Genomic DNA, 57,671 nt, shown 5'->3' with positions numbered 1-57,671 from the left:
TCATCGCGCTGCCCCGGACGACACACTGGATCCGGTCTCCGTCAGCCAGTGCCCGGTCCAGGGGCTTCAGGACGATACAGGCTCCGCCCTCACCCCGTACGTAGCCGTTGGCGCGTGCGTCGAAGGTGTAGCAACGGCCGTCCGGCGAGAGCGCGCCCATGAGTTCCATGCCTGCCGTGCTGTCCTCGGCGAGGATCAGGCTGGCACCGCCGACGATCGCGAGATCGGACTCGCCGCGGCGCAAGCTCTCGCAGGCAAGGTGGACCGCAACCAGCGAGGAGGACTGCGCGCTGTCCACCGCGAGGCTGGGACCGCGCAGGTTCAGGAGGTAGGAGAGGCGGTTGGCGGCCATACCCCGGCTCAGGCCCGTCGCAGTGTGGCCGCTGATGGCGATCTCGGACCGGTGCAGGAGCGCCGCGTAATCGTCGGCTGCGATGCCGACGAAGACGCCGGTGCTCGTGCCCGCGAGGGTGCCCGGGACGATCCCTGCGTTCTCCAGGGCAGTCCAGCCCAGTTCGAGCATGAGCCGCTGCTGCGGGTCTGCGGCGGCGGCCTGGCGGGGGGACATGCCGAAGAAGGCGGCGTCGAAGTCGGCGGCCCCCGCCAGGGAGCCTCGCCAGGTGCCGTCGGCGCGACGCTCGACAGCGCTCCGCCCGCGAGTCAGCAGTTCCCAGAACTCATCGATGCCAGGTGCCCCCGGAAGGCGGCAGGACATGCCGACGACGGCTATGTCGCTCGAACGCTGCGCACCACTTTTCGGGGCCATTGGAACTCCTGGTCGGTCGAAATGGGCTGACGCGCCGGCAAACAGGGCGGCTGTCTGCACGTGCTCGAATTGATGGTCCGCGTGCGCGGTAATTCACAGGAAATCGGCGGGAAATGCGGCAAGTTATCGTGTCGTGCGTGTCAATGAGGTTCGTCGGCTGCGGATCCGCGTCACGCGGATTTTCGACACAAGCTGGCGGCTGCCAGCCGGGACGCCTGCGTTAGGGTTGGTCGGTCCGTCGACATACCCGAAGGAACGGTGCCTCATGCTCAACAGGATCGTGCAATACCTCGCCTGCCCGCACTGCGGTGCCTCTCTGGCCCTGGGCGACGGTGCACTTTCCTGTCCCTCCGGACACTCCTTCGACATCGCGAAGCAGGGTTATGTGAATCTGCTTCCGGGGGCCACGAAACTGCGGGCGGACACAAAGGAAATGGTGGACGCCCGTGACGATTTCCTGTCGGCGGGACACTATGACCCCGTGATGGATACGCTGGTCGATCTGGCGCGGCGGACGGCTGATCCGGCCGTGTCCGGTTGTGTCGTCGACATCGGTGGGGGAACGGGCCACTATCACGCGAAGGTCATGGACGCGTTCCCTGACCTCGAAGGCCTGCTGCTGGACATTTCCAAATACGCCGTGCGACGTGCCGCGAAGGCTCATCCGCGGATCGCAGCCGCCGTCACCGACGCCTGGCAGACGCTTCCGGTACAGAACCATGCCGCCGCCATGGTGATCAACACGTTCGCTCCCCGCAACGGTCCTGAACTGCATCGCATCCTCCATCCCCGTGGCATCCTCCTGGTCGTCACTCCTCTGCCTGATCACCTGCAGGAACTCATCGGCACGCTGGGCCTGCTCCAGGTGGACGAAGGCAAGGAGTCCCGTCTCGCGGAGCAGCTCTCCCCGCACTTCTCGGCCGTCGCCACGGAGCAACTGACCCGGACCATGGCGCTCGACCACCAGGCTCTGGCCCGCCTGGTGGGCATGGGGCCCAATGCCTGGCACCGTCATGCGCAGGAGGAGTACGCGACGATCCAGCGGCTGCCGTCGCCGTCCCAGGTCACCCTCTCCGTGCGGCTCTCCGCCTACCGGCTGTCGGCGTAGGGCTCGGGCCTGGGGCCCGCCCGCCGGCGGCCGTCTCAGGCCGCACGCCGTGATGTCTCCGCCCACTCCTCGAGGATGTCGCAGGCGGTGTCCACACCGCGTTCCTTGGCAACCAGTTCGCCCAGGCGTCTGGCGCGAACCGCCATTTCGGGATCGGTGACCGCCTGGCGGACGCTTCGTACAAGTGCTTCCCGAGTGAACCGGGCGAAGGGCACCGGGCGGGCGGCGACACCTGCTCCCGACAGCCGCGCCGCCCAGAAAGGGTGATCAGCGAAGACCGGTACGATGACCTGAGGCACTCCCGCCCGCACGACTTCGGCCGTCGTGCCGGCACCACCGTGGTGGATGACCGCCGCCACTTTGGGGAACAGGGTGGCGTAGTCGACCTGGTGCAGGCGGAGCACGTCGTCAGGTAGGTCCCCATCCGGCCCGTCGACCATGATCAGTCGGCGTCCGACGCCGCGGACGGCCTCAAGGACGAACTCGAAGGCCTCTTCCTGCCGGTGGAGCGACCAGGTACTGCCGAAAGTGAGCGCCACCGGGGGTTCCCCGTCCTCCAGGAACTCCACCAGCTCGGCCGGCGGTTCCCAGTGCTGGTCCCAGAACCAGTAACCGGTGATGTGACTCTGACGTGGCCAGTCCCGCGGCTTGGGCAGCACGGTAGGACTAAAGGGAAACAGGTACGGGCGGTCGTTGCCCAGCCTGAGGAACGGCGACTTGTCGCCGAAGGGCCGGAGGCCGAGTCTCTGCCGGTAGCCGTCGACCTCGGGACGCCGCCATTCCCACTCATCGCGGGCCGCCCTGCGGTGGGTGTAGCGGTTGTACAGCGACGTCAGTGGACCGAGCCTGCGCTGTCCGGACTCGACGGCCGGGAAGGCCGAGGTCGTGCCGTTGGGCCACCAGGACACTGAGGCCCATGGGGCGGGCGGGTGACCGTATGCGGCAGCCAGGGTGAGTGGCGCGTTCACGATGAGATCGGCGCCCTCGGCGGCGTCGTGGATCGCGTCGACGACCTGTTGCGCATAGCTCTCGGGTGCCTTGGGCATCCCGGCGAGCATGTGCTTGAACGAGGGGCTGCGCCGCAGCGCTTCGATCACCTCGGGCATGTTGAAGAATCCGTCAGGGTCCCCGGGCGCGAGCTTGTACGTCAGCTCCGCGCGCTCGACCAGCGGCCGCAATGTGGCGGGAGCCGCTAGGGTGACGTCGTGGCCGCGGGCCTTCAGACCGATCCCCAGGGCGACGAACGGCTGTACGTCACCTCGGGATCCGACGCTCAGCAGGGTCACTCGCATATCGGCTCCCCACCGCCCGGCCGGGTGTGTCCCGGTGTCTGGTGCCCACGGCTGCTCATTCGTGTCCCCCGGAGGAAACGGCGACCAGTGTCTCGAAGTCGCGCGGGATCCACGGAGGAATGCCGCCCTCGGCGTTGGTGCCCTTCTCGATGAAGGCCAGATTGTGATATAGGTGCATGCCGACCACGTGCTGTTCGACGTAGCCAGGTCGTCGGCCGCCGGTCTCCGGCAGTTCTTCGTGCTGGATGGCGTCCACGAGGGACTTGAGCAGACCCAGGCTCGTGCCGCTGTACTGCTGTGGGTCCGCGTTGCCACCGAAGCCGGACCAGTAGGCGGTCCATAGGTCCTCGATCACATAGAGGCCGCCGGGCCGCACGTGCGGGAACAGCGCCTGGAACGACGTCCGGATGTGATCGTTGATGTGGCTTCCGTCATCGATGACGATGTCGAACGGGCCGTACTCCTCGGCGATCGACCGCAGTTGGTCGGGGTCGCTCTGGTCGCCGAGCAGGGTCGTGATGCGCGGCGCGTCGAAGTGTGACTTGTCGACGATGTCCAGCCCGTAGACCTCGCCACGGTGGAAGAAGTGCTGCCACATGCGCAGTGAGCCGCCGCCCCACTCGGGGTGCTTGTAACCGCCGATACCGATCTCCAGAACGCGCACCTGTTGGTCGCGGTAGCTGCTGAAGTGGCGGTCGTAGTGGGGAGTGAACCAGTGCAGCGAACCCCACTTCGGGGTCAGGTAGCGCGAGGAGAGTTCGCTGAGGTCCGGCTTGTGGGAGTGGCAGCCGGCCAGCACGGTCTGGGAGCCCTGCTGCGCGGCCAGGAAGTGCGTGCCGATGTGCTCGGCTCCCGAGCTCTCGTCGCCTCCCGAGTCCACGACGTACGGGAAGAGAGTCGTCCGACGCACGCCGGTCACGTTCTCCCTCACCGGCCCGAACAGCTCCCGCACCAGTTCGCCCAGTTCATATTCGACACGCATCGCGATGAACCCCTCGTCCTTGTCGGCGAGGCGCACTGGGCCGTCCTTGAGGACGTACAGGTAGAAGGGGAACAGTTGGTCGCCCGCCCGGACCGCCAGCTCGACGAGGACGGGGACATCGTTCACGGGAGCGGGGCAGCGTGTGGTGATCTCGTCCAGGAGCGCGCGGACGATGTCGGCCGGGGCGTGCCGCGCGGCCAGTTCCTTGAGGTCAGCGTCATGTCCGCCGGCTGCGCGGACTATTTCGCGGGTCAACGAGTTCGGGACATGCTTGGCCACGAATTACCTTCCAGGAGTGCGGGAGGAGTTCAGCGCTTGTGAAGGCGGTACCAGCGAGCGGTCTCCACGAGTCCGGCCTGCAGGGGCTGCGGCTCGAAGTCGATCACGTCTGACATTCTGGACAGATCCAGGAGTCTGCTCGGAGCGCCGATCGGGCGGCTGGGGTCGAGGCGGATGCGTTCGGGCCGTCCGAGGACGGTCATCACCATCCGGGCCAGCTCCAGGATGGAGACCTGCTCTCCGCCGGCCACGTTCATCTCTGGGTACTTGCCTGTCTCCACCAGGCGCAGCGAGGCTTTCACGAGGTCGGCGACGTGCACGAAGGACCGGGTCTGGCTGCCGTCGCCCCAGATCTCGATCTCCTCACCCGCGTCGGCCTTAGCCAGCATGCTCGGGATCACCCGCCCGCGGGACGGGTCAAAGCTGTCCCCTGGCCCGTAGACGTTGCCCGGTCGCACCAAAAAGACGTTGGTGCCGAACTGCTCGCGGTGGAGCCTGGCCAGGATCTCGCCGTACGTCTTGGACAGGACATAGCCGTTGTCCGTGTACTGCATGGACCTGCGGAAGTCGTCCTCCTCGCGTATCGCCGCGGTGGGCGTCGCGCAGTACAGCTCCGAGGAGCTCATGACGATGACCTCGCCCACGCCGAAGTCGCGCACGCAGTTGAGCAGGTTGGAGATGGTCCGTTGGTTGCTGTCCAGGATCTCGGCGGAGTGCTCGAGCTTGAAATGGGCGTTGCCGTCCATCGCCGCGCAGTGGACGATCGTGTCGATGGACGATGCCAGGAACTTGAAGGCCCCCCGTACTTCCAGCTCGTCCCGCAGCTCCGTCTTCACGAAGCGGACTCTGCCCCGTGCCGCCAACTCGGTCTGCAACTCGGGCCGTTCGGTGCGGTACAGAGCCAGCACCTCGGCTCCACGCGCTCCGAGCTGTCGGACGAAGTGGGAGCCGATGAACCCCAGTGCACCCGTGACGAGCACCGTGCGGCCGGCCCAGCGATCGGTAGTCACTCACCCTCCTGGGACGGGCGACCTGTACTTTCTTCGACGATCACGGCTTGCACGGGACAGAGTTGCACCGTCTGAAGTATTCGCGGCCACGACGCCGGCTCGGGCTCGGGGACCAGGACCTGGCTCAGCCCTTCCTCGTCCTGGCGGAAAACTTCCGGCACCAACTGCTCGCACTGGCCGGCTCCGAGGCACCGGCTCTGATCCACTGTGACCTGCACGCTGTGTCCCCCTTTCGTCACCACTCGACCGGCAGCTCGTGCAGCCCGAAGATCGTCGCGTCGTGCTTGACGCGCAGTGCGTCGACTCCGACGGCCAGTCTGAGCGTGGGAACGCGCTCTAAGACGGCACCCAGAGTGATCTCCAGCTCCAGTCGGGCCAGGTTCTGGCCCAGACACTGGTGTGGGCCGTAGCCGAAGGCGACGTGCTGGCGCGCGGAGCGGTGCGGGTCGAAGTCGTCCGGGGAGGTGAAGGCGGTTTCGTCGCGGTTGGCGGAAGCCAGCGAAACAATGAGCCCGTCCCCGGCGCGCAGCGCTATGCCGCCGAGTTCGATGTCCGCGGTGACTGCCCGTCGAAGACCGTCCGCGATGGAGTGGACGCGCAAGAGTTCGTCGACCGTCTGCGGCAGCAGCGTGTTGTCGTCACGCAACTCTGCGACTGTGTCGGGGTGTTGCAACAACGTCAGGATACTCAGTGCCACCATGTTGGCACTCGTCTCGTGGCCGGCGGCAAGCAACAGCACGGCGTTGTCCACGATTTCGGCGTGCCGTATCTCTCCGGTGTGGAGCCGATCGGCGATGAGCCGGCCCAGCAGGTCGTCACCTGGAGTCTTGATCTTGGTGGTGACCAACCGGTCCAGGTAGTCACGCAGCTCCAGGAGGGCGACCAGCGACTCCTCGTTGCCGCCCACGCGGGTGGCCAGTTCGCTGCGTTCCTGGAAGAACTCGTGGTCCTCGTACGGTACTCCGAGCAGCTGGCAGATCACCAAGGTGGACATGGGCAGCGCGAGTCGGGCCACCAGGTCGACCGGTCCGCGCTGTGCCAGGATGCCGTCCAGCAGCCCGTGCACCGTGCTCTCGATGCCCAGCCGCATCTCGCGGACCCGGCGCACGCTGAACTCGGATATGAGCATGCGGCGCAGAACGTTGTGGTCCGGCGGATCCATGGTCAGCAGTGACCGGAAACCGCCGCCGTCGCCATCGGAGGCGGAGAGTTTGGGCAGCTTGGCCGGATCGACGGTTACCCGCGGGTCGGCGAGAAGGGCTCGCGCATGCTCGTGCTTGGTGATGAGCCAGGTCCTGGAGCCATCCCAGACCTGAGCCCGGCATACGGGCTCGCTCTTACGCTTCTCGGCGTACTGAGCGGGGAGGCTGAACGGGCAGCTGCGCGCCAAGGGCCACGCGACATCTAATACCGGGGGGCTGTTGTGAACAACTTTCGAAGATTCCAAGGATTTCCTCGCACTAAACATAGTCGTGAGGAGCTGATCTTCCTCCAATATGCAACCACACAGGCAGCGGCCGATCAAGGGTCGACTGAACCAGCCATGACCACTACCGCCCAATATGACCTTCATTTTCCTGACAGTTGAGACACCTGGCGTGGCGCATTTTCGACCCTTGCTCGAGCCTGATCACTGATGTTAGATGGCTATCGCATCCAGCTCATCAGCGTGAACACAGGGAATTTAGTGATCGCGGCCCCTGCCCTGAATGAGCCGCCCGTTGGGCACTGCTCCGCCCGCTGGGATCCGCTACCCATAGGCGAGGAAAATGACGACCTTATCTGCTGCCACGGACCTGTATCTCGACCTTCTGAAGAAGGTCGTAACGAACATGATTTACGAGGACCAGACCAACGTCGCCGGCTTCATCACGAACAGCTCGTATTCCGCGGAACTACGCACGGTGGGTGAGGACTTCCCCCGCCACGCGCACACGATGATCGGTCTCAAGCGGCTCGACAACCTGCAGAAATGTCTCGAAGACGTGCTGCGCGACGACATACCGGGAGACTTCGCGGAGACCGGGGTCTGGCGGGGCGGTGCCTGCATCTTCGCCCGCGGGGTCTTCCAGGCGCACGGCGTGCGCGACCGGAGGGTGTGGGTCGCGGACTCCTTCCAGGGCTTCCCCAAGACCGCCGAGGACGACCACCAACTCGATGTCGATATCGATCTCGGCCAGTACAATGAGGTCCTCAGCATCCCGGTCGGCGTCGATACGGTGAAGAGAAACTTTGAAAGCTACGGGCTTCTGGACGACCAGGTCCGCTTCCTTCCCGGCTGGTTCAAGGACACCATGCCCACCGCACCGATCGAGCAGCTCGCGGTACTGAGGCTCGACGGGGACTCATATGCGGCCACCAAGGATGTGCTCACGAACCTGTATCACAAGGTGTCGGCCGGTGGATACATCATCGTCGACGACTACTGCATTCCGGCGTGTCGGCAGGCTGTGCATGAGTTCCGGGACGAGCACGGCATCACGGACGAGATCCACCAGATCGATCGCCAGGGTTCCTACTGGAGACGCTCCAGCTGATCTCTCCCGAGGGCGCCTGGTGTTCCGTCAGGCATTCGGTCACGTTTTTACGGTGGCGCGCGACATCCACCGCAGCCGCTGACCGGTGCGCTTTCAAGCAACAGTTGCGATTGCTGTCGCTGGAGGAGGAACCGAGGCTGCCGAAGAGGTTGCAGCCGTCCGCCAAAAGGGATTTGGCGATCACTGACATTAGCTTCCCCGGTCCGGCGCAGAGTCGGGCGCGCCTGCCCGAGCTCGGTCGTGGATCCGCGTCGGGTTTCATCAATGCGGATGCCCTGCACCGGCTGGGCGAGAAGCACTCACGCGTCCTCGCACCGGAAAAGCTCGCCTATGCCGGAGACAGTGAGAATCTCGCCGAGGTCGCCGTCCGGGAAGTTGCCGACGAGGTGTCCAAAGCGCACGGCCGCCGCTCCTGCGTGGACACCCGGAAGATCACCGAGGAACTGGGACGGGCTCTCCGCATCGCTTTCGAGGCACAACGTGACGCCTACGAACCAACCATCCGTAAGAGAGAGGCCTGCCGCAACCATGCCCGGCTCCACCGACGCGGACGACCTCTGGCTGCGCCGCTACCGGCCCATCGCCGACCCTGCGCTTCGCCTCATCTGCCTTCCCCACGCCGGCGGCAGCGCCAGTGCCTTCCTCCCCTTCACCCGGCTGCTTCCGGAGTCGGTCGAGGTACTCGCCGTCCAGTACCCCGGCCGGCAGGACCGGCGCATGGAACCGTTCGTGGACACCGTCGACGGCCTGGTAGCGCACATCGTCGCGGCGCTCCGCCCCTGGCTGGACCGGCCGGTGGCCCTCTTCGGCCACAGCCTGGGGTCTTTGGTGGCCTTCGAGACCGCCCGCCACCTCGAGCGACAGACACCAGAGAACCGGGTGGCGCACCTGTTCGTCTCCGGCCGCGTCGCCCCGACCGCCGCCCTTCGGAGCACCGTGCATCTCCTGAGCGACGAGGAGTTGGTCGCCAAACTCGCCGAACTGCAAGGCACCGACCCTCGGGTGCTGGCCGACCAGGAGGTCCTGCGGCTGACCCTGCCCGCGATACGCAACGACTACCGGGCCGCCGGCAACTACATCTGGCGCCCTGGGGCGTCGCTAGCCTGCCCGATCACCGTGCTGACGGGAAGTGAGGATCCCCACGTCCCTACTGACGGAGCCCGGGCCTGGCACCAGCTGACCACCGGGGCGGCATCATTCCACTCCTTCCCCGGCGGTCACTTCTACCTCACCGAGCACGCCGAAGCGGTCTGCCGGACGATCCAGACGGCGGCCGGACTCGCCGCGCCGCGTTCACAGCCGGCGGTCCCTCCAGCCGTCTCCGTTCGACCGAGGGAGTTCTCATGACGTTCAGCTGCCCGGTCTCCCAGGCTCGCCCCTACCCTTTCTCCACATTCGACGGCGTCGCGCTGGATCCGCTCTACAGCCGCCTGCGCGAGCACGAACCCGTTTCCCGGGTCCGTATGCCTTACGGAGGCGAGGCTTGGTTGCTGACCCGGCACGCCGATGTGAAGGCGGTCCTGGGTGACCAGCGGTTCAGCATGGAGGCCGGGGCGGGACGTGACGTGCCCCGACCCACCGAATACCCGCTGCCCGCGGGCGGTCTCATCTCCATGGACCCGCCCGAGCACAGCAGGCTTCGGCGGCTGGCTGGGAAGGCGTTCACGGCCCGCCGGGTGGAGGAACTGCGCCCCCAGGTCGCTCGGTTCACCAGCGAACTGCTCGACGAGATGGTCGCGCGCGACGAACCGTCCGGTGAGATGATGGAAGACCTGGCTCTGCCCGTGTCCATCTCCGTGATCTGCAAACTGCTGGGCGTCTCGTACAACGACCGCCATCGCTTCAGGAAATTCTCCGAGGCGCGGGTTTCGTCCTCCCTGAGTCCCGCTGAGATACAGCGGGTGACCGAGGAATTCACCGCCTACATGGCCAAGTTGGTGGCCGATCGCCGTGCCCGGCCCACGGACGACTTCCTCAGCACCATGGTGCAGGCCCGTGACGAAGGTGACCGGCTGTCCGAGGCCGAGCTGCTCATGATGGGCGGCGGCCTCCTGATCAGCGGCTACGAGACCACGGCCACTCAGATCGGCAACTTCGTGCACCTCCTGCTCAGCGACCGCCGGCTCTACGACTCCCTGGTGGCCGACCCCGAGCTGGTTCCCTCCGCCGTCGAGGAGCTGCTGCGCTTCACCCCGCTGAGCACCACGGACGGATTCGCTCGCATCGCCCTGGAAGACGTCGAGATCGGCGGCACACTCATCCGTGCGGGCGAGGCGGTCATCACTTCGATCGCGTCCGCGAATTTCGACGCCACGGCATTTCCCGGTGCCGAATCGCTCGACTTCACGCGTGCCCAGAACCCTCACCTCGGATTCGGTCACGGCGCCCACTACTGCATGGGCGCCCCCCTGGCACGGCTCGAACTGCAAGTCGTACTGAGCACACTGGTCGACCGCCTGCCAGGGCTCCGACTGGCCGTCCCGACGAGCGAGCTCCGCTGGCGGACTGGCTCCCTGCTCCGCACCCCCGAGTCGGTTCCCGTGAGGTGGGACCACCCAACTGAGTGATATGCCCCCGGCTCCGCCCCGGGTACGCGGCCGCGCGCCGGTTCCCAGGATGACGAAGAACCCGACCGACGCGATGTGGAGTCCGAATTGAGCAGGCCGAAGTCCGCACCTGTCGTCCGTCCTTTCAGCCGCTCGGAGGGACTGGACCTTCTTCGAGACGCGCGCCGTCGGAACGGCAGACGAGCCAGCCCAGCTCCCCGGGAAGAGCTGCGCTCTGCCGGTCCGGCCGTACCAGTCGGGTGGGCGCCAAGGCTCCCCCTTGCACCGGTGACGGGACCCTCCACCTCCATCAGGGTGCCGTCACGTGAGCGCTCCGCCGAGACGCTCGCCCGACGTGACGGAAGGCGCCCGGCACGCCGAGGGGCACCGGCGTGCGCGCCATCGTGCCGCTGTGCGCCCTCCCCGGGGGACCGAACCAAGCACCCAGACGCAGACGATTGGACATAAAGGATGATGTCTCAAGCCTCCGCCCCGGCCGATCCGGTCGCGGTCTGCGCTCGCCCCGGTGCCGACCTCGCGGCAGCGGTCCATACGGTGCATCGTGCCCTGGCCGCCGACGGTCACGTGGAAGCTGACGAAGCCCCGGTGATCGCCCGCCAACTCGTGCAGTTGGCCGAGCATTACGGCAACCACGCCTTCACTCCCTTGGAGAACGCACGCCGGTTGCTGAACGTCAACCGAGCCTCCTTCAGCCGTCTCCTCGACCTCTTCGGCCTCGTCCCGGAGTTGCGACACGCCGTGGAGAGCGGGCCGGCGGGCAAGTACTGGCAGAACACCCTGCTGCCTCTGGAGCGGCGGGGAGTCTTCGAGTCGGCATTGGCGCGCAAGCCGGTCTTCCCTTACGTCGTAGGCCTGTATCCGGGGCCGAGCTGTATGTTCCGCTGCCATTTCTGCGTCCGTGTGACCGGTGCGCGCTACGATCCGTCGGCACTGGACTCCGGTAACGCAATGTTCGAGTCCGTCATCGACGAGATACCGGCCGACAACCCGTACGCCATGTACTTCTCCGGCGGCCTTGAGCCGCTGACCAACCCGGGGTTGGGCGCGCTCAGCAGTCGTGCGGCAGCCCGCGGCCTGCGCCCGACCGTGTACACAAACTCGTTCGCGCTCACGGAACGAACACTGGCCAGGCAACCTGGGGTGTGGGATCTGCACGCGGTGCGCACATCGTTGTACGGGCTCAATGACGAAGAATATGAGGAGACCACGGGCAAGCGGGCCTCCTTCGGAAGGGTCCGCGCCAATCTGCAGCGCTTCCAGCTGTTGCGCGCCGAGCGGGAGAGCGCGATACGGGTGGGGTTCAGTTACATCGTGCTGCCCGGACGTGTGAACCGCCTACTCGACCTCGTCGACTTCATCGCCGAGATCAACGAAGCGGCGCCGGACAGACCAGTGGACTTCCTGAACGTACGCGAGGACTACAGCGGCCGTGGAGACGGCAGGTTGTCCGAGGCCGAACGCACGGAACTCCAGGAAGGACTTCTCGCTTTCGAAGAGCAGGTGAGCCGACGGACCCCCACGTTGAACATCGACTACGGCTACGCGTTGCACAGTCTCAAGACCGGTGCTGACGCCGAACTACTGAGGATCAGGCCCGAGACGATGCGCCCGTCCGCGCATCCCCAGGTTTCCGTACAAGTCGACCTTCTGGGGGACGTGTACCTGTACCGGGAGGCCGGCTTCCCGAACCTTGACGGAGCGGACCGCTACATCGCAGGCCGCGTGGAGCCTGGCAAGTCCCTGGCGGAGGTCGTCGAGCGGTTCGTCGACGACGACCTCCGTATAGCGCCGCACGCTGGTGACGAGTACTTCATGGACGGGTTCGACCAAGTGGTCACGGCACGCCTCAACCAGCTCGAGGCGGATATCGCAGCAGGCTGGGGGGACTCGCGCGGATTCTTGCGGTGACGGGACCGGCGGTCTGGCCGGCTCAGGAACATCGGCCAGGGTTCGCTGAACACCTGTCCCCTAACTGAAATTCGACCTGCCGAGGATTGCGATGAGCTGTTCAACGGTGAAACAATGACCGGCATGGGCGGAATTGACGAGGAACCGACGCATTCTGTCGCCCATACGCATTCTTTCCCATTCTTCGTAACTACCGGCGTGAAGACGGCGTCAATGAACCGATCATGGCCGTAGACGTGACTGGTATCCACTTGCTCCGCAAGCGCGAATCCTTTGCGCCGGCCACTGTCGGGTGCACCTTTTTGCACGCACCGGGGAGGCATGACATGAAACGCAATGTCGGTGATCTCGCTTTATTCGGCGGGCCTTCGGCATTTCTGCAACCGCTTCACGTGGGACGGCCCAACGTCGGTGACCGAGGCCGGTTCTTCGATCGTGTGAACTGGGCGCTGAACCACCAGTGGCTGACCAACGGCGGACCGCTGGCACGGGAATTCGAGCAGCGTGTGGCGGAACTGGCCGGCGTGCGCTACTGCGTATCGACATGCAACGCGACCATCGCCCTCCAGCTCCTGGCCCGTGCCGCGGGTCTGTCCGGGGAGGTCATCATGCCGTCGCTGACCTTCCCGGCGACCCCCCAGGCGTTCCGGTGGCTAGGTTTGACCCCGGTCTTCTGTGACATCGACCCGGCCACCAGTTGCCTGGACCCCGCAGCGGTCGAGGCGGCGATAACCCCCCGCACCAGTGCGATCGTTCCAGTGCATCTGTGGGGCCGTCCGTGCGCGGTTGAGCAGTTCGCGAAGATCGCGGCCGATCACGGCGTCAAACTGTTCTACGACGCCGCGCACGGGCTCGGCTGTACGTCGGACGGGCAGTCCATCGGTGGCTTCGGGCAAGCCGAGGTGTTCAGCTTTCACGCCACCAAGGTGGTCAACGCCTTCGAGGGCGGCGCGGTGGTGACCGACGACGAGGAACTGGCCCAGCGGGTCCGCGCGATGCACAACTTCGGGTTCACGAAGGAACGCGTGTCCACGGAGGCGGGTACCAATGGGAAAATGACCGAGGCCGCCGCCGCGATGGGCCTGACCTCACTCGACGCCTTCGAGGAAACGGTTCGCCGGAACGAGGCCAACTACGACGACTACCAGTCGGAACTCGCCGGTCTCGCCGGGCTGAAGATCATGGAGTTCGACCGCGCCGAGCGCAACAACTACCACTATCTGATCGTGGAAGTGGACGCCGCAGTGACCGGTGTACACCGTGACCTGCTGGACGGGGTACTCAGAGCGGAGAACGTGATGTGCCAGCGGTACTTCTCCCCCGGATGCCATGAGATGGAGCCCTATCGCTCGGAGCAGCCGGTGACTTTGCCGCACACGGAACACCTCGCGCAGAAGGTACTCGCCCTGCCCACGGGTCCCACTGTCTCGCGTGAGGACATCCGTCGAGTCTGCGACGTAGTAAGGGTCACCCTGGAGCGGGGACGCGAGGTGACCCGTAGAGCCGACGAGCGGGTGCCCTCCTCGGTGGTCCGCTGATCAGGGGCCCAGCAGATACTCGCGACTCTTTTGGAGAACAGATGTCTGAGGAACATGCCGGCTGGACTGTGTCCGACACCGTCGGTCTCAGCGCCGTGGTCAACTGCTCCGCGCGCTCAGTGGAGTCGGATCGCCCCGACAAGCTGATCAACGATCCGCTTGCAGCCCGTTTCGTGCACGCTGTGCGGATACCGACGAAGTTGCCGACACGCGTGGATGAGCTTGAGCGCTCCGGCGCCGCAGGCGCCATGGTGGCCTCCCGATTCGGCGGCATCCGGGCCCGGGTGATGGACGACTTCCTCCTGGAAGCGAACTCGCAGGGCGTGGACCAGGCGGTGATCTTCTCGCCGGGCTTCGATACCCGTGCCTACCGGCTGGACTGGCCGTCGGAAATGGATCTCTACGAAGTAGAGCAACCCAGCCTGCTCGGACTGAAGGACAAGGTGTTGCGCGAGGCCCATGCGGAGCCACGCTGCACGCGGCACGTGGTCGGCGTCGATCCCCGACGGGACCAGTGGGAGTCTTCCCTGCACACCGCCGGGTTCGACATCTCGAGGCCGACGGCGTGGGTGGCGGAGGGGATCCTGCTCTATCTCTCCGCGCAGGGCGAGGCCGACCTGTTCGCCGCCATCCACAAGCTTTCCGCGCCCGGCAGCCGACTCGCCATGCAGTACATGCCCGCAGACCTGATCCGCTGGTTCGCTCAGCGAACAACACTGACCGACACGACCGAGACATTGGGTGCGGACATCGGCGGCGTCAACTGGAACACCGAACCTCGGCAGGCCGCGCCGGCCCGCCTCAAGGCCGCAGGCTGGGAGGTGCGGCTGGATTCCGTCATGGACCGGGGACTCGCCCTGGGCGTCTCGCTGCACGAGGAGTTCAGCGCCGTGGGCAATGACGCCGGGATCGAGTTCCCGGTGTCCGACGAACCAGACGGCTTCCTGTTCGGCACGCTGCCCCGATGACCGGACGGGACCCGCTAGTGGCGAACCGTCGCGCACCACGGGCCCCAGCAACGCAGCAGCCGTCACCAGCCGGAACGTCCCGATCGGCGTCGACAAGGAGAACCGCGTTGGACCAGCAGACGAAACTCGCCCCACAGATGAAGTACTACGAGGAGTTCGCCAGCGGCGAGATGCGCTGGCTGCCCTACCTGATGTTCTTCAGTCGGGCCGACTATCAGTCCCCCGTACTCACCACCGACTCCGGTGGCTTCCGGCCGACGGAGGTCGCAAACCGGCGCTACTCGCTGCTCCAGGACCGCCCGTCCGGGGAGGTCAGCGTGATGCTGGGCGCTTCGCCCGCGTTCGGCTGGGGCGCGGTGGGCGATGCCAACACGATCCCCTCGCTGCTGGCACGGGAGCCCGGCTCACCGCCTTGGCTGAACCTGGCGGCGTCCGCCTTCAACTCCACCCAGGAATTGCTCGTCTTCCTGCTGCACCGGCACCAACTGCCGCAGATCCGCGACATTGTCGTGCTCGCCGGGCTCAACAACCTGGTGGTGGCCGGGCTACCCGAGGCCGGCGCCGATTATGGCCAGTTCTTCTTCTCCGGCGAGTTCTTCACCCAACTCGGCAATCCAGATCTCAAGAAGTACTACCAACAGCCCAAGTGGGCGGTGGGCCGTCTGGCCCGGCGGCTGACCGGAGCCGAACAGGAACCGGACGAGACGCTCAGTCCGCTCGCCCGGTCCGAACTCGCCGCCGAGATACAGGCGCGCGATCTCGACCGGCTGCTGGAACTGGCCGCGCCGACCGGCGCGAAGGTGCACTTCATGCTCCAGCCGACGGCGACGTGGACGAACAAGACACTGTCCCCGGAAGAGGAACTGTTGATCCACGAGGTGAACATCGAGCGGTCCGCGCTCTGGAAGATGTTCACTCCGATCCTGGGCGACAACGTCTACCGCGACTACCGAGACCGGCTCGCGGCGGCCTGCGCCCAGAGAGGCATTTCCTTCCTCGACGCCAGCGCGCTGCTGGGCGGCGACGAGTGGCTGTTCATCGACCAGGCGCACATCACCGACGCGGGCAACAAACGGCTGGCGGCAGCCATCAGCAGGGTACTGACGCCCGGCGGAGTACGAGGAGAGTCCTGATGTGGCAGTCGATCAAACGCTGGTTCCGGCGACGTAAGAGGAACCGCAAGAACGACAACTCGATCTACCCGATGTTCTGAGCAGACTTTCGATCTCTGGGGGATTTCTGTGACGAACGTCGAATACCGTGGGCTGTACGTGCGGGCGTTGAATCCCGAGCGGTGTCCGTCGCCGGATACAGACCTGCCGATGGTGCGCCTGGCCATCGATCCGACCAGCGGCCGGCCAGACGAGCCGGAACGGGACCTGACCGGTCTCGTGGACGGGGCACGCCGATGGGCATCCGAACGACAGCAGAGCTTCCGCTCCGCACTGGACAGTCCGCACCGGGCGTCGGCCCTGCGCTGTGTGCTCGGCAATTGCGCTCCGCTGGCGCTGTCGGCCGGAGCCTGGCTGCAGTGGCTGTCCAGCGCGGGCAACGCGGAGAGCGAGCTGACGCTTACCCTGCTGCGGATCTACTCCTCTGACCTCGGGGCGGGATACCCGTTGGCGGACAGGGGAAGCGAGTACCGGGCTGTCTTGCGGGCCCACCGGTTCAAGGACGAGACGCCCGGACCGCGGCTCGCCGCCAGCGATCAGGTCGAGAGCTTCAGCTTCCGACTGCCCGCCGTGTTACTGGCGATGAGTCGGCTACCCGACCGGTTTCGCCCCGAGCTCGTGGGAGCGGATCTGTGCCTGCGCTCAGTCGGCCTGCTCCCGCCGCTGGCAGCGCTCGAACCCGAAGACGTCCCGGTTCCCGTCGACACCTTCGACTTGGGCCAGGCTCGGACGCCAAACGAGCCACTGCCACTGGACCTGGCCCTCGCCGCGGCGCGGACTCTCACCGATCGCGGTGACGGAGACCGCGTGCGCCATGGATTCCGTTGGGCCGCCGAGGAACTGGCGCTGTGGTGCGACGCGTTGGAGCAGGAGACGCGGCTGGCGGCTCACCCGGACTACCCAGTGTGGCGGCTGATCTGGACTCGGGCCCGGCAGGCTTCCGTATACCATGCGCAGTTTCCGCTGGAGGGCCGTCCGCTGGCGGAATGGTTCGCCGATGTCGACGCCGGGCCGAGTGGATTCCTGCGGGCGCTGGCGCGCAGCACACTGGTGCGGCCTGGCGAGCCGGACCGCAGCCCGCTGCTGTGCGGACTGATCGGTGACAACGGCCCCATGTTCCGCGTCTTCACCGAGCAGGAGATTGCACTACTGCGCGACTGGATCGCGCACCTGCCGCAAGCGGGATCTGCCCTGGACGCCGACGAGCGGCACCGGCGTCTGCGCGTCGCGCAGGGCTCCTGGCACCGGTCGGACACGGAGATCGACGCCCACCCCGCCCGCACGCAGACGGCTGGCGACTTCGGCCGGCCCACTGCACGATCGGCCTACCAGCCTCTGCTCAGCCGGACAGAACCCCCCGGGCTGCGGCGTTTCGCGCTCCGTTACGTCCGACGCTGGCTGGCCCGATCGCGTTTTCGCATGGCCGAGGCGGAACGGGGGCTGCCGGCGCGTTGGGACCCGAACAACGGGCTGCGCGGCTGGCTGGCCACCGAGCACGACCGGCACGGCGCGACCTGGTCCACTGGCGACACGCCGCTGCCTAGTCGAGAGGAACTGGTCGAATCGACGCTGCAGCTCGCGCCGCTGATCCTGATCGACGGCGGCTGGCTGCAGGGCTACACCGACTACCGGCTGGCCTCCTCCCCCGCCGGGCACTTCCTGTTCCAGACCTACTGGGACGAGCTGGGCAACGGGATCTGGCGGCAGAATCACCCCAAGATCTACCGGGACCTGCTCCGGGAGATGGGCATCGAGCTGCCACCGACGGACTCCGAGGAGTTCGCCGCGTGGTCCGGATTCGATGACCACTCCTTCGCGTTGCCCGTGTTCTGGCTGTGCATAGCCAAGTTCCCGCAGACCTTCGCCCCGGAGATCCTCGGGCTCAACCTGGCCATGGAGCTGTCCGGGGTCGGCGGCAGCTATCGCGACGCACAGGTGGCCTTGCGCCACCACGGGTTCAGCACCCAGTTCGTCGACCTGCACAACACCATCGACAACGTGTCCACGGGGCACTCGGCGTGGGCGGTGGACGCGATCGACGCATTCCTCGCCGAGCAGCCGGACCTGGTCGGACAGCAGACGACCGACGCCTTGTGGCAGCGCATCCGTGGCGGGTACCGGTCCCTGAGCCCGCCGGAGGGGCTGATGGCCAGGGTGTACGGCGCACTCACTGCAGAGTTCGGTCGACGATAAGGAGCTGGACCCGTGAGCACCACTGCCCTTGGCATCTCGTCCTACTACCACGACAGTGCGGCCGCCGTCGTCGAAGACGGGCGCATCGTGGCCGCGGCCCAGCAGGAGCGGTTCAGCCGACACCGGCACGACGCGGGCTTCCCGGCCCTCGCGGTCACGTCTTGTCTGGCCGAGGCCGGCCGGAAACTCGACGACGTCGATATCATCGCCTACTACGAGGATCCGCGGCTGAAGTTCTCCCGGGTGCTGGCCACCTACCTGGCCACGGCCCCGCGGGCGTGGAGTTCTTTTCGCCACAGCATGCCCGCGTGGCTCGGGTGGAAGCTGCGCACGCTCGGTGTGGTCCGCGACGAGCTGGCCCGACTCGACCTCGGCGCCGTGCCGCCGATCCGGCGTTTCCGGCACCACGAATCGCATGCGGCGTCGGCGTTTCTGCCCAGCCCGTACGAGTCGGCAGCTGTGTTGTGTGTGGACGGCGTCGGCGAGTGGGCAACCACAACCCTGTGGCACGGCCGGGACCGGCGCGTCGAGCCGCTGCGAGAGCTGCGGTTCCCCCATTCCCTGGGCCTGCTGTATTCGGCGTTCACCTACTTCTGCGGTTTCAAGGTGGATTCCGGCGAGTACAAGCTGATGGGCTTGGCGCCGTACGGTCGGCCAGTGTATGCGCCGCTGATCAGGGAGAAGCTGGTCGACATCCGGCCGGACGGCTCGTTCAGGCTGGACACCGACTACTTCGAGTTCCTCTACGGTCAGGTGATGACTGGGCGCCGGTTCGCCGAGCTGTTCGGTGGGCCGCGCCGTGAGCCGGAGGGGCCGCTGACGGAGCGGGAGTTCGACCTCGCCGCGTCCGTGCAGCTGGTCACCGAGGAGATCATGCTCAACCTCGCCGCCGCCGCACGGGAACACACCGGGGAGCGCCACCTGTGCCTTGCCGGCGGGGTGGCGCTCAACTGCGTGGCCAACGGCAAGCTGGTTGAGAGCGGGCTGTTCGACGAGATCTGGGTACAGCCGGCGGCGGGCGACGCGGGCGGTGCGCTGGGCGCCGCTCTGCTGGCCGCGAACGGGCCGCGCGATCACCTCGGATCCGGTGGGGACGGCATGCGGGGCGCCCGGCTGGGCCCCGGTTACGACGACGATCAGATCCAGGTCCATCTGGACGCCCGGGCACTGCCGTACCAACGTCTGGCCACCCACGAGCTGCGTTCCACCGTCGCCGGGCTTCTCGCCGAGGGCAAGGTCGTGGGCTGGTTCCAGGGGCGGATGGAGTTCGGCCCCCGAGCCCTGGGCGGGCGATCCATCCTCGGCGACGCGCGCAACACCGAGATGCAGTCCACGATGAACCTCAAGATCAAGTTTCGGGAGTCCTTCCGGCCCTTCGCGCCGATCGTGCTGGCCGAGCACGCCACCGAGTACTTCGACCTGCGCCAGGACAGCCCGTACATGCTGATCGTGGCGCAGGTCGCCGAGCAGCGTCGGCTGCAACAGGCCGGCACCGAGCACCTGCGCGGCCTGGACCTGCTCCGGGTGCAGCGCTCGCAGATCCCGGCTGTCACCCACGTCGACCACTCGGCCCGGGTGCAGACCGTCGCGCAGGATACGGACCCAGAGCTGCACGGACTGCTCACCGAGTTCCACGCCCGGACCGGCTGCCCGGTGTTGGTGAACACGTCCTTCAACGTGCGCGGCGAGCCCATCGTGGCCACGCCCGAGGATGCCTACCGCTGTTTCATGCGCACCGACATCGATGCGCTGGCGATCGGCCGCTTCCTGCTCCTCAAGTCCGACCAGCCGCCGTGGCACGAGGACACGGACTGGCGCGGCCAGATTCCCCTTGACTGACCGACCGGCACAGAAAGGTCCCACCCCATGACTTTCGCCAGGCATGCCCTGCTGACCCCGCTGCTCCTGCTGGCTTATCTGCTGGTGCTGGTGCTGGGCCTGCTGAGCCGGCTGTTCGGGGACCCGTTGCGCCGGCGTCCCGCACCGGCGTCGACCAGCTACTGGCGGCAGAGCCGCCAGTGCTGATCCCGCCGCTACGACTACGCGAGGAGTGCTCGACCATGACATCCGACCGCACGCGGCTGATCCGCGAGATGGTGCGCATCCGTGTGGTGGAGGAGGTTCTCGCCGACTACTACCGGGACGAGCAGGAGATGCGCACTGCCATTCACTTCTCAATCGGCCAAGAGGCCACAGCGGTGGGGGTCCTGTCGGCGACCACACCGCGGGACTGGGTGTACGCGGCGCATCGCACACACGCCCCGTACCTGGCCAAGGGCGGCGATCTCCGGGCACTGGTGGCCGAGCTGTACGGCAGGCAGGAGGGCTGCTCGCATGGCCGGGGCGGGTCGATCCACGTCATCGACCAGTCAGTGGGATTTGCGGGCTCCGGGGCCATTCTCGGCGAGATGATCTCCGTCGCGGTCGGCACCGGCTGGGCGTTCGCCCGCGGTGGTGAATCCCGGGTGGCGCTGACCTTCTTCGGTGACGGCGCCACCGAAGAAGGCGTCTTCGCGGAGTCGCTGAACATCGCGGCGGTGCACCGGATTCCGATCATCTTCGTCTGCGAGAACAACCTGTACTCGATCTCTTCCCCGCTGACGACGCGACAGCCGGCCGGCACCTCGATCCGTGGAAGGGCCGAGGCAGCAGGGGTGCGCGCCACCGCCGTCGACGGCAACGACGTCTTCGCCGTGCGCGGGGTCGCCGAGGCCGCGCTGCGCCACTGCCGGGAGGGCAACGGCCCGTACCTGCTGGAGCTGGCGACCTACCGTTGGCGCGAGCATGTCGGCCCGGGCTGGGACGACCACCACGGATACCGGTCGAAGCAAGAGATCGACTCCTGGATCGAGCGCTGTCCCATCCAGCGGGCGGTGGCCACGGCGCGCGCCGAGGAACCCGACATCGACGATCTCGTGCGGCAGTGGCAGGCCGAGTCGCAGGAGGAGATCCACGCTGCGGTGGCGTATGCCAAAAACCTGCCGTTCCCCGAGGTGGCGGGCCTGCTCGATGGCGCCTACCTGCCCGTGGGCCGATGACCGTGAACCCAGGCGTGGAGAGGAAGTTGGACATGCGCACGCTCACCTACTGGCAGGCGATCTCCGAGGCGACGGTGCAGTGCATGCAAGCCGACGAGCGTGTCCTCGTCGTCGGTGAGGGGGTGGACGACTTCCGCGGTACCTACGGCACGACCAAGGATGCCTTCGCCCGGTTCGGTCCGGACCGGGTCGTGGACGTGCCCAACTCGGAGAATGCGACCGCCGGCCTTGCCGTCGGCGCCGCGGTGGCCGGCATGCGGCCGCTCGTCGTCCACACCAGGGCGGACTTCATGTTCCTGGCCCTGGACGCGCTGGTGAACCTGGCCGCGAAGTGGCGGTACATGTACGGCGGAGACAAGGGCGGCGCGCCCGTGGTCATGCGGGGAGTCGTGGGCCGCGGCTGGGGGCAGGGCGCCACGCACTCCCAGAGCCCGCACGCCACCTTCGGTCACTACGCGGGGCTGCATGTCGCGACGCCCGCTACGCCCGCGGACGCCAAGGGGCTGCTCATCACAGCGCTCACAGGAGACACCCCGACGGTCCTGATCGAGAACCGGAGCCTGTATCCGCTGACCGGCGAGGTTCCGGAGGAGATGGCCCCGGTCCCGTTCGGCGTCGGCCGGGTGGCCCGTGCGGGCACCGATGTCACGGTGGTGGCGGCCTCCTTGATGGTGTACGAGGCGGAGCGGGCCGCCGAACAGCTGTCCACCCAAGGGATCAGCGTCGAGGTCGTCGACGTCCGCAGCATCCGGCCGCTGGACGACACGATCATCTGCGAGTCGGTGGCCAAGACCGGCCGACTGGTCGTCGCCGATACGAGCTGGGCGCGCTACGGGTTCGCCGCCGAGGTGGCCGCCGTCGTCGCCGAGCGGATCCCGGAGGCGCTGCGGTCCCCGGTCCGCAGGGTCACGCCACCGGATTGCCCCTCCCCCGTCTCGTGGCCGCTGGAGGAGGCGTTCAACCCCGGCGCCACCGAGATCGTCAAGGCTTGCCTGGCGGTGTGTGACACGACCCGGTCTGGACTGCCCGCCCTGGAGACGGTCACCGCCGGCTTCCAGGGCCCCTACTGAGCAAAGGACCAGGGACCATGCGACCACTCGCCCTGATCACCGGAGCGTCCCGCGGCATTGGGGCGGCCATCGCCTCGGCCCTCGCGCCCAGCCACGACCTGCTGCTGGGCGGTCGCGACGACGGCCTGCTCCGGGATCAAGCGGCCGGGCTTCCACACGCGTGGCCCTTCGCCGTAGAGCTGACCGACCATGCTGCCCTGGCTGCGGCCGTGGCCGACATCGAGCGCCTGGACCTGTTGGTGCACAGTGCCGGTGTCGCCACGCTCGGGCCGATCGCCCGGACTCCGGCCCAGGTGTGGCGGGACACCCTGGATGTGAACGTGATCGCGGTCGCCGAGCTGACCCGGCTGCTACTGCCCTCCCTCCGGGCGGCGCGCGGACAGGTAGTGCTGATCAACTCCAGTGTCGGGCTTGACGCCTACCCGAACTGCGGTTCCTACGCGGCCAGCAAATTCGCCGCGCGGGCCTTCGCGGACGCGTTGCGCGCCGAGGAACCCGGCCTGCGCGTCACCACTGTCTATCCCGGCCGGGTGGCCACCGACATGCAACGGTCCATCCGCGCCCAGGAGAGCGCCGAGTACGTGCCGGAGCACTACCTGCGGCCGGAATCCGTCGCCGCGGCCGTACTCACCGCGGTGACCGCCACGCAGGAAGCGCATGTGCAGGACATCAGCATCCGGGCCGTACCCGCGGCCGACCGCTGAGCACCCGTTCCCTCCAGCTCCATCTCGCGTCCCGTATGCAAGGTGCGCCCACCACCGTTCGCGTTCGTCGAGGATGGCGTGCCCGACCGAGTTGGCCACTCGCAGGAATACGCCGACCCGGTCAAATGGCTCCTGTGCCGTACGCCGGTGCAGTCTTCGAGCCGACCGCACATGGACAAGGCCGAAGCCATGAGAACAAGCCCCGGCAGCCGGACAGAACAACGGGAGGACAGCCCAGCAGGGCGTCAGTCAGTGCCCGAGCCACGACCACCGGAACCTGCGTACCACTATCAATGTCGGTGCCGGTCTTTATGCTGCCGCTCGATGGGAACTTCCTGGCCGCTGCCAGGCACGAGCATGCGGAGATCCAGGATGACGTGTACCGGCTAAAGCACGGCGAGGGGGATCCGCAGCGCCACAAGTGGCCCGCCGCCGAGCTGGCCTCGCTACGAGGCGGACTCCCCGACCTCCTGCGCGAACTCCACCCACATACCCGCGTACTCCCTGGCCAGGGCGGCCACCAGATCTGTGCAGTGCGAGGGCACCGTCTCGGCCAGTTTCAGCAGCTCCTGTCGCTCCAAACCGCTGCGTTGCAGCAGGCGAAGCAGCTGGCGGCCGCTCTCCTTGTGTCGCAACGACGGGTCGCGCAACAACTTGTCCATCAGAGAGGCGTCGGTCGACCGCATCGCGCTCACGGTTTCCTCGACGACGCTGCCCCCCGGCTTCGGACGCCTCTGTGTGCCGACGGTCAGCTCCTCCTTGTGCAAGTCCCGCTCCGGCACGGGAAGTCGGCCGGAGGCGAGTCGTTTCCGGACATCGCTGACGGTCGCCGGTGAGATGCCGACTCGCCGCGCCACCTCGCGCAGGGAGGCGTGCGGGCGCTCCGCCAGCAGCTCGGCGGCCTTCCGGCGGCCCTCCGCGCCGTCTAACGGCCGGACCTTGCCGTCCCTGCCTCTACGAGCCTTCGGGTACGGCGTCACATCGACCGAGGTGGCCCGCAGCACCGCCACGGTCTTGGCACCGATACCTGCGGTGCGTGCCACGGCCCGGTCCGACAGGTGTGGACATAACGCGAGGATGCGCACCGCTGCGGCCCGACGGTCCTCCCGGGACAGCGGAAGGCCGTGTGCCATGTTGGACTGGACCGCGAGGAGGAACGCCTCCTCGGCCGTGCCGTCGAAGAATCGCACCTCGATGGTTTCACGGCCCTTTGCGCAGGCGGCCATGAGGCGGTGCATACCGTCGATCACCCGCATCGTGACCCGCTCCACGACGATCGGCGGAAGCTGCCCGTCGACCTCTGCCAACCGGGCGACATGCGCGGCGTCTTCCCCTTGCAGGCGTGGAGAGTAGCCAGGCATTAACGACGAGATCGGCACGGGTTCAACGTCTTGGCTGAAAGACTTGGCTAATTGGCTGAAAGACTCGACTAAGACTGATTTCGTCGACGGACCATCGGAGCCCTCTGGTGCGGACTCAAAGAGAGGTGCGCTGCGATCGGCCATGTACCTGACTCATCTCCCACCAGATATCTGCGCCTTGGCCCACCGCTGCACCGGGTCGGGCACCGAGGCCAGCAATAGATATCGAATACTTGTGCAATGTCACCGAATTGCATCCGTGGGTCTAATCGGGTTTCTTCCCGACTCCTGCACGATACACAGAATCAACGTTCAACGGTATGGCCACACGAAAGGGTGCATCGGAATCGGGAGAACGGCGCCATAGCGGACAATTAGCACTCACAGGACCAGTTCACTACCTTCCGCCAAAATCTCCGCGCCTGCTCGTCGCACCGCCGCACTGGCCGAAGATGAACGGTCGAGAAGGGGGTTGGTGTTGTTGAGGTGGGTGTAGATCCGGCGTAGGCCTGGGTGGCGGGCCAGGGCCGCGAGACTGCCACCGGGGCCGGCCACGGGCACATGGCCCATCAGGTACTGTCCGGCGTCCTCGGAGCTGACGGCCGTTCCCAATTCGTCGGCGCTGAAGAAGGTTCCGTCCACCAGGGCGCAGGACGCCGAGGCCAGCAGGTCGTCGAACCCGTCCGGCCAGGTGGCCAGGCAGGGGGCGTAGACCAGTGCTCCACCCGTCGCCGCGTCCTCGACGCGGTAGGCGCTCACCCAGGGGGCGTCGGGGTCCGGACTGCCGACGTACTTAGGGGCCTTGGCGCTGACGGGGTGCGCGGTGACGGTGAGCCCGCCGGCCAGTTCGAAGCCGCTGGGCGCGGTGCTGTCCCGCCACTGCCACGGCGCATAGCGGTCCAGCAGGCCGCGCAGCGGCAAGTCGGCGGTGAGCGCGTCGAGCACGGGTGTCGCGGCGTACACGGCAAGGCTCGCGCTGCCGCGCATGACGGTCAGCCCCAGGGCGTGATCGACCTCGGCATCGGTGAGGAGCACACCGCGCACGGGGGTGTCCCGTGGCCCGGGGCCGGGCGCCAGGGCGGGCGTGGCGAGAATCTGGGTGCGGACGTCGGGGGAGGCATTGAGCAGCCACCAGTCGCGTCCGTTGCCGCTGACGGCTGCGCACTCCTGAGAGCGCGCGGGCAGTTCGCCACGGTGGCAGCGGGCGCACAGCGCGCAGGCGCAGTTCCACTGCGGGAACCCGCCGCCGGCCGCGGTGCCGAGCAGGATCACCCTCATGGCGCCACCGGTTTCCGCGCGACGAACGCCAAATCCGCGCCGTCGGCGGCATCCGCCAGCGCCGCGTCGACCAACGACCTGTGCGGGGAGAGACCGCAGACCGGGTCCGTGGCCGCGGCGTCGCCCGTGAGCTGGAACGCCTGGCAGCGGCAACCACCGTGGTCGGTGTGACGTTCCGGACAGGTGCGGCACGGTTCGCGCATCCAGTCGGTGCCTCGGTAGGCGTTGAACGTCCTTGAGGCGTACCAGATCTCGGACAGCGGGCGACGCAGCGCGTTCTCCACCGGAAGCGTGGTGATGGCGTAGGCCGCCGGGCACGGCAGCACGTCCCCTATGGGGGTGACGGTCAGCTGGGTGTTGCCCCAACCGTCCATGCACGGCTTGGGCCTGTCGCCGTAGTAGTCGGCCGTCACATAGACCAGCTCGGGGCCGCCCGCGTATTTGTCCCGGGCGCGCTGTACGGCCTGGCTCGCGGCGGCGAGCTGGTCGGGGGTAGGCAGCAGCGCGGCGCGGTTGCGCAGCCCCCAGCCGTAGTACTGGGTGTTGGCCAGCTCGATCCGGTCGGCGCCCAGACCGACCGCGAGGTCCACTATCTGCTCGACTCGGTCGATGTTCCTGCGGTGGAGGACGACGTTGACGGTGAGCGGCAGCCCGGCGGCGGCGACCGCCTCCGCGGCCTTCAGTTTGGCGTCGTGCACTCGGGCTCCGGCGATCAGGTCGCCGAGGCGCGGGTCGGCGTCCTGGAGGGAGAGCTGGACGTGGTCGACTCCTCGTTCCGCCAGCTCCCGTGCACGCTCGGCGGTCAGGCCGACGCCGCTGGTGACGAGGTTGACATAGGCGCCGAGCCGGCAGGCGTGGCCGACCAGGTCCGGCAGGTCCGGGCGGGCCAGTGGCTCGCCGCCGGAGAAGTGCATCTGCACGACGCCGAGTTCACGGGCCTGGGCCAGGATGTCCGACCACTGCTCGCAGGTCAGCTCCTCGGAGCGGCGGACGAGTTCGAGGGGGTTGGAGCAGTAGGGGCAATGCAGCGGACAGCGGTGGGTCAGCTCGATCAGCATCCCCAGCGGGGCCGGGACGGTCGTGTCAGTCATCCAGGTCCACCACCCGGTGCTCCGCCAGTCGCCGCAGCACCTCGGAGACGTCCTCGGCGTTCACGCCCTCGTACTCCTCGCCGAGGCGTTCGACGATGCGGCCGACGGTGGACGTGCCGTCGCACAGGGCGAGCACCGCTGCCGCAGTGTCGTTGAGCACCACGACGCGTTCGGGCAGCAGGGCCAGTTCGCCGCGTACCGGATCGTTGGTATGCCGGACTCCGGTCCGCAGCCGCGGCACGGTGCGTTCGGGCAGGACGGTCATGACCGCGCGCCTCCGTTTCCCGTGTGGTAATCGAGCGCGTCGAGGACGGCCCTCAACACATCGCACTTGAACGCCAGCGCCCTGACGCAGGCCTCCTGCTGCTCGCGGGTGGCGGCGTGCCGTGTCACCAGGTCGAGCAGCGAACGGCCTTCGGGGCCCACCACCTCGATGCGCGCGGTGAAGTACTGGAAGCCCTCCTCCGCGATCCACGGGTAGTGCTCCCTCAGCCGCCCCAACCGGTGGGCGAGCAGGCCCGGGGAGAAGAGCTCGGTCAGCCCCGAAGCCGCCGCTTCCAGCCAGGGGCGGCGCCGGGCGAAGTCCACATAGGCGTCCACCGCGAAGCGCACACCCGGCAGAACGAGGCGCTCGGAGAGCGCCTCGTCCTGCCCTAGCCCGACCGCTTCGGCCAGACGCAGCCATTTCTCCGCACCGCCCGACGAGGCGTCCGTCCCGTCGTGGTAGACGATCCGGGTCAGCCATTGCCGCCGCACGTCGGGCAGCGGGCAGTTGGCCACGATCGCGGCGTCCTTCTGCGGCAGGCACCGCTGGTAGTACCAGCGGTTGGCCGCCCACAGCTGCAACTCCCCCTCTTCCAGCAGCCCTTCGTGCATCCGCCGGTGGAATGGGTGCCGGTCCCAGTACGACGACTCCAGTGCGTACAGCGTCTTTCTGAAATCGGCCTCGCTCCAGGGGGAACTGGCCTCGTGCGTCACGGACATGGATTGCCTGCGTCCTTTCCTTCGACGGTGTGTCAGTCGCGGCCGAAGTAGGCGGTGACTTCCATCGCGGTGTCGAAGGAGACGAAATCGGGGCGGTGCCACGTCTTCTTGGTACGGAGTTCCTTTTCGGCTGTTCGCATGCAACTACTCCATTCACAGAACGGTGTTTGCCGTATGTGCTGGAACGAGGTTAACGACGTCAACGAAGGGACGGCAATCTCCGCCCCCGGTGTTCAACACGGACACGTGGTTTACGTCGCGGGCGAGTTGAGGTTGCGGACCGGCGTCATGGGCGCGAATCTCCGCGACCCCAGGGGCGGTTCACTCACGACGGGGCGCACCCGGGCGACGAAAGCCCCTTCTGGTATGGTGAAGCGCGAGTGATGTACAGCGAAGGAGAGGCAACCGTGGTTGTGGCGGGTGACGACGACATCTCCGGGTGATCCGGATGTCAGCGGTTACAGGTGTGCGCTGAGAGTGCACAGCCCTGTGGTCGTACCCCTGCGCATTTGACCACTGCATCCCTCGGGCGGCCTTTTTGTGCGCCCGCATCACATGCGAGGCCTCTGTACATGTCCGACGCCTTCATTGTCTGCTCGAATCTCTCCTTCTCCTGGCCCGACGGAACTCCGGTGTTCCAGGATCTGTCCTGGTCCGTGGGTGACGGCCGAACGGGCCTGGTCGCACCGAACGGTGCCGGAAAGTCCACCCTGCTCAGGCTGATCGCCGGCGAACTCCGCCCGAACCGCGGGGGTGTGACCGTCAAGGGCCTGCTCGGCTACCTCCCCCAGAGCCTGCCCCTCACCGGCGGCCTCACCGTGGCCGAGGTGCTCGGCATCGCCCCGATCATCGAGGCACTGGACGCCATCGCGTCCGGAGACGTGAGCGAGGAGCATTTCACGACGGTCGGCAACGACTGGGACATCGAAGAACGCAGTCGCGTCCAGCTCGACCGCCTGGCTCTCGGCGACGTCCCGCTGACCCGACAGCTGCACGCCCTCAGCGGCGGCCAGGCCATCTCCCTCGGCCTCGCGGCCCAGTTGATCAAGCAGCCTGATGTGCTGCTCCTGGACGAACCGACCAACAACCTCGACCTGGCCGCCCGCCGCAAGCTCTACGACGTGCTGGAGAACTGGCGCGGCTGCCTGCTGGTGGTCAGCCACGACCGGGAGTTACTCGACCTCATGGAGGGGATCGCCGAACTCGACTCGGGCGAGATGCGGTTGTACGGCGGCAACTACACCGAATACGAAGAGACCGTGCGCGCTGAGCAGGAGACCGCCGAGAAGAACATCCGCACCGCCGAACAGCAGGTCAAGCGGGAGAAGCGGGAGTTGCAGCAGGCCCGCGAGCGGGCCGCGCGCCGGGCCGGCGTCGGTGCCCGGGCCGCCAGGAAGGGCAGCATCCCCAAGATGGCCGCCGGAACGCTCAAGCGCCGCGCCCAGGAGTCGGCGGGCAAGGCGAACGACATGCACGGCCAACGCCTCGCCGACGCCAAGACCAGGCTGGACGAGGCGAGCCGGGTGCTGCGGGACGATCACCGGATCGCCCTGGAGCTGCCGGACACCAATGTTCCGGCGGGGCGCACCGTCTTCCTCGGCGAGGGGATCCACGTACGGTACGGCGAGCGGGAGCTCTTCGCGGGCGAGGGCGTCGACCTCACGATCCGAGGGCCGGAGCGGATCGCGCTGACCGGACCCAACGGTGTCGGCAAGTCCACCCTGCTGCGCGTGATCAACGGTGAACTCGAAGCGACGAACCGGGAATTCAAGCGGGCGGACGGCCGCGTCGCCTACCTCTCCCAGCGGCTGGACACGCTGCCGCTGGACCGTACCGTTGCTCAGTGCCTGGCCGACTACGCGCCGCACAAACCCGAGGCGGAGCGGATGAACCTGCTGGCCCGTTTCCTCTTCCGAGGTCCCGCGGCGCACCTGCCGGTCAGCGCCCTGTCGGGGGGCGAGAGGCTGCGCGCCACCCTGGCCTGCGTGCTGGGCGCCGAGCCGGCGCCGCAGCTCCTGCTGCTCGACGAGCCGACCAACAATCTCGACCTCGACAGCGTCGAGCAGCTGGAAGGGGCACTCAACTCGTACGAGGGCGCGTTCGTCGTGGTCAGCCACGACGAACGGTTCCTCAAGGAGATCGGGGTGAACCGCTGGCTGTTGATGTCCGAAGGCCGCCTGAACGAGACGGGAGCGCCCTCCGGTGACTGATCCGTCCTCGCACCAGGCCGGCGGGCAGGACATCCTCTCCGCCGACCAACGCTCCGCACATCTCCTCGCCGAGAACCTGCACTGTGTGCTGGGGGACCGCATGGTGCTGCGCGACGTCTCGCTCAAGGTCTCCCACGGCGAGCGGGTGGGCCTGATCGGTGAGAACGGCCGGGGGAAGTCCACTCTGCTGCGCGCGCTCATCGGCGAGCTGGCGCCGCAGCGCGGCCAGGTCGTGCGCGCGGTGACGGGCCAGGTGGGGTTTCTGCCGCAGCAGCCGGACTTCCCCGGCGACGCCACCATCGAGGACGTGCTCAGCCGGGCGACCTCGGAGTTCGGGGAACTGTCCGCACGGATGCGCGCCGCCGAGGAGCAGATGTCCCACGACGGGGGCGAACTCGAGGCGGTACTTGAGGAGTACGGCCGTCTCCAGGAGGAGTTCATCCGCCGCGGCGGTTGGGAACTGGGCGCCCGTATCGGTGAGGTGCTGGACGTCTTCGGCCTGGCCGGGCTGGATCGCGGGCGCCACACGCAGACCCTCTCGGGCGGCGAGCGGGCTCGGCTGGCGCTGGCCTCTCTGGTACTCACCGAGCCGGCCGGGTTGTTGCTCGACGAGCCGACCAACCACCTCGACGACCGGGCGGTGGACTGGCTCATCCAGTGGCTCGCGCAGTACCAGGGGCCGTGCCTGATCGCCTCGCACGACCGGGTGCTGCTCGACACGGCAGTCACCGCCATCGTCGACCTCGACGGTCCGCGCGGCTCCACCGTGCGCTACGGCGGCGGCTACCAGGACTACCTCGACGAACGCGCAGCGGCGCGGGAGCGCTGGTGGCAGCGGTACCGCGACTGGAGCCAGGAGCTGGCCGAAGCCCAGCGGCGGCTGCACAAGGCCCACACGGGCGGTCGCGTCTTCGGTGGCCGGGGCGACAACGACAAGCTGTCCTACAACGCCGCCGGGAGCGCCGCCGAGCGGGCCGTCGCCCGTACGGCCCGCGCCGCCCAGCAGCACGTGCGACGGCTGCTCGACGAGGCGGTATCACGTCCGCCAGAACCTTTGGACTTCGCTCTCCCGCGGGCCGCGGAGTCGGCCGATGAGGTCCCGGAGCTGGCCGACGGTGTGCTATTGCGGGCCACGGGCCTGGTTGCCGGGGAGGTGTTGCGGGGAGCGGACCTGGTGCTGGCTCCCGGCGTGCGCCATGTGATCGCCGGCCCGAACGGCGCGGGCAAGTCGACGCTCCTGTCGGTGTTGGCAGGCGAGCGGGCCCTCGACGCCGGGGGGGTGGAGCGCGCACCGGGGCTGCGCATCGGATACCTGCCGCAGGACAGCGATTTCAGCGCCGAGCGGAGCGGTCTGCTGGACGCCTTCGCCGCGTACCGGGCGGCCCATGTCGAGGACGCCGCAGCCGAGTTGACCAGGTTCGGCCTGTTCGGGCCCGCGGACTTCCACACTCCGGTGAACCGGCTGTCCGTGGGCCAGTGGCGGCGCCTCGAACTGGCGCTGCTCTTCGCCCGTCAACCGCATCTTTTGTTGCTCGACGAGCCCACCAACCACCTCAGCCTGGTGCTGGTCGAGCAACTGCTGGATGCGGTGGAGCGCTTCACGGGCCCTGTGGTGATGGTGACTCATGACCGCGCCCTGCGCGAGCGCCACCGCGACAGGCTGCTGGAGCTGTCCGGCGGGCGGCTGGTCCGGCCGGCCTGAGGCCACTGCTCAGGGCCGGTCCGGCCGCAGGCCTGCGGCCGGACCGGCCGTGCCGCCTCGCTAGCGGATGTAGCGTCCGTCCAGATACTTCTTGGCCAGTTCGAGGTAGCGGGGGTCCTCGGAATTCCTGATCAGTTCGAAGAAGAACATCTCCCGCGTAATCAGGTGCGCCCCGTTCTGTCGTAGGCGCGCGAGCCCCAGCTCGTGGTCCGCCTGGTTGCGGGCGGCGCACGTGTCGGCCAGTACGAACACCGTCTTGGCCCGCTCCATCAGGCTCAGGGCCGACTGGAAGAGGACCACGTGGGTCTCCGCGCCGGCCAGCACGTACTGGTCCCGGTCCGTTTCCGCTACACGGGTCGCGATGGGCTCCTCGCGGAGGAAGTCGAAATGCTCCTTCTCCAGCCTGGGTGCGCCCTCGGCCGCCTCATGCAGCGAGAGGGAGAGTCCGCCCAGCTTCTTGTGCTCGGTCAGCAGCACCGGAACGTCGAATTCCCGCGCCACCTCCGCCACCCAGCAGGTGTTGTGCAGCAGCTGCGTCCCGTCCAGCAGCAGCGGGATGAGTTCCAGCTGCATGTCAAAAAGGACGACCGCCGCCTTGTCCGCGCGTACCAACATGTCCTGTGTCCGATCCATTCCGTGATGAATTGTGAATCCGGATGGGGCACGGCGTTCCGGGTTCAGCGCCGCTCGGCCCAGAACTCCGTGAGCGTCTTGTTGAAGGCTCGCCCCGCGGTGAGCGGCACGTAGTGTCCGTGGTCCTCGAACTCCCGCACCCGCGCCCCCGGAACCCGGGCGTACAGTGCGGCCGCTTCCGCGTCGACGACGCAGTCGTCGCGGCCGCGGACCACCAGGCAGGCAGGGGTGAGGTCCGGGAGCCGGTCGACGATGTCGAAGCCCTCCAGGGCCGAGTAGTAGCAGCGCAGCATGTCCATGGGGGTGCTCGCGGTGAACTTCTCGGCCGGGTTGCCGCCCTCGCCGAACACCGCCTCCAACAGGCCTTGGTGCACGCGCAGTTCCTCCCTCAGCTCCAGCGTGCGTTCAAAGGCGTCCTGGCCGTAGCGGGGCGAGCAGTTGATGAGTGTCAGAGAGTTGACCCGATCCGGGTGCCGCAGGGCGGTCAGCGTCGAGACACAGCCCCCCAGGGACCAGCCGACAAGGTCGGCCGGGCCGTCGGCGACGTCTCGCAGGAAGTCGGCCACCTCGTGAGCGAGCGCCTCGAACGAGAAGCGCTCCTCGTCGAAGGGGGTGTTCCCGTGTCCCGGGTACACCGGGACGTAGATCTTGCGCCCTTCTCGGAGCAAGGCCGGGATCTGCTGGGTCCACGCCCGCTGGTCGCAGTTGAGCGGAGGGAGCAGCAGGGTGGGCCGCCCCGTACGGCCGTACTCCAGCCATTGTGTCAGCGGTGCCGTGTCCCGCGCACGGGGTGCCGTGTCCCGCGCACGGGGTGCCGTGTCCTTGCGTCCGTCGCGTCCGTCCTCGCGGTGGTCTGGGGACTCCTGGCGCTCCTCCGGCTCGGGCGGGCGGCCGCTGATGGCGGCCGCTAGGTCGGCCACCGTCTCCTGGCGGAAGAGGTCGTGCGACTTGATGGGGCTTCCGGCCTTCTGGTAGGGGCTCAGCAGCTGGACGGCCGAGAGGGAGTCCAGGCCCAGCGAGACGATTCTGGTGCCGGGTACGACCTGGTCTTCCGCGCCCTCCGCGAAGCCGAGCAGAGCGGACAGCTCCGCGCAGAGTTGATCGAGGAGTCCCTCGTCCACGGGCTGCGGGCCCTGCTCCTCGTCGGGCGGAGCAGGTGTGCCGGCGGGGGCGTCCTCGATCACCCAGTGCCGCCGCTGCTCGAAGGGGTAGGGAGGCAGGGTGATCCGCGCCAGGTCGGCCGGCGCGGCGAGCCGCCGGAGCAGCGAGTGGGTGTCGTGCGCCCGCCAGCGTGCTACCAGGTCGTGCAGATCGTTGTCGAGACGGTCGGTGTCCGCGGTCCGGCGAGCCGGGTCGCCTCCTTTGTCCCCTTCGTCGAGACCGGCCAGGAGTTCGTCCCGAGTGCGTGCCACGACCACCTGTTCATGGGTGCGGCACGGGCGTCGCAGCAGCAGTTGGGAGAGGTCCCAGATCCGGTCCTCGGGCAGCTCGGTGACCAGCGCCCGGCAGCGGTCGGCCAGCGCCGTAAGGCTCTGCGGCGACTCGGCCGACAGGCAGAAGGGCAGCGCCCGGCCCGGGCGACGGTCCACCGCGTCCTCGCCCGCGGCACCGCCCGGCACCTTGCGCAGGACCACATGCCCGTTGGAGCCGGTGAAGCCGAACGCGCTGACGGCGCCGAGCTGCTTGTCCTGCGGCCACGGCAGGGGTTCCCGGTTGACCCGGAACGGCGAGACGTCAAGGTAGGAGACCGCCTCGTCCGTGGCCGCCACCGGCGGGATCGTCTCGTGATGGAAGCTGAGCAGCACCTTGATGACACTGGCCAGGCCCGAGCACACCAGGGTGTGCCCGATGAGCGGTTTCACAGCGCCGAGGTGGCAGCCGTCGCCGGCCCGGCGGAAGGCGGACTTCAGGCCCTCCAGCTCGATGGGGTCGCCCAGCGGCGTCCCGGTGCCGTGCGTCTCCAGGTAAGCGAGCCGCGAGGGGTCTATCTTCGCGCGCTCGTAGAGCTCGGCGATCAGCCGGGACTGCGCCTGGGAACTCGGCGCCATCAGGCCGTTGGTGGTGCCATTGTGGTTGATGCCGGTCGCCTGGATCGCTCCGTAGATCCTCAACCCCCGGGCCCGGGCTTGGTCATGGCGCATGATCACGAGAGACGCCGCGCCCTCGGCCGGTACGAATCCATCGGCGGCGTCGGTGAAAGGCAGCGACGCGCCTTGCGGGGAGCTCATCCGGGAATGCTGCGCGAAACGGAGCACCTCCGGGGTGCTGAACACCGAGACGCCGCCGATGACCGCGCAACGGCACTGCCCGGCCCTGATGTTGAGCACCGCCTGGTGCAGCGCGGTCAGCGAAGAGGAACACGCGCTGTCCAGCGTGATGGACGGACCGTTGATGTCGTAGAAGTAGGAGATGCGGCCCGACAGCGTCGAGGGCGCGTTGCCCAGGAAGCTGTGGGTGCCGTAGACGACATCGCTGCGCTGCGCCACCAGGGATCGGTAGTCGCCAGGCAGCCCGGCAACGAACACACCGCAGTCCAGGGCCCGCAGGTCAGCGGTCGTCAGGTAGCTGTCGTCGACGGCGTGCTGCACCGTCTGCAGCAGGATCCGTTGCTGCGGGTCCATGGACCGCGCTTCGTTCGGCGAGATGCGGAAGAAGTGCGCGTCGAAGTCCTGGTGTCCGTCCAGGAAGCCGCCGACGAAACCGGCGGCGTCCTCCTCCCCTGCCCAGCGGTCGGTGGTGCCCAGGGCGCTGCGGCCGTGCCGCAGGCGCTCCCAGTACTCCTCCAGACCGTGGGTGTCGGCGAACCGGCAGGCCATTCCGACCACGACCGGGGTGTCGTCCTCAAGCAGCTCGTCCATGCCCACTCTCAATTCCCTGCCGCGCCTTGGTCGTTCCGGTGCCGGTCACTCGAACCAGAACCGGTTGCGTTCGAACGCGTAGCCCGGCAGATGCAGTCGGCGGTACTGCCCGTCGTCGAACATCGTGGTCCATGCGAACTCCTCCCCTTCCAGGTACCGGTCCCGTACGGCCTCCAGCGCCGCGCGGTGACCGGGATCCGCCGTGTCGGGCAGTGTCACCGGATGTGTGGTCAGCCGGTTCCGCCGGCACTTCTCCGCCTCCTCGGGCCGGGCCTGCGCCAACTGCCGACGCAGATCGGAGGTGCTGGAGACGATCCAGGCCATCCGGTACTCGAAGTGGTCGCGGCCGACCGCCAGGGTGTGGGCGATGTCCGCTGGGTCTGCGCGTTCCGCCTCTGATCCCTCCAGCCAGACCAGCAGGTCGTCCCGCATCGCCGAGAGCGACGCAAGGGAGCGGGCGCTGAGCGTGATGAGCCAGTACGGCCTCGACGCCCTGCGGGCCGGCGGCAAGGCGGGGGCCTCGGAGAGGACCACGTGCGCGTTCGAGCCGCCGAACCCGAAGGAACTGACGCCGGTCACGAGCGGGTCCCTCCGCTCCCATCGTTCGTTGTCGAGCAGCAGCCGGAAGGGCGAACCGGCGAGGTCGACAAGCGGGTTGAGCTCCTTGAAGTTGATGTTCGACGGCAGGTGGTGATGGCGGAGGCACAGCAGCAGCTTCAGCAGCCCGGCCATTCCCGCGGCCGGCTCCAGGTGGCCCACGTTCGTCTTCACCGCGCCCAACGTGATGCTGCCCGGCTCACGGTGCGGGGCCAGCTTGCCGAACGCGGTCCGCAGCGCCCCGATTTCAATGGGGTCACCGAGGTTCGTCCCGGTGCCATGTGTCTCGATGTGGGTGACCCGAGTGGCCAGTTCCGGTGTGTAGACCTTCTCCAGCAGGGCGACCTGGGCCTCGGGGTTGGGGGCGGTCAGCGAGTTGGAGCGGCCGTCGTGGTTCTCGGCCACCGCCTCGACCACCGCGAGCAAGGAGTCGCCGTCCCGCAGGGCGTCGGCGAGCGGCTTGATCACCACACAGCCCACGCCCTCCGCCCGCACATAGCCGTTGGCGTCCTTGTCGAAGGTGGCGCAGCGGAAGTCGGGGGAGAGTACCCCCAGCCTGCTCGCCGCGTCGGTGGCGGCGGGGTCGACGAGCACACTGACGGCGCCCACGATGGCCACCTCGCACTCGCCCGCCGCGAGCGAGAGCACACCCCGGTTCAGCGCCACCAGTCCGCTCGAACAGGCGGTGTCGAGCGTCTGGCTCGGTCCGGTGAAGTCGAACAGGTGGGACACGCGGTTGGCGAGCATGGTGTGCGCGTTGCCCGTGACGGTGTACGGGTGGGCCCAGTCCGCGCCGTTCTGCAGCGCCGCCTGGTACTCGCTGAACTGCACCCCGGCGAAGACGCCCACGTCCCGCAGCGCTTCCGACGCGTAGCCGGCGTCGAGGATGGCGTTGTAGGCGCTCTGGAGAAACAGCCGGTGCTGCGGGTCCATGAGCATCGCTTCCCGGGCGGAGACCCCGAAGAACCCGTGGTCGAACGAGTCGAACCCGTCGATGGTGCCCGCGAGGTACTCCTTCTCGCGGTCCTTCCAACGGTCGACCGTGCGGATGGCGCTGCGGTTCTCGACGAGCAGCCGCCAGAACTCCGCCAGGTCCGCCCCTCCGGGCATGATGCCGCTCATGCCGACCACCGCGTATCGGCCGCGTCCGGCATCCTGGAGGCCGCTGTCGGACCCCGCGTCGAGGGTCGCGGCGGCAGCCGACGCACCGGTGGCGGGTGCGGACGTTCCGGGCCCGGTCGCTCCCTGCTCCTTCGCCGGTACGCCCTGATCCCTCAGATAGGTGCTCAGCGACGCGATGCTGCTGTACTTGAAGAGGGCGTTGGGCGGCGTATCCACGCCGTATTCCGTTCCCACATGCCGGGCCAGGCCCTGGAGCATGACCGAGGTGTAGCCGAGGTCTCCCCACGTGCTGTCGAAGGTGACGTCCGCGGGCCGCAGGCCGGTCTGCGCGCACACCAGCTCCATGAGCTGGTCGCCGATGTCCTCCAGCGTCGCGGCGGCCGGACGTGCCGAGTCCGCGGCGGGCGGGGCATCGCCCAGCGCCCCCGGCGCCGGGCGGCCGGCGCCGGGCAGCAGCCGGTGCCGCATCCTCGCCGCGTCGCCGACGCAGGGGATGACCTGGTGGCATGCCCGCGGTATGCCGTTGAGCAGGTCGAGGAACAGCTGCGCGCCCCGCCTCGAGGAGAGCGGCTCCATCCCGAACTGGCCGCGCAGGTATCCGGCGAGCGCCTGGTACTCCTCCCGCCGCTCGTCTTCGACGTCCAGCCACAGAGGCCAGTTGATCGAGAGGGTGTGGCCGCTGCGCTCACCGTCTGCCACGCGCCGGGCGCGCTCGGTCGCGAACTCGTCGAGGAAGCGGTTGGCGGCGATGTAGTCGCTCTGCCCGGTGTTGCCCATGATGCTGGATATGGAGGAGAAGACGCAGAAGAAGTCCAGGCGCAGCTGCGCGGTGTACCGATCCAGGTTCTGCGTGCCCTGCACCTTCGGCGCGAGCACCGCCTCCGCGTCTTCGGCCGACTTGTTCTGCACCAGGGCGTCCCTGAGGACGCCGGCGCAGTGGATGACTCCGTCGAGCCCGCCGAAGCGCTCGCGGATCCCCGCGACCAGGTCCCGGGTTTGGGCGGCTGAGGCGATGTCCGCCTGTTCGTAGTGCAGTCCCGGCGACGCGGCGATCCACTCCCGCCGGCCGGCGTCCGGCGCGGAGCGGCCGACGGCGATCACCGTGGCGCCGTAGCGTTCGGCCAGGCGCTCGGCGATGGCCCGGCCCACCTTGCCCAGACCGCCCGTGAGGAGGTAGGTCCCTCCCATGCGCAGCCGGACGCCGTCGCCCAGCCGGATCTCCGTCAGCTCTCGTGTCTCGCGCCCTTGGGCCGACCACCTGACCTCGGTGAGCGGTTGCCGGGCGGCGCGCAGTTCGTCGAGCAGGGGCCGCCAGCCGTCGGCGAGCGCGGCGCCGGTACCGGACCGGCGCGCCTGGACGGTGCGGATGTGCGCGTTCTCCTCCGCCGCGCCGTGGAGGAAACCGGCCCTGGCACGCACCTCGGCCGCATCGGCCTCCCGGGTCACGCCGAGGATCGTGGACGGGGTGCGGCAGGACTGAAGGGCCCTTGCGAAGGACAACGCCGAGGCCACCGTTCCTTCGCGCCGGAGGTCCACCCAGTACAGGTGGTCAAGGCCCAGCTCACCTGTCAGATACTCAAGGGCGCGTCGGGCGGCCCGGTCATCGCCATCGGGCAGCTCGATGCGGTCCGCCTCGATGGTCAACGCGTCGCCGGGCACCACCCGGATCAGCCGGGTCCGCTCGGGCGGGTCGGGAAGCCGGTGCTCCTGACCGCGGTCGACGAGGGCGAGGACGCAGCGTACCGGGGGCTGTGCCGGCCCGGCGACCGTGCCCGGCCGCCACACCGGGGTGAGCAGCAGTTCGGCGGCGGTGTCGGCCGTGGTGCGGGCAGCCAGTTCGTCGCTCGCTGCTCGGGCGGGCGGCCGGTTCACGTGGTCGAGCGTGCCGGCCACGTACCGCTCGGCGGCGAAGGGATAGAGCGGGGCGTCGACCAGCACGCGGACCGCGAACAGCTCCGTGAAGCCGGGGTGCTCGCCGTCGAGGTACGCCGACGCCGCACGGACCCAGGGGTTGTCGGCCCGGGGCGCGGACGGCAAGGCCCCGTCCACTCCCTGGAGCAGGCCAATCAGCTGCTCGACGCTCTCGGCCCAATAGCCGCGCCGGACCCGGAAGTGCTGCCTGGCGCAGCACAGGGTGTAGCTCAGTCCGTACAAGGACGTGTCCGGCGCGTTCCGCAGCGCGGTGAGCAGATCGTCCGCGCGGCGCCGCACAGCGGCCTCGTCCCGCCCGGAGAGCGGGATGAAGTAGCGCGGGAGCTCGGGGACGGGGCGGCTTTCGGGCGGTGCCACGAATTCCTGGATGATCGCGTGCCCGTTGGTGCCGCCGGCGCCGAACGAACTCAGTCCGGCAAAGCGCGTGGGACCGCTGCCCTTGGGCCAGGTCCTGGTCTCCTTGACCAGGGCGAATCGCGAGTCCTCAAGGTGCAGGTCCGGGTTCTCCAGTTCACTGTGCAGCGTGGGCACCAGGGTCCGGTGGGTGAGCTGCTTGACGACCTTGACGAGCCCGGCCATCGCGGCCGCGGACTCCAGGTGCCCGATGTTGCTCTTGACCGAGCCCAGGTAGGCGGGGCCCTGCTCGCGCCCGCCGTACGCCCACTGCAGCGCGCGCACCTCGATCGGGTCGCCGAGCCGGGTGCCCGTGCCGTGTGCCTCGACGTATGTGACTGCGGCCGGTTCGATCTCCGCACCGGCCAGCGCCGAGGTGATCACGCGGTGCTGGGCACGCTCGGACGGCACGGTGAAGCCGGCCGTTCTGCCGCCCGCGTTCACCGCCGTCGCGCGGATGACGGCGTGCACCCGGTCCCCGTCCCGCAGTGCCTCGGACAGCGGTTTGAGGACCACGGCCGCGGTTCCCTCGCCGGGGACGTAACCATCCGCCTCCACTCCGAAGGCCTGGCAGTGGCCGGTGGGACTGAGGAACTTGCCTTCGGAGAGCAGGCGGTACTTCCCCGGGTGGGTCATGAGGTTCACACCGCCCGCCACGGCCAGCCCGCAGTCCCCTGAGCGGATGCTGCGGACGGCGAGGTGCAGGGCCGTGAGCCCGCCGGAGCACATGGTGTCCAGGGCAACGCTGGGGCCCCGCAGGTCGAAGGCGTAGGAGACGCGGTTGGCGATAGCGGCGAACGAGCTGCCGATCACCCGGTCGGGAGCGGTGAGGTCCTGGTAGTGGCCGAACATGGCGGCCACGAAGACGCCCACGTCGTCGGTCGGCCGGGCAAAGTACCCGGAGTCCTCCAGAGCGTGGTAGGCGCACTGCAGGAAGCGGCGCTCCTGCGGGTCCATGAACTGCGCCTCGACCGGCGTGATGTTGAAGAAGACCGGGTCGAAGTCCAGGGCGTGGCCGAGGAATCCGCCATGGCGGCCGTAAGAGGTACTCGGTTCGTCCGGCGAGAAGGAGTGGTTCTCGCGCCAGTCCCAGCGGTCGCCCGGAATGACCCGCACCGCGTCCTCACCGTTCAGCAGTGCCTGCCAGAACGCCTCGGTGTCACCGCCGCCGGGGAACTCCCCGGCCATCCCGACGATGGCGATGTCGTCGGGGCGGTAGGCGTCCGCGCTGGGGGCTGTCTCTGCCGCGGCTGTGGCCACTGCCGGCCCCGACTCCCCTCGTATCCTGGCGCCTTGGGACGGCGCCGCGATACCAGGGGTCACCGCGGCGGGGGCGGGCTGCTGCGGCTGTGGCCGCTCACGGGCGAGGACGGATTCCAGCTCGGCGGGAAACTCCTCGGTCAGGTGCGCGCCGAGCGCCGCGACCGTCGGGTGCTCGAAGAGCACCGCGCGGCTCAGCCGGGACGACCCGGTGATGCCCAGCCGGGTTTCGATGTCCCTGCTGATGCGGATGCTGCCGACGCTGTCCAGGCCCCGGTCCAGCAGGTTGTCGTCGTCGCGCAGATGCCGCAGGCCGCTGTGGCGCGTGACGAGCTCCCTCAGCCACTGGGCGGTGCGGGCCTGCACGTCCGAGGCCGCCGGTCGCAACGCGGCGGGTGCGCCGACGCGGGCTTCCGACGCCGCCGGTACGCCGTCGGTGGCCAGCCGCACCTGCCCGTCGTAGACCGCCAGTTGACGCGTCCCGGCGGCGAGGGCCACCATCAGCGCGTCGCACGCCTGCTCCGGCTCCATCGCCCGCAGCGCGGACCCGTCGTCCGGCATCCGCATGCCATCGGTGTCCCACAGGCCCCAGTTGACGCTGTACCAGTCCGGCCTGCCCGCGGACAGCCGGTCGAGGAACGCGTTGGCCGCTCCATAGGCCACCTGGCCGACATTGCCCGTGATGCTCGTCAGCGAACTGAAGTGCACCACGGTGCCGGGCCGGTGCGGGCCGGACAAGGCCGCCAGGTTGAGGCCGACGGCCACCTTCGGCCGCAGGACGTTCTCCAGGCGGTCGGGGGTCAGGTTGTACAGCAGACAGTCGTCCAGCACTCCGGCGAGGTTGAACACCGCCTTGAGCGGACCGAATCGCTCGTGGAGGTAGCGCAGCGCCCCGTCGAGCGCCTCGGGTTCGTGTGCCGCGACGCTCAGGTAGCTTCTGGCGCCCGCCTCCTTCAGCGCCGCCAGCGCCTGGTGGCCGGGAGTGCCACGCCCCAGGACGAACACCTGGGCACCGCAGCGCTCGTTCAGGTAGCGGCACAGGTTCCGTCCGATGCCTCCGGCTCCGCCGATGAGCACGACGCGGTCGCCGACGCCGAACACGTCGCCGGGCCGCGCGTTCTCCAGCGGACGTGGCACGTGGTCGAGGCGCGTGATCCGGTCGCCGTCGGCCCGCAGCCGTGCCCCCGGGTAGCGGGCGCCGGCTGCGATCCAGGCGCGCAGCCGCTCCGCGGTGACGAGGTCGGCGCACTCGACGGCCGTGTGGGTGAGCGGGCATTCCAGCGCTGCCGACAGGGCCATGCCGTCGAGCAGCGACGGGAGCACATCGGTCGCGCGGGACAGCGTGACGAGATGCAGGCGGCGTCCCGACTCCCGTACGGCCTGCAGCAGGGCCAGGCAGGCGCGGGCGAACCGCATCGCTGGGCCGTACTGCGGAGTACCGCCGGACGGCCCGTCGCCCCACGCCACCACCACGGTGGTGCACTCGTCGACGCGCCGTCGCAGCTCCTGCCCGAGCGTGGCCTCGTCCTGCGTGGCGGGGCCGGCGTACCAGCACTCGGCACCGATGGAGCCGACCGCCGACGCGATGTCCTCCCGGTCCGTGACCACGAGCGTGGCTCCGGCCGGCTCGCCGGGCGCGTCCGAGGCGGCGAGGTCCAGGTACCGAGGTACTAGTGATTCCACAGGTCGTCCCCGTCAGAGAGAGTGGCTGCGGCCGGGCGTTCCAGGCCGGAAGGTGCTTGCTCACACACCCATGAATTCCTTGACGCCGCGGAACTGCCCGAGGGCGGGCGCATCGTCCGGGAAAGGGTGCGCGACGCCCAGCCGGTCCGCGATCACCATGCCGGAGACGATGGCTCCCTCGTGTCCGGTGATGCTGGTGTCGGTGCCGCAGAACCAGAGGTTGTGCAGGCCCTGGATTTCCTTCAGCCGCTTCTTGCGGCGTACGTCGGCCGGCCGCAGCTGGGGAAGCTTCCATGTGCGACGGACGATGACGCTCTTTGAGTCGACGTTCTCCTGAGGGTCGAAGGTGATCAGGATGGGGGATTTGACGTTCCGGTAGGGGTGGAGCACGTTGCAGTTGCGGGTGAGGCTCCCGATCAGTTCCTCGGCGCGGTCGAGTTCGAATCCCGGCGGCATCCGGAACTGGCAGTAGGCGTCGCCACCCGCCGGGCTGAGCCAGCTCGTGTCCTGGTGCAGCACGCTCTCGACCGGTACGTAGGCGAAGTCCCCGAGCAGTTCCCGGTACCGGGCGTCGGAGGTCCGCAGCAGTCCCAGCGTCACATCCGCGTGCGTGGCGAACACGATCTGGTCGAACTCGTGGTGCTGCCCGGCTGCCACCACCGTCGCCCCCGAGGCCATCGGAACGACGGCTTCCACGGGCGTGTTCAGCCGGACGCGGTCGCCCAACTCGCTCTCGATCCTGCGCAGATAGCTGTGGATGCCGCCCTCCGCCTTGCGCCAGTACCCGGCGGAGAAGAAGGAGAGCAGGTTCATGCTGAACGACAGGGCGACGTACATGAGGTTGTAGTCCAGGGACGGTGCGTGGCAGCCCGAGTAGATACTCAGGATGGGGTTCATCGCCTGGTACTTGAAGCTCTTGGAGTACCCGTTCTCGTCCAGGTACTCGCCGATGCTCATGCTCTTGTACGTGTCGTCGCCCGAGGTGGGGAGCTGGTTCATCTCCCGGTGGAACCGGTCGAATTCCTCGTGCAGCTCCTCGCGCAGCCTGCCGAGGAAGTTGAGGTTGTTCCACGTCTGCTGCTCACCGGGGAAGTCCACGTGCACGGAGGACGGGGCGACGTAGGTCCCGATACCGAAGTCGGTCAGCAGCCTGAACAGGTTGGGTGAGAGCTTCTCGTTGAAGTGTTCCACGCCCATGTCGACGTGGAGGGTGCCCTGTTCCGTCTCGACCGGGTGGCTGTAGGCGTGCCCGCCCAGGTACTCACCCGCCTCGAAGAGTGTGACGTCGTGCTTACGGGCCAGCTGCCAGGCCGCGACGGAGCCGGAGCCGCCACCGCCGATGACGGCGATCCTGCTGTTCGCTGTTTCCACGGTCATCACTTCCAGGGCTCGGCCTGCGACGAGGGTCCCTCGCCGAGAATCTCTGTGGTCAACTTCGTCAGCACCCTGCCGGGGCCGACCTCGTCGAAGGTCTTGTGTCCGGTGCGGGCCAGATACACAACGGTCTGCCACCACCGCACCGGCTTCACGAGCTGGAAGACCATCTCCTCCAGCAGGTGGTCGGCGCCCAGACTGCGGCCGCTCGTTGTGGAGATCACGGTCTTGGCGGGCGGGGCGAATTTTCTCTCCCGCAGGAAGCGGGCGAACTCTCGGCGGGCCGGCTCCATGTGGCGGGAGTGGAACGCGCCGCTGACCGGCAGCGGCACGCAGCGGTGGCCGGCCTCTTCCAGCCGCGGTACCAGCTCGTCGAGCCGCGGCTTCGCCGCACTGAGGACGATCTGGCCCGGACTGTTGTAGTTGGCCACGTCCACGTCGAAGAACTCCAGTTGGACGAGGTGATCCTCGATCTGGTTCACCTGTGGTCCGATGACCGCCACCATCGCCCCGCCGTACGCTTCCTGCATGAGCGTGCCGCGCGTGGACACGATCTCGAGCCCCTCGAAAAGGTCGAGGACTCCGGCCGCGAAGAGCGCCGGGTACAGCCCCAGGCTGTGGCCCGTCACGCACCGCACCCGCTCTTCCCCGTGACGCTCGGCGTACTCCAGGTACATCAGGCAGCTGACGAAGTAGATCGCCTGCTGGGTGTGGGAGGTCTGGTTGAGCCGCCCGTGCGGGTCCTTGAGACACAGCTCGCGCAGGGAGTAGCCGACGGTCTCGTCGGCCCTGTCGCACAGCCGGGGATACGCGTCGAACACCTCTCTGCCCATGCCCAGTTGCTGAGAGCCCTGGCCGGGGAACATCACGACATCGCTGGCCACTGCCGCCCCCGTCAGTTCAACTCGAAGACGGTGAAGGGTGCGGAGGCGGACCCCCGCGCGGACGCGGACTCCGGCATGGACGCCGGTCGCCCGGCTGCCCGACTGCTGCCTTCGACCGATACAGACACGGCCTCCTCCAGGGCAACGAGGACCTCGCCGTGCTCATCTGTGAAGAAGAAGTCGTAGGTGCGGGTCCGCTGCGAGCGGCCGCCCGGCCGGGCCACGCAATGGCAGAACACCGCCTCGTCGCGCGGGGCCCTTACCACGGTCAGTCGTCCCAGGTGGTACGGGACGAACACGGACGCGCCCGGTGCCTCCTCGGCAGCCAGCAGGATGGACAACTGCATTCCGCAGTCCAGCAGCGCGGGCGACACGCCGTACCCCCAGTCGCGGTCCACGTGAATGAAGGCCCGTACCGCGCCCGGTCCGACCTCGGCCCAGCGCACGCCCCGCAACGGCTCGCCGTAGTCGTAGCCGAGCCTGCGGAAGGCGGCGTAGATCTCCCGCCCGTACTGCCTGCGGGCGCCGGAGGGCAGGTCTGGCGGGCGACCCACCGCTGCCGGTGTCATCACCTCGGCCGTGCAGTGCACCTCACCGGAGGCGCGGTCGACGAGCGAGAGCTCCCCGCTGTTCACCCGGACCTCGACGGCCTCGGGATCGGTGATCCTCTTCTGCCACAGCACGTTCGCGAGGGCGCTGCCCTCCGCCCTCCCGGCGAGAACCGCGAGCGTCCAGGCCGCCGGCGCCATGGCCACACCGTCGATCCGGTGGGCGGACACCAGCGAGGAGAGGGTGCCGAAGCCGGACTCCACCGAGTCGATCCAGTGGCGGTGGCGAAGGAACGGGTAGGCGGGTACGTCAACGGGGGTGCGCCTGGGGTAGTAGGCGTCCCAGTCCGGGGAGCCGCCCGACTCGTACACGGCAGCGATGTCCTGAGCTGTGCGGGCCGAGAGCTCCTGCACCGCCCCTGCCGCCGTGGCCGCGGGCTTCGGCCGGCGCCGCAGGTCCTGCTCCAGTGCGCGGACGAGCTCGTCCTGGTCGCGGCAGACGATCGCCACTCGGTGCGGGAGGCTGTCGCGGCAGCAGGCGAGCGTGTAGGCGAGGGCGTCCATGTCGACCCGGCCTTCGTGCAGCCACTGCCGCAGCTCGTCCATGGCCAACTGGAGTCCGGCGCTGCTGTGGTGGGAGAGCGGGATGACATAGCAATCCCGTTCCGGGCCCGTGGCGGCTGCCGGGGCGCCGGTCTGCTCGGGCACCCCGCGCACCACCACATGAGCGTTGGCGCCGCCGGCGCCGAAGGAGCTCACGGCGGACACCAGGGGAAGGTCCGCGGGCCACATCTCACGCTCCGTGCTGATCTTGAACGGGGTGGTCGCGAAGTCCAGATGCGGGTTGGTGGGCTCCGCGTGCAGCGAGGGCACCAGGGAGCCGTGGCGCATCTGGAGCACCGCTTTGAGCACTCCGCTCAGGCCGGCCGCCGATTCGAGGTGGCCGATGTTGGACTTCACCGAGCCGAGTCGGATGCGCTGCGTACCGGCCGCGGCGTAGGCCTTGGTGAGGGCCCGCAGTTCGATCGGGTCGCCCAGTGCGGTGCCGGTGCCGTGGGCCTCGACGTAGCCGATCTCTTCGGGAGAGGTGTGCGCCGCGGCGAGGGCCTTGGTGACGACCGCGTGCTGGGCCTCGGGGTTCGGCGCGGTGTAGCCGTTGGCCCGGCCGCCGGCGTTGACCGCGGAGCCGCTGATGACCGCGTAGACGCGGTCCCCGTCGCGAACGGCGTCCTCGGCGGGCCTGAGCACCAGGCTGATGACGCCCTCGCCGTCCACGAAGCCGTCGGCCTCCGCGCCGAACGGCCTGCATTCCCCGGTGCGCGAGAGCATTTCCAGGCCGCACAGCAGCTGGTACTGGCGTGGATGGGTGATGAGGTTGACGCCGCTGACGACGGCGCGGTCGCACTCCCCCGTGCGCAGGGACTGGCAGGCGAGGTGCAGCGCGGTCAGGGATGCCGAGCAAGCGGTGTCGACGGCCATGCTGGGCCCGTGCCAGTCGAACTGGTACGAGGCCCGGTTGGCCATCGACCAGAACGTCGAGGTGGGCGGTTCGGCGCCGCGTCCGGTGACCGTGTGCCAGGCATACCCGCCGTTCATGACGCCGACGAAGACTCCCGTGTCGCTGCCGGCGAGCCTGGCGCGGCTGTAGCCGGCGTCGAGGATCGCCAGGTAGGTCTGCTCCAGCACGAGTCGTTCCTGGGGGTCCATCCGTGCCGCGTCGTGGGGCGTGATGCTGAAGAACGTGTGGTCGAACGCGTCGATGTCGTCGACGAAGGCACCCCGTTCGGTGTACGCGACAGGCTCGGGGTCGTCCGTCAGGTGCCGGCTGAAACGCTCTGGGGGCACGGTGGAGGTGCAGTCCAGGCCCTCGAGGAGGAGGCCCCAGAACTCGCCGGTGTCGCGTGCCTTCGGCAGCCGTGCGGCGATGCCGACGATGGCTATGTCCTCGGGCCGGAGGACGAGCCCGTCGGTGTGCGGGGCGGGGTCCTCGGTCAGCTCTTCTTGCCCGGTGTCCTCCAGGGGGGCCCTGGGCCGGTCGTCGACGGTGGTCGCGGCGGGAGGCTCGCCGTGCGGCCGCGTACTGGTGACGGGGAAGGCGGCACCCACCGCATCCGCGTGCTCCGTGACCAGGTACTCCACCAGCCGCTCCACCGTCGGGTACTCGAACCACACCGTGGCCGGCAAATACCCCACCCGCTCACGCAACGGCTTCAACAACTCCATGGAAATCAACGAATCGATCCCCATATCCCGGAACGGACGATCACGCTCCACCTCAACCAACTCAAAACGCATCGTCTCCGCGATCACCCCACGAACAAACCCCTCCACCTCCCCCCGCACATCACCCACACCCACCACCACACCAGAAACCGACTCCGCCGCTGGGGCCAGCGCGACCATGACCTGCTGTCCGTCACCGCCGTGCGACCGCACGGCGGAGAAACCGGCCTCATGCATGAGCGCGCGCCACTGGTCGCTGCTGAGCAGAGGGCTGTGCTCTATCCGGTACGGGTCGTCGCTGAGCCACCAGCCGTCGGTGAGGCCGAAGGTCAGCGTGGCGTAGTCCTGCCGGGTCGTGATCTCGTTGAGAACGAGGATGCCGCCCTCCCGCAGCACCTTGTGCACGTTCCTGAGCGTGCCGGGAACGTTCGACGTCGCGTGGAGGACGTTGGTGGCCACGACCACGTCGAAGGACCCGATGTACTGCGTGGGCGGGTCCTCGATGTCGCAGATCTCGTAGGTGAGGAACGGGTAGTCGCCGAACGCGTCGCGGGCCTTGTTCAAGAACGCGTACGACAGGTCGGTGAAGTGATAGCTCACGTCCCGCGGGTCCAACTCCGGCAGGACGAACCGGGTGGTGCTGCCGGTCCCGGCCCCCACCTCGAGGATACGCAGCGGGCCCCGCGCGGAGTGGCGCTGGTGGTTGGCGACCACCTGTGCGCAGATCCGGTTGAAGTAGTCGGCGATGGGATTGCTCTGGTACACGGGCGCTACAAGGTCGAATGCTCCGTCGGGGAAGAGCACGTCCAACGCGTCGGTGGTCCCGCTCAGCACGTCGGGCAGATGGTCGAGACACCGGTCGAGCAGCGTGATGTGACCTTCCAGTTCCGGGTAGTCACGCAGGAGTTCGGCCCGCGGCCGAGACTGCGCGGCGGGCATCGCGCCGATGGCCTCCCGCAGCTTCGCGTACTTGGCGATCGTCGTCGGCGGCAGCGGCACCTGGTGCAACCGCCACCGCGTGTACGCCTCCAGGTGCTCGGAGAGGTCCCGGTTGCGGGCGACATCCGCCGCGTCGCCCGTGAAGGCCGGCACCACCGCGTCGAGAACTCCGGTGGAACCGTCCGGCTCCGCCACGGCGACGGGCTTGTGCGGCGTGATTCCCATGCGCTCCAACGCCTCCTCCGTTCCTTTCACACACGTGATCTGTCGGTGGTCGCCCGCGAGGAACCGTTCGATGGCCGACAGCCCCTCGGCCGGCTCGATCGAGCCGATCCCCAGCTTCTCCATCCGTTCCCGGTACTCCGGCCTCGCGACGACCCCGATCCCGCCCCAGAACCCCCAGTTGACGACCTTGGCGTCGATCAGCAGGGCCTGATGGAGAAGATCCGCGTAGGCGTCCTTGGCCACACACGCGGCGGCGTAGTTGGCCTGTCCCGCACTGGCGATGTGAGCCTGGACGGAGGAGAAGAAGAGACAGAAGTCGATGTCCCTGCCGCGCAGCGCGTCCACGAGGTGGTGGGTGCCGTGCACCTTCGGGCGCAGTACGTCGCCCAGCACCTGCTCGCTCATCGTGGCGAGGGTGGCGTCCTGGAGCACGAGCGCGGAGTGCACGACGCCGTTGATGACCTCGTGGGCGTCGAGGGCGCGCTGGAGCGCCGGACCGTCGGCCAGGTCGGCCTGGTGGTAGTGGACCTCGCGGGCGCCCAGCTCACGAAGCCGCGCCCGGGCACCGGCGAAGTGCTCGGCCGACCGACGGCCGATGACGACCACCTCGGCCTGGTAGGCGGTGGCCAGGTACTCGGCGAGCAGACCGCCGAGTCCACCGGTGCCGCCCAGGATGACGTAAGTGCCGTGCGTCCGGAACGCCGAGCGGGTGGGCCAGTCGCCGAGGGACGCCGGCTCCATCGACGCGACGGCGTACTCGTCACCGCGGATGCAGACGGGTTTGCCCGGCACGGTCGGCAGGGACCGGTCCAAGGCCTCGGACAGCGACGACGCGGTGAGGTCCGCGAGGCAGAAGCAGCGCACCACCCACTCGGGCCGCTCCTTGGCGAGGGCCTGGGTCAGGCCGACGTACACGCCGTCCGCAGGATGCGTGGCAGCGGTGAACAGCGGGCTGTGCACCGCCTTGTCGGTGAATACGTCGAGTCGGGTCCGCGGACGCCTGTCGAGGACGTGGACAAGTTCGAGAAAGGCGGAGACATCGCCGTCGCGCACCCCTTCGGCCCATGAGGTGCGGCTGACGAACACCAGGTGTTCGTCGGCGGCCGGAGCGGCGGCGAGCTCGGCCAGCGCCGCGCCGTCGAGCAGCAGCACCCTGCTGTGCGGGAACTCCTGCGTCAGTTCACGGTGCAGTAGGTGCTGTCCGGGCGGCACCAGGAAGATCCTCGGGCCGTCAGCGGCGGTCCGCGACGGGTCCAGCCGGCTGTGCGTCCACTGCGGGGCGAACACCATCCCGTCCACGGAGGCACGACGGACCAGCGAGAGATCGGGTCGTTCGTTGTGACTCAACAAAATCCCCTAGGCCTAGGATTCAGAGCGCGGGCTTCACACCGAGGTCGAAGACCGACAGAAGCGGCTCGTAATCCTCGTCGAATACCGTGAAGTTGGTTCTGAACGGAGAGAGCTTCTGCGTCAGAACGAAAGCGGAATCGGCAGGAATGAGTGGCGGGACGTGAAAGACCATGTGTCCCATGGAAAAAGGCATCAAGCTGTCCCGATGCTCACCGATGGAAATCGCCATGCCCGACTGGAAGGAGCAGTCGAGGAGGTTCACCAGGTCCATCCGCGTACCGTCGTTGTGGGACAGCCAGGCCAACGACAGCTGCCCGTACCGCTGTACATAGGTAATACGGCGGAAGTACGGACCGTAGTCGATGCCCATGTTCGAGAACTCTTCGTAGATTTCCCGGCGGGTGAGATGGGACCGGGTGTTCGCGCAGATCGCGTCCCGGACGTCCAGACCCACCGCGGGGGCCCGGTCCTGCTTCTCGAACAGGAGCGTCCCCATACCGCAGTGCGCGGCACGGTTGGTGACGGTGTAGTCCACTGCCGACCCGTCGGGCGCGAAACGGAAGGCCAGACAGAGCTCGTCGAGGGGCTCGTCACCGGCGATCGGTCGCAGCCAGGCGGCGTCCCTGATGGCCGACGTCCGTGCTTCGGGGTGGAGTCGGGCTGCGCCCTGCAGCGCCATCTCCAGGCCGACGACACCGGGCAGGACGCGCCGGCCGCGCACCAGGTGCTCTCGGAGGTATGTGTGGCCGGGCCCGATCCGCGCCCGGAAGGCGCCCGGTTCGCCGGCTGCGAGCAGGCGTATCGGCTCCGCCGTGCCGCGGTCCGCTGCCTCGTCGTCCTCGGTCGTCACGCCGTGTGCCCCCCGTCCGTGAACCAGAGATCCACTTCGTCGAACGGATAGGCGGGCAGCCGCAGCCTGCGCGGCTCGTGCCCCACGAAGAGTGCCTGCCAGTCGATGGGCCGACCGGCCAGGTACCGCTCGCGGGCCGACTCGGGAGTCGGCCGCTGCGAGCCCGGTTCCCGCTCCGCCGACGGCGCGTGGACCGGTTCGCCCGCCGTGCGCAGTGCGCGCACCAGCTCCTCGACGGAGGAGAGGCACCAGGCCTGCCGGTACGCCAAGTGCTCTCGTCGGCACAGGGTGTACGAAAAGTCGAGCAGGTCCTGGTCCGACACCGGTCCGGCCCGTTCGACGTGGTCGAGCAGCGTGGCCGTGAGCCTGTGCAGTGCCTGCGGGGTGCGCGCCGACAGCGGCACCAGCCAGGTCTGCGCACGGGTGCCGCGCCGGGCGGGAGGGTTCGGCGGCGACGAGAGAACGACGTGTGCGTTGGTGCCGCCGAAGCCGAAGGAGCTGATCCCGGCCACGAGTTCACCGTCGTCGTCCCACCCGACCGTCTTCTGCAGCACCTCAAAGGGCGTGTCCTCCAGGACGATGCCCGGATTCAGCTCCTGGAAGTGCAGGTTGGCCAGCAAGGTCCGGTGCTCGAAGGTCTTGATCACCTTGGTCACGGAGGCGACTCCCGCGGCGGGCTCCAGATGCCCGATGTGGGACTTGACCGCGCCGAGCCGGACGCGGCGCCCCGCCGGCTCCGGCACCAGGTGCTCCCATGCCCGCCTGAGCGCGTCGATCTCGATCGCGTCGCCCAGCACCGTTCCGGTCCCGTGGGTCTCGATGTACCCGGTGCGGGCGGCGAGTTCGGGAGTATAGGCGTCCAGGAGCAGGCTGTACTGGGCGTTGGGGTTGGGGGCGGTGAGCGAGTTGGCGTGGCCGCCGTGGTTCTCCGCCACGCTCTCGACCACCGCGCGGATCTCGTCGCCGTCGGCGAGGGCGTCCGCCAGCCGCTTGACCAGGAAGCTTCCGTAGCCCTCACCACGGACATAGCCGTTGGCCGAGGCGTCGAAGGCCGCGCATCGGTGGTCGGGGGAGAGGAATCGGGCCGACCGGAGTCCCTCGTTGATCTGGGAGTCGAGGATGAGGTTCACTCCGCCCACCACCGCCGCGTCGCAGACCCCGGCACGCAGGTCGCGGCACGCCTTGACCAGCGCCACCAGGGAGCCGGAGCAGGCGGTGTCGAGGGTCGTCGAGGGCCCGTGCCAGTCGAACCAGGAGGAGACGCGGTTGGCGATGAGGCTCATGGAGTGACCCACCAGCGAGTACGGTATCTGCCGCGCGTCGGCCCTGGCCTGGAGCAGCGCGTAGTCGTTGCCGGTGGCCGCCATGTAGCAGCCGGTACGCGATCCGCGCAGCCCGGAAGGGGCATACCCGCCGTCTTCGAGCGTGTGCCAGACGGACTGCAGCAGCAACCGCTGCCGCGGGTCCATCCAACTCGCCTCCAGCGGCGAGATGGAGAAGAACCTGGCGTCGAACCCCTTGATCCCGGGCAGGAATCCGGCGATCTCGCCGGACAGGCCGCGCTCGGCACCGGCCGGTACGACGCAGTCCCTGCCGTCGAGCAGGGCCTGCCAGAACGCTTCGGGATCCTGCCCGCCGGGGAGTACCGCCGAGAGCCCTACGATGGCCAGGCGGTCGTCGGCGCCGTTCGGGAACAGGGTCGCCCCGAGACGCTCAGCGGGCGTCGGCAGCCTGTACTTCTCCCGCTCAGCCCGGCCGCCGGACAGCCGGGCGACTGTCTCGGCGACATTGCGCAGGGTATTCATGCGGTAGAAGTCGTGTGCGTGGACGACGACTTCGTACCGTTTACTGATCTTCGCGGCGAGGATGTTGTAGCCGAGCGAGTTGACGCCCTGATACCCCAGAGGCCGATCGGCGTCAGGTGCCGCGAGGCCCAGTTCGGAGGCGACGAGCTGTCGCAGCTCGGCCAGGAGGTCTCCCGTACCCGTGGCGCCGGTTTCCCCCGGGACCTGCTCCCCGCCGGTCGCCGCGAGGGAGCCCTCGTCCACCGGGTACAGGCCCAGTGAGGACAGCGGCTCCTGGGCCAGCTTCTTGACATCGGTCTTGCCGTTGGCCGTCAGCGGGATCTCGCGGAGCCGGTGCACCGCCTGCGGCACCATGTAGTACGGCAGCGTCTCCCGGCACCGCTCCCGCACCGCCTCGGCGTCGAGTTCCTCGGCGTCGGGCAGCCATACGAAGCAGCGCAGGTGCGGCTCGGGCTCCGGCCGGACTACGGCGACGACGGTTGCCGCCGGGGCCTGGACCGCCACAGCGGCGGCCACCTCGTCGAGTTCGATCCGGTGTCCGTTGACCTTGCGCTGACCGTCCTTGCGGGAGACGTAGGTCAGGTGCGACGAGCCTTCGTAGTGCACCATGTCGCCGGTCCGGTAGGAGGGCGTGCCGTCGGGCAGCGTGCCGAAGGCCGTCGTCGGGGCGTTGAGATAGCCCTGCGCCACGCAGTCGCCGGCAATCATCAGCTCGCCCCGCATGCCCGGCGCGACGGACCGCCCGTCGGCGTCCACCACGTAGTACCGGGTGTGGTGCGCGGGCTCTCCCAGGTGGATACGCCGGGCGTCGGTGACGCGCTGCCAGCTCGCCCAGATGGTCGCCTCGGTCGGGCCGTACATGTTGTAGACGGCCGCGCTCTGGCTCAGCAGGTAGTCCGCGACGTCGCGGTCCAGAGCCTCCCCTCCGCACAGCAAGGTCATGCGCCGGTCTGCTCTCCAGCCGACGGCCTTCAGAATGCGCCAGGTGGACGGCGTTGCCTGGACGACGCTGGCGCCGCTGCTGTCGATGCCCTCGGCCAGCAGGGTTGCGCTGGTCCTGGCCTCCTCGGACAGCACCTGAACGCTCGCGCCGCACAGCAGCGGCAGCAGGAACTCCAGGAGCGAGATGTCGAAGCCGATCGGCGTCAGCGCCACGATGCGGTCGTCCGGACGCATTCCGGGGTCCTCCCGCACGGAGTGCAGGAAGTTGACGAGATTGCCCTCGCTCACGACCACGCCCTTGGGGGTGCCGGTCGATCCCGAGGTGAACATCACGTAGGCGGTGCGATCCGCGTCGGCGGGGGCCGCCGGCCAGTCGTCGTACGGTTCTGGACCGGCGGACGGAGTCCGCAGCGCATCGTCCACTTCCTGTGCCCGTATGTGGGGGAACAGGAGCGCCGCCCGGTCCCGGGTCGCCGCGTCCACCAGGATCACGCTCAGGTCTGCGGTCTTCGCCATGTACGCGAGGCGGCCGTCCGGCAGTCGAGGGTCCAGCGGCACGAACGTGCGCCGCCGCGCCATCGCGGTCAGGTAGGCGACGGGGATCGCGGCCGACCTCTCCAGGAAGACGCCGACCGGCCCGTCCTCGTCCCGGGCGCCGGCCGGAGCCAGGGCGCGGCAGAGCTGGTGCGTGGCGCCGAGCAGTTCGCCGTAGGTGAGCGACCGTTGATCGTCCACGACGGCCACCCGGTCCGGCTCCCGTCCCGCGGCGGCGAGGAGCTCAGCGCCCAGGCCCTGGGAGTCAGGGGCGGTCCGGTCTGCTCCCTCGGCCACCGGCTGCGCCGGGCGCGACAGGTCGCACTGCGACGGCGGCCGATGCGGTTCAGCGGTCATGAACCGGGCCATGCGCAGAAAGTTGGTCGCCAGCGCCGACAGGGCCGGCGGCGAGATCACGCGCGTGGAGGAGTCGAAGGAGAGGTGGATGCCCTGCTCGTCGGAGCTGAAGTTGACGCTCAACTCGCTCGAACTGCCGGTGTCGGGCTTACGGATCCAGGAGACGTCCACTCCCCACAGCCGCGGCACGGCGGTCGGCAGCATGGCGGAGGAGGCGTTCACCACGAGATTGAGAACGCTGCCTGCCTGGTCCACCGTGGGGCCGTGTTCGGCCGCGGCCAGGGCGAGCAGGTCAAGCGTCGGGAAGTTCTGGTGCTCCCTCAGTTCCTCGCGCTGCGTGCGCACCTGTTCCAGCACCGACAGCGCGGACCGCTCCGCCGAGACGTCCAGCCAGAGAGGTAGCAGATTGGTGTGACAGCCGTAGGGGGCTCCGTACGCCCGGGTGTCCACGGTATGCGCGACCACAACGCTCCGGTCGTCGTCGCCATAGGCGTGCACGAGGGCACCGGTGACGCCGACGACGAACTGGAGCAGGCTCAACTCGTGACGCCGCAGGAACCGGTGGATCTCTTCGGCGTGTTCGCCGGTGAGGGTCTCCTTGACCGCGATGTGGCGGCCGTCCTGGTCCGGCCTCGCGGAGGAGAAGGTCAGCGGCTGGTGCAGCCGACGACCCGTCAGCATCGACCGCCAGTAGGACACGTCCTCGGTGGCGTCGGGCCGCCGCACCGTGTCGAACGACCGCTCAAGGACCGGGGCTTCACCCTCCCAGCAGGCGCTGAGGGCGGCGCAGAACGGCGCATAGGACCCGCCGTCGAACGCCAGATGGCTGAAGTCCAGGCGGAGTAACAGCTTCTGCCGGGACGCCCGCCATAACCGGAACCGGAAGAGCTCCTGGCCGGTGGGGTCGATGCCGCCGGGATCGAGGAGATCGTCCTGTCGCTCGCAGCGCTGCAGCACCCGCCTGGGTATCGGACGACTTCTCGCCATCAGCGTTCCGCCGACTTCGGTGAAATAGCAGAGAAGCCGCGGGAAAGCCGTCGAAACCGCCTCCCGGAGCGCGTCATTGAGACGGTCGGTGTCGACGTCGCCGGTCAGAGCGTACACATAACTCACGGTGAGTCCCGGGTCATCGGGATTCCGTTGATGCCGATACCACTGAAAGTGTTCGTAGGCGCTCGCCCGACATTCCGTCATGAACACAGAGACCTCTCACCCGCCCAGGCACCGGATATTCCGCGCACCTCTCCGGAGAACCTGCACCCGACTGCCGACCAGCCACGCGGGGACAGCAGCCCCGTCGCGCCCATGATGCCGTGCGGCGATCATTTGTCACCACCGCGCACAGTCAGGATCCCCGTTGCCCTGTCGGATGTTCAACCGGCTTTGTACCGCAGTTGAACACTCACGGTGGCGGTGTCCTGGAGGCCTTGCGGAAAAGCCGCCTCGGTGTCTCAAGGGCACCCGCGTTACGGTGACGGCCCGGCCGCGCACTGTCCCGCAGCGCCCATTCGAGGTCGCTCATCGGAGGTACACACGTGCTCCTTTCGCAAGACGACGTGGCGCTGTTCGCACAGGTCAGCGGGGACCGGAACGCGCTGCACTGCTCGCCCGACCACGCCCGCCGCACACCCTTCGGCCGGACCGTCGCGCATGGCGTCCTCGCGGTACTGGCGACGCTGGACGAACAGGCGCCGGACACAGCGGGAGTGACAGCCGTCGAGGCCGACTTCGGCAACCCCGTGTTCCCCGGGGTGCGATACCGCTCCAAGACACTGGCCGGGGCCAGGACCGGCTCCGGTCACCGGCTGCTCGACGGGGACCGGAACTGCCTGACCGTACGGGTCCGCCCGGGCATCCCACCGGACCTGGATCCGCTTCCCGCGCCGTCGGCGCGGTCCGCGTCGCTGCACACGACCGCGGATCTGCCCGCGGGCACCACGGTGTCCGGAGAGTACGGCCCGGACGGGATCGATGCGCTGCGCGCGCGTTTCCCGGCCGCCTCCAGGCTGCTCGGGCGGACGCCACTGGCCTGCCTGCTGTGGTCCAGCTACGTGGCCGGGATGCGCCTGCCGGGGGAGAACTGCCTGCTCGGCAGGGTGGCGCTGCAGTTCTTCCCAGTCGCCGCGACGGGCCCCACGCGACTGTCGTACACCGCCCGCGTAGTCCACATCGACCACCGCTTCGGGCTGGTATCGATCGGCGGGGAGATCACGGCGGACGGCGTGGTCGTCGCCGAGGCCGAGATCGAGGCGATAGTACGCGCTCCCGTTCCCCCGGCCACGTCGGCCACGATGAGCACACACCTGAGTCCGTCCACCCGGCTGCGGGGCACATCGGCCGTCGTCGTCGGCGGCAGCCGCGGGTTGGGGGCGGCCCTGTCCCTGGCCCTGGCGTCGCAGGGCTGCGAGGTCTTCGTAGGGCACCGAGGCGCTCTTCCGGACTCCCTGCGGGCCGACTGTGACCGGCTGCCGGGCCGACTGCACTCCGTGCCCGGCGATGCCGCGGACCCACGATGGAGCAGCGAACTGCGCTCCCGCATCGAGCACGAGCACGGCCGACTCGACTTCCTGGTGTGCAGCGCGGCCCCGCCGCTGCACACCCTGGGCCTGGCACCCACCGACCTGGAACGGATCGACGAGTTCCTGACCGGTTCACTGCGGCTGGTCAGCGCGCCCATGGCAGGGCTGCTGGGGCTCCTGGAGCCCGGGCACGGCCGGTGCCTGGTGATCTCCTCGGCCGCCCTGCGCGAACCACCCCGCGAATGGCCGCACTACATCGCGGCAAAATCCGCCGTCGAGGGCCTGGTCCACTGGGCCGCCCGGCACCACCCCGGCGTGGCGTTCCTCCTCGCGCGGCCGGGGATGCTGTGGACCGAGCAGACGAACTCCCCCAGCGCCCGGGAGACGGCCGGGCCGGTGGAACCGGTGGCGGCGGCGCTCGTGCACCGCCTGCTGCGCGCCACGCCCACCGGCGAAGTCCCCCACCTCATCTGCGAGGACGCCCTCGATGCGGTCCCGGCCGACCTGCCGTGAACAGCCGTCGGACCCGTCAGACCGTGGAGGTCGTGTCCACACTCTCCTGCTCCTGCGCACGGGAGCCGGCGCCGACCACGCCCCGCATGGCGACAACCAGAAAGGCGAGGAGGGCGAAGGCCGCCGCGGAGAAGATGGGAACCGCGCTGGACCCGTCGATGGCGCCGAAGACCACGCCGGACAGCCCCGCCGAGAGGGCCGCGATGGCACCGGCCGTGCCCATGACGGAGCCTTGGTGGCTGTCGTCCACGGCCGCCGACATCATGCCCACCAGACCGCTGTAGGAGATCCCGTAGGTGACCGCGCCCACCAGGCACAGGGTGTAGAGCGCGAACATCGCGCCGGTCAGCGCGGTCCCGGCGATGCACACGG

39 protein-coding genes (2 of these 39 only partly in view) are annotated in these 57,671 nt (G+C 68.6%); 17 read left to right on the top strand and 22 right to left on the bottom strand.

The genetic code is table 11. The annotated features are described in order from the left end of the window. On the bottom strand, window positions 1–766 hold the 5' portion of the coding sequence (locus ACH4TV_RS31360; protein WP_398404021.1) for an SDR family NAD(P)-dependent oxidoreductase. Its footprint begins 12,422 nt before the window's first position; only the first 766 of its 13,188 coding nucleotides appear in the window; the start codon lies at window positions 764–766; its stop codon lies off the left edge, out of view. A 265-nt stretch (window positions 767–1,031) separates the two neighbouring features. On the opposite strand from ACH4TV_RS31360, the gene ACH4TV_RS31355 reads away from it, so the two are divergent. Beyond that, window positions 1,032–1,874 (top strand): putative RNA methyltransferase, encoded by an 843-nt coding sequence (locus ACH4TV_RS31355; protein WP_398404019.1) that lies wholly within the window; start codon window positions 1,032–1,034, stop codon window positions 1,872–1,874. 35 nt (window positions 1,875–1,909) lie between these two features. Here ACH4TV_RS31355 and ACH4TV_RS31350 read toward each other — a convergent pair whose 3' ends face one another. The 5 genes from ACH4TV_RS31350 to ACH4TV_RS31330 are packed head-to-tail and all read right to left on the bottom strand — an operon-like array spanning window position 1,910 to window position 6,827. Then, entirely contained in the window at window positions 1,910–3,166 is a 1,257-nt protein-coding gene (locus ACH4TV_RS31350) for a glycosyltransferase (RefSeq protein WP_398404017.1), read from the bottom strand. Window positions 3,167–3,221: 55 nt separating this feature from the next. Then, on the bottom strand, window positions 3,222–4,427 hold the full coding sequence (locus ACH4TV_RS31345) for a hypothetical protein (RefSeq protein ID WP_398404015.1): 1,206 nt from the start codon (window positions 4,425–4,427) through the stop codon (window positions 3,222–3,224). Between the two features lie 29 nt (window positions 4,428–4,456). Next, a complete protein-coding gene (locus tag ACH4TV_RS31340) occupies window positions 4,457–5,437 on the bottom strand; it encodes an NAD-dependent epimerase/dehydratase family protein (protein WP_398404013.1) in 981 nt (326 codons plus the stop codon). Continuing rightward, window positions 5,434–5,643 (bottom strand): ferredoxin, encoded by a 210-nt coding sequence (locus ACH4TV_RS31335; RefSeq protein ID WP_398404067.1) that lies wholly within the window; start codon window positions 5,641–5,643, stop codon window positions 5,434–5,436. Before ACH4TV_RS31335 ends, ACH4TV_RS31340 begins: the two co-directional genes overlap by 4 nt. A 29-nt stretch (window positions 5,644–5,672) precedes the next feature. Next, window positions 5,673–6,827 carry a cytochrome P450 gene (locus ACH4TV_RS31330; RefSeq protein WP_398404011.1) on the bottom strand — a complete coding sequence of 385 codons (1,155 nt, stop codon included), beginning with the start codon at window positions 6,825–6,827 and terminating at the stop codon, window positions 5,673–5,675. 379 nt (window positions 6,828–7,206) lie between these two features. Here ACH4TV_RS31330 and ACH4TV_RS31325 point away from each other — a divergent pair, with 379 nt between their 5' ends. Beyond that, window positions 7,207–7,974 carry a TylF/MycF/NovP-related O-methyltransferase gene (locus tag ACH4TV_RS31325; protein ID WP_398404009.1) on the top strand — a complete coding sequence of 256 codons (768 nt, stop codon included), beginning with the start codon at window positions 7,207–7,209 and terminating at the stop codon, window positions 7,972–7,974. A 299-nt stretch (window positions 7,975–8,273) separates the two neighbouring features. Here the strand turns inward: ACH4TV_RS31325 and ACH4TV_RS31320 are convergent, their stop codons facing one another. Then, on the bottom strand, window positions 8,274–8,504 hold the full coding sequence (locus ACH4TV_RS31320; RefSeq protein WP_398404007.1) for a hypothetical protein: 231 nt from the start codon (window positions 8,502–8,504) through the stop codon (window positions 8,274–8,276). Between ACH4TV_RS31320 and ACH4TV_RS31315 the strand changes: the two genes are divergently transcribed. From ACH4TV_RS31315 to ACH4TV_RS31260, 12 genes are all read left to right on the top strand, one after another. Next, window positions 8,503–9,321, top strand: a complete 819-nt coding sequence (locus ACH4TV_RS31315) for a thioesterase II family protein (protein ID WP_398404005.1) — start codon at window positions 8,503–8,505, stop codon at window positions 9,319–9,321. The two genes, ACH4TV_RS31320 and ACH4TV_RS31315, sit on opposite strands and share 2 nt — an antisense overlap. Beyond that, window positions 9,318–10,541, top strand: a complete 1,224-nt coding sequence (locus ACH4TV_RS31310; RefSeq protein WP_398404003.1) for a cytochrome P450 — start codon at window positions 9,318–9,320, stop codon at window positions 10,539–10,541. Before ACH4TV_RS31315 ends, ACH4TV_RS31310 begins: the two co-directional genes overlap by 4 nt. A gap of 450 nt (window positions 10,542–10,991) precedes the next feature. Then, complete coding sequence (gene desII / locus ACH4TV_RS31305; RefSeq protein ID WP_398404001.1) at window positions 10,992–12,449, top strand: dTDP-4-amino-4,6-dideoxy-D-glucose ammonia-lyase; 1,458 nt, start codon at window positions 10,992–10,994, stop codon at window positions 12,447–12,449. Between the two features lie 326 nt (window positions 12,450–12,775). Then, complete coding sequence (locus ACH4TV_RS31300) at window positions 12,776–13,987, top strand: dTDP-4-dehydro-6-deoxyglucose aminotransferase (RefSeq protein WP_398403999.1); 1,212 nt, start codon at window positions 12,776–12,778, stop codon at window positions 13,985–13,987. A gap of 41 nt (window positions 13,988–14,028) precedes the next feature. Beyond that, window positions 14,029–14,955 (top strand): SAM-dependent methyltransferase, encoded by a 927-nt coding sequence (locus tag ACH4TV_RS31295; protein ID WP_398403997.1) that lies wholly within the window; start codon window positions 14,029–14,031, stop codon window positions 14,953–14,955. Between the two features lie 107 nt (window positions 14,956–15,062). After that, on the top strand, window positions 15,063–16,088 hold the full coding sequence (locus ACH4TV_RS31290) for an IopA (RefSeq protein ID WP_398403995.1): 1,026 nt from the start codon (window positions 15,063–15,065) through the stop codon (window positions 16,086–16,088). 108 nt (window positions 16,089–16,196) lie between these two features. Beyond that, complete coding sequence (locus ACH4TV_RS31285; RefSeq protein WP_398403993.1) at window positions 16,197–18,320, top strand: iron-containing redox enzyme family protein; 2,124 nt, start codon at window positions 16,197–16,199, stop codon at window positions 18,318–18,320. A 12-nt stretch (window positions 18,321–18,332) separates the two neighbouring features. Beyond that, window positions 18,333–20,159 carry a carbamoyltransferase gene (locus tag ACH4TV_RS31280; protein ID WP_398403991.1) on the top strand — a complete coding sequence of 609 codons (1,827 nt, stop codon included), beginning with the start codon at window positions 18,333–18,335 and terminating at the stop codon, window positions 20,157–20,159. 27 nt (window positions 20,160–20,186) lie between these two features. Beyond that, entirely contained in the window at window positions 20,187–20,345 is a 159-nt protein-coding gene (locus ACH4TV_RS31275) for a hypothetical protein (RefSeq protein WP_398403989.1), read from the top strand. A 35-nt stretch (window positions 20,346–20,380) separates the two neighbouring features. Then, window positions 20,381–21,358: a thiamine pyrophosphate-dependent dehydrogenase E1 component subunit alpha gene (locus ACH4TV_RS31270; RefSeq protein ID WP_398403987.1), complete on the top strand. Its 978-nt coding sequence runs from the start codon at window positions 20,381–20,383 to the stop codon at window positions 21,356–21,358. A 32-nt stretch (window positions 21,359–21,390) separates the two neighbouring features. Continuing rightward, complete coding sequence (locus ACH4TV_RS31265) at window positions 21,391–22,428, top strand: alpha-ketoacid dehydrogenase subunit beta (protein ID WP_398403985.1); 1,038 nt, start codon at window positions 21,391–21,393, stop codon at window positions 22,426–22,428. Between the two features lie 17 nt (window positions 22,429–22,445). After that, window positions 22,446–23,132, top strand: a complete 687-nt coding sequence (locus tag ACH4TV_RS31260) for an SDR family oxidoreductase (protein WP_398403983.1) — start codon at window positions 22,446–22,448, stop codon at window positions 23,130–23,132. Window positions 23,133–23,578: 446 nt separating this feature from the next. On the opposite strand, the gene ACH4TV_RS31255 is transcribed toward ACH4TV_RS31260, so the two are convergent. The 6 genes from ACH4TV_RS31255 to pqqA all read right to left on the bottom strand — a co-directional run bounded on the left by ACH4TV_RS31255 (window position 23,579) and on the right by pqqA (window position 27,986). Next, on the bottom strand, window positions 23,579–24,637 hold the full coding sequence (locus ACH4TV_RS31255) for a ParB N-terminal domain-containing protein (protein ID WP_398403981.1): 1,059 nt from the start codon (window positions 24,635–24,637) through the stop codon (window positions 23,579–23,581). Window positions 24,638–24,874: 237 nt separating this feature from the next. Further along, window positions 24,875–25,771, bottom strand: coding sequence for a pyrroloquinoline quinone biosynthesis protein PqqB (gene pqqB / locus ACH4TV_RS31250; RefSeq protein ID WP_398403979.1), 897 nt, complete (start codon window positions 25,769–25,771; stop codon window positions 24,875–24,877). Further along, window positions 25,768–26,862, bottom strand: coding sequence for a pyrroloquinoline quinone biosynthesis protein PqqE (pqqE, locus tag ACH4TV_RS31245; protein WP_398403977.1), 1,095 nt, complete (start codon window positions 26,860–26,862; stop codon window positions 25,768–25,770). The genes pqqB and pqqE overlap by 4 nt, the downstream gene beginning before the upstream one ends. Next, the gene (gene pqqD, locus ACH4TV_RS31240) at window positions 26,855–27,127 is read right to left on the bottom strand and encodes a pyrroloquinoline quinone biosynthesis peptide chaperone PqqD (RefSeq protein WP_398403976.1); all 273 of its coding nucleotides are present in this window, start codon (window positions 27,125–27,127) and stop codon (window positions 26,855–26,857) included. The genes pqqE and pqqD overlap by 8 nt, the downstream gene beginning before the upstream one ends. Beyond that, a complete protein-coding gene (gene pqqC / locus ACH4TV_RS31235; protein WP_398403974.1) occupies window positions 27,124–27,846 on the bottom strand; it encodes a pyrroloquinoline-quinone synthase PqqC in 723 nt (240 codons plus the stop codon). The genes pqqD and pqqC overlap by 4 nt, the downstream gene beginning before the upstream one ends. Before the next feature lie 32 nt (window positions 27,847–27,878). Then, window positions 27,879–27,986 (bottom strand): pyrroloquinoline quinone precursor peptide PqqA, encoded by a 108-nt coding sequence (gene pqqA, locus ACH4TV_RS31230; protein WP_398403972.1) that lies wholly within the window; start codon window positions 27,984–27,986, stop codon window positions 27,879–27,881. A gap of 432 nt (window positions 27,987–28,418) precedes the next feature. Between pqqA and ACH4TV_RS31225 the strand changes: the two genes are divergently transcribed. Continuing rightward, complete coding sequence (locus tag ACH4TV_RS31225; protein WP_398403969.1) at window positions 28,419–30,056, top strand: ABC-F family ATP-binding cassette domain-containing protein; 1,638 nt, start codon at window positions 28,419–28,421, stop codon at window positions 30,054–30,056. Continuing rightward, complete coding sequence (locus ACH4TV_RS31220; RefSeq protein WP_398403967.1) at window positions 30,049–31,758, top strand: ABC-F family ATP-binding cassette domain-containing protein; 1,710 nt, start codon at window positions 30,049–30,051, stop codon at window positions 31,756–31,758. The genes ACH4TV_RS31225 and ACH4TV_RS31220 overlap by 8 nt, the downstream gene beginning before the upstream one ends. A 60-nt stretch (window positions 31,759–31,818) precedes the next feature. On the opposite strand, the gene ACH4TV_RS31215 is transcribed toward ACH4TV_RS31220, so the two are convergent. From ACH4TV_RS31215 to ACH4TV_RS31180, 8 genes are all read right to left on the bottom strand, one after another. Further along, window positions 31,819–32,373 (bottom strand): hydrolase, encoded by a 555-nt coding sequence (locus ACH4TV_RS31215; protein ID WP_398403965.1) that lies wholly within the window; start codon window positions 32,371–32,373, stop codon window positions 31,819–31,821. Window positions 32,374–32,435: 62 nt separating this feature from the next. Further along, window positions 32,436–35,249, bottom strand: coding sequence for an alpha/beta fold hydrolase (locus tag ACH4TV_RS31210; RefSeq protein WP_398403963.1), 2,814 nt, complete (start codon window positions 35,247–35,249; stop codon window positions 32,436–32,438). Between the two features lie 45 nt (window positions 35,250–35,294). Continuing rightward, window positions 35,295–42,236, bottom strand: coding sequence for an SDR family NAD(P)-dependent oxidoreductase (locus tag ACH4TV_RS31205; protein WP_398403961.1), 6,942 nt, complete (start codon window positions 42,234–42,236; stop codon window positions 35,295–35,297). A 60-nt stretch (window positions 42,237–42,296) separates the two neighbouring features. Then, on the bottom strand, window positions 42,297–43,613 hold the full coding sequence (locus tag ACH4TV_RS31200; RefSeq protein ID WP_398403959.1) for an FAD-dependent oxidoreductase: 1,317 nt from the start codon (window positions 43,611–43,613) through the stop codon (window positions 42,297–42,299). Then, window positions 43,613–44,494, bottom strand: coding sequence for an ACP S-malonyltransferase (locus ACH4TV_RS31195; protein ID WP_398403957.1), 882 nt, complete (start codon window positions 44,492–44,494; stop codon window positions 43,613–43,615). The genes ACH4TV_RS31200 and ACH4TV_RS31195 overlap by 1 nt, the downstream gene beginning before the upstream one ends. Before the next feature lie 11 nt (window positions 44,495–44,505). After that, complete coding sequence (locus tag ACH4TV_RS31190; RefSeq protein WP_398403955.1) at window positions 44,506–49,776, bottom strand: SDR family NAD(P)-dependent oxidoreductase; 5,271 nt, start codon at window positions 49,774–49,776, stop codon at window positions 44,506–44,508. A gap of 22 nt (window positions 49,777–49,798) precedes the next feature. Next, a complete protein-coding gene (locus ACH4TV_RS31185) occupies window positions 49,799–50,629 on the bottom strand; it encodes a polyketide synthase dehydratase domain-containing protein (protein WP_398403953.1) in 831 nt (276 codons plus the stop codon). Then, a complete protein-coding gene (locus ACH4TV_RS31180) occupies window positions 50,626–55,371 on the bottom strand; it encodes an AMP-binding protein (protein ID WP_398403951.1) in 4,746 nt (1,581 codons plus the stop codon). The genes ACH4TV_RS31185 and ACH4TV_RS31180 overlap by 4 nt, the downstream gene beginning before the upstream one ends. A gap of 431 nt (window positions 55,372–55,802) precedes the next feature. On the opposite strand from ACH4TV_RS31180, the gene ACH4TV_RS31175 reads away from it, so the two are divergent. Then, window positions 55,803–57,299 (top strand): SDR family NAD(P)-dependent oxidoreductase, encoded by a 1,497-nt coding sequence (locus tag ACH4TV_RS31175; protein WP_398403949.1) that lies wholly within the window; start codon window positions 55,803–55,805, stop codon window positions 57,297–57,299. A 16-nt stretch (window positions 57,300–57,315) separates the two neighbouring features. On the opposite strand, the gene ACH4TV_RS31170 is transcribed toward ACH4TV_RS31175, so the two are convergent. Continuing rightward, window positions 57,316–57,671, bottom strand: partial view of an MFS transporter gene (locus ACH4TV_RS31170; protein ID WP_398403947.1) — the end only. 913 nt of this gene lie beyond the right edge of the window; 356 of the gene's 1,269 nt are visible here — the last part of the coding sequence; the start codon falls outside the window, past its right edge; its stop codon occupies window positions 57,316–57,318.

This window comes from Streptomyces sp. NPDC020898 (genome assembly GCF_044333925.1).
Taxonomy (GTDB): Bacteria; Actinomycetota; Actinomycetes; order Streptomycetales; family Streptomycetaceae; genus Streptomyces.
This window is presented reverse-complemented; position numbering and strand designations above follow the sequence as displayed.

What these genes read in the sequence shown, in the direction of transcription:
- ACH4TV_RS31355 (WP_398404019.1), top strand. Translation starts at nt 1,032, where the DNA reads ATGCTCAACAGGATCGTGCAATACCTCGCCTGCCCGCACTGCGGTGCC.
- ACH4TV_RS31350 (WP_398404017.1), bottom strand. Translation starts at nt 3,166, where the DNA reads ATGCGAGTGACCCTGCTGAGCGTCGGATCCCGAGGTGACGTACAGCCG.
- ACH4TV_RS31325 (WP_398404009.1), top strand. Translation starts at nt 7,207, where the DNA reads ATGACGACCTTATCTGCTGCCACGGACCTGTATCTCGACCTTCTGAAG.
- ACH4TV_RS31315 (WP_398404005.1), top strand. Translation starts at nt 8,503, where the DNA reads ATGCCCGGCTCCACCGACGCGGACGACCTCTGGCTGCGCCGCTACCGG.
- ACH4TV_RS31320 (WP_398404007.1), bottom strand. Translation starts at nt 8,504, where the DNA reads ATGGTTGCGGCAGGCCTCTCTCTTACGGATGGTTGGTTCGTAGGCGTC.
- ACH4TV_RS31310 (WP_398404003.1), top strand. Translation starts at nt 9,318, where the DNA reads ATGACGTTCAGCTGCCCGGTCTCCCAGGCTCGCCCCTACCCTTTCTCC.
- desII (WP_398404001.1), top strand. Translation starts at nt 10,992, where the DNA reads ATGATGTCTCAAGCCTCCGCCCCGGCCGATCCGGTCGCGGTCTGCGCT.
- ACH4TV_RS31300 (WP_398403999.1), top strand. Translation starts at nt 12,776, where the DNA reads ATGAAACGCAATGTCGGTGATCTCGCTTTATTCGGCGGGCCTTCGGCA.
- ACH4TV_RS31295 (WP_398403997.1), top strand. Translation starts at nt 14,029, where the DNA reads ATGTCTGAGGAACATGCCGGCTGGACTGTGTCCGACACCGTCGGTCTC.
- ACH4TV_RS31275 (WP_398403989.1), top strand. Translation starts at nt 20,187, where the DNA reads ATGACTTTCGCCAGGCATGCCCTGCTGACCCCGCTGCTCCTGCTGGCT.
- ACH4TV_RS31270 (WP_398403987.1), top strand. Translation starts at nt 20,381, where the DNA reads ATGACATCCGACCGCACGCGGCTGATCCGCGAGATGGTGCGCATCCGT.
- ACH4TV_RS31265 (WP_398403985.1), top strand. Translation starts at nt 21,391, where the DNA reads ATGCGCACGCTCACCTACTGGCAGGCGATCTCCGAGGCGACGGTGCAG.
- ACH4TV_RS31260 (WP_398403983.1), top strand. Translation starts at nt 22,446, where the DNA reads ATGCGACCACTCGCCCTGATCACCGGAGCGTCCCGCGGCATTGGGGCG.
- ACH4TV_RS31255 (WP_398403981.1), bottom strand. Translation starts at nt 24,637, where the DNA reads ATGGCCGATCGCAGCGCACCTCTCTTTGAGTCCGCACCAGAGGGCTCC.
- pqqB (WP_398403979.1), bottom strand. Translation starts at nt 25,771, where the DNA reads ATGAGGGTGATCCTGCTCGGCACCGCGGCCGGCGGCGGGTTCCCGCAG.
- pqqE (WP_398403977.1), bottom strand. Translation starts at nt 26,862, where the DNA reads ATGACTGACACGACCGTCCCGGCCCCGCTGGGGATGCTGATCGAGCTG.
- pqqD (WP_398403976.1), bottom strand. Translation starts at nt 27,127, where the DNA reads ATGACCGTCCTGCCCGAACGCACCGTGCCGCGGCTGCGGACCGGAGTC.
- pqqC (WP_398403974.1), bottom strand. Translation starts at nt 27,846, where the DNA reads ATGTCCGTGACGCACGAGGCCAGTTCCCCCTGGAGCGAGGCCGATTTC.
- pqqA (WP_398403972.1), bottom strand. Translation starts at nt 27,986, where the DNA reads ATGCGAACAGCCGAAAAGGAACTCCGTACCAAGAAGACGTGGCACCGC.
- ACH4TV_RS31225 (WP_398403969.1), top strand. Translation starts at nt 28,419, where the DNA reads ATGTCCGACGCCTTCATTGTCTGCTCGAATCTCTCCTTCTCCTGGCCC.
- ACH4TV_RS31215 (WP_398403965.1), bottom strand. Translation starts at nt 32,373, where the DNA reads ATGTTGGTACGCGCGGACAAGGCGGCGGTCGTCCTTTTTGACATGCAG.
- ACH4TV_RS31210 (WP_398403963.1), bottom strand. Translation starts at nt 35,249, where the DNA reads ATGGACGAGCTGCTTGAGGACGACACCCCGGTCGTGGTCGGAATGGCC.
- ACH4TV_RS31200 (WP_398403959.1), bottom strand. Translation starts at nt 43,613, where the DNA reads ATGACCGTGGAAACAGCGAACAGCAGGATCGCCGTCATCGGCGGTGGC.